Annotated in this window: 32 protein-coding genes; 26 read left to right on the top strand and 6 right to left on the bottom strand. The window is 39.1% G+C overall.

Annotation, left to right across the window (positions count from 1 at the left end; genetic code table 11):
* Positions 1-316: 316 nt before the first annotated feature.
* The 6 genes from P767_RS0111020 (at position 317) to P767_RS0110995 (ending at position 11,076) form a co-directional block, all read left to right on the top strand.
* On the top strand, positions 317-889 hold the full coding sequence (locus tag P767_RS0111020; RefSeq protein ID WP_026764541.1) for a hypothetical protein: 573 nt from the start codon (positions 317-319) through the stop codon (positions 887-889).
* Positions 890-915: 26 nt separating this feature from the next.
* Positions 916-2,784: a tRNA uridine-5-carboxymethylaminomethyl(34) synthesis enzyme MnmG gene (gene mnmG / locus P767_RS0111015; protein ID WP_026764540.1), complete on the top strand. Its 1,869-nt coding sequence runs from the start codon at positions 916-918 to the stop codon at positions 2,782-2,784.
* Between the two features lie 95 nt (positions 2,785-2,879).
* A complete protein-coding gene (locus P767_RS0111010) occupies positions 2,880-6,020 on the top strand; it encodes an amidohydrolase family protein (protein ID WP_026764539.1) in 3,141 nt (1,046 codons plus the stop codon).
* 11 nt (positions 6,021-6,031) lie between these two features.
* Positions 6,032-7,348: an amidohydrolase family protein gene (locus tag P767_RS0111005; protein ID WP_026764538.1), complete on the top strand. Its 1,317-nt coding sequence runs from the start codon at positions 6,032-6,034 to the stop codon at positions 7,346-7,348.
* Between the two features lie 134 nt (positions 7,349-7,482).
* Complete coding sequence (gene polA / locus P767_RS0111000) at positions 7,483-10,302, top strand: DNA polymerase I (protein ID WP_026764537.1); 2,820 nt, start codon at positions 7,483-7,485, stop codon at positions 10,300-10,302.
* A 3-nt stretch (positions 10,303-10,305) separates the two neighbouring features.
* Complete coding sequence (locus P767_RS0110995) at positions 10,306-11,076, top strand: sterol desaturase family protein (protein ID WP_026764536.1); 771 nt, start codon at positions 10,306-10,308, stop codon at positions 11,074-11,076.
* Here the strand turns inward: P767_RS0110995 and P767_RS0110990 are convergent, their stop codons facing one another.
* Together P767_RS0110990 and P767_RS0110985 are read right to left on the bottom strand one after the other, a co-directional pair.
* On the bottom strand, positions 11,077-11,580 hold the full coding sequence (locus P767_RS0110990) for a DUF2480 family protein (RefSeq protein ID WP_026764535.1): 504 nt from the start codon (positions 11,578-11,580) through the stop codon (positions 11,077-11,079).
* A 97-nt stretch (positions 11,581-11,677) separates the two neighbouring features.
* A complete protein-coding gene (locus P767_RS0110985; RefSeq protein WP_026764534.1) occupies positions 11,678-13,768 on the bottom strand; it encodes a peptidylprolyl isomerase in 2,091 nt (696 codons plus the stop codon).
* Positions 13,769-14,314: 546 nt separating this feature from the next.
* Between P767_RS0110985 and nadA the strand changes: the two genes are divergently transcribed.
* The 17 genes from nadA (at position 14,315) to P767_RS0110900 (ending at position 34,022) form a co-directional block, all read left to right on the top strand.
* Complete coding sequence (nadA, locus tag P767_RS16835; RefSeq protein ID WP_316929615.1) at positions 14,315-15,256, top strand: quinolinate synthase NadA; 942 nt, start codon at positions 14,315-14,317, stop codon at positions 15,254-15,256.
* Between the two features lie 76 nt (positions 15,257-15,332).
* Positions 15,333-16,508 carry a cytochrome-c peroxidase gene (locus P767_RS16830; RefSeq protein WP_037352692.1) on the top strand — a complete coding sequence of 392 codons (1,176 nt, stop codon included), beginning with the start codon at positions 15,333-15,335 and terminating at the stop codon, positions 16,506-16,508.
* A gap of 90 nt (positions 16,509-16,598) precedes the next feature.
* Positions 16,599-17,813: a dipeptidase gene (locus P767_RS0110970; RefSeq protein WP_026764533.1), complete on the top strand. Its 1,215-nt coding sequence runs from the start codon at positions 16,599-16,601 to the stop codon at positions 17,811-17,813.
* A gap of 22 nt (positions 17,814-17,835) precedes the next feature.
* On the top strand, positions 17,836-19,728 hold the full coding sequence (locus P767_RS0110965; RefSeq protein WP_026764532.1) for a gamma-glutamyltransferase family protein: 1,893 nt from the start codon (positions 17,836-17,838) through the stop codon (positions 19,726-19,728).
* Between the two features lie 185 nt (positions 19,729-19,913).
* The gene (gene recA, locus P767_RS0110960) at positions 19,914-20,936 is read left to right on the top strand and encodes a recombinase RecA (protein WP_026764531.1); all 1,023 of its coding nucleotides are present in this window, start codon (positions 19,914-19,916) and stop codon (positions 20,934-20,936) included.
* Positions 20,937-21,088: 152 nt separating this feature from the next.
* Positions 21,089-21,295: a hypothetical protein gene (locus P767_RS0110955; protein ID WP_026764530.1), complete on the top strand. Its 207-nt coding sequence runs from the start codon at positions 21,089-21,091 to the stop codon at positions 21,293-21,295.
* A gap of 23 nt (positions 21,296-21,318) precedes the next feature.
* Positions 21,319-22,419, top strand: coding sequence for an acetylxylan esterase (locus P767_RS0110950; protein ID WP_026764529.1), 1,101 nt, complete (start codon positions 21,319-21,321; stop codon positions 22,417-22,419).
* A gap of 17 nt (positions 22,420-22,436) precedes the next feature.
* Positions 22,437-23,261 (top strand): hypothetical protein, encoded by an 825-nt coding sequence (locus tag P767_RS0110945; RefSeq protein WP_026764528.1) that lies wholly within the window; start codon positions 22,437-22,439, stop codon positions 23,259-23,261.
* A 15-nt stretch (positions 23,262-23,276) separates the two neighbouring features.
* Positions 23,277-24,467, top strand: coding sequence for an acyltransferase family protein (locus tag P767_RS0110940; protein ID WP_026764527.1), 1,191 nt, complete (start codon positions 23,277-23,279; stop codon positions 24,465-24,467).
* The gene (locus P767_RS0110935) at positions 24,464-26,314 is read left to right on the top strand and encodes an acetylxylan esterase (protein ID WP_026764526.1); all 1,851 of its coding nucleotides are present in this window, start codon (positions 24,464-24,466) and stop codon (positions 26,312-26,314) included. Before P767_RS0110940 ends, P767_RS0110935 begins: the two co-directional genes overlap by 4 nt.
* A 10-nt stretch (positions 26,315-26,324) precedes the next feature.
* Positions 26,325-27,146 (top strand): hypothetical protein, encoded by an 822-nt coding sequence (locus tag P767_RS0110930; protein WP_157611493.1) that lies wholly within the window; start codon positions 26,325-26,327, stop codon positions 27,144-27,146.
* A 13-nt stretch (positions 27,147-27,159) separates the two neighbouring features.
* The gene (locus tag P767_RS17710) at positions 27,160-28,077 is read left to right on the top strand and encodes a 1-acyl-sn-glycerol-3-phosphate acyltransferase (RefSeq protein WP_051417308.1); all 918 of its coding nucleotides are present in this window, start codon (positions 27,160-27,162) and stop codon (positions 28,075-28,077) included.
* A 37-nt stretch (positions 28,078-28,114) separates the two neighbouring features.
* A complete protein-coding gene (locus P767_RS0110920) occupies positions 28,115-29,770 on the top strand; it encodes an amidase (RefSeq protein ID WP_026764524.1) in 1,656 nt (551 codons plus the stop codon).
* Between the two features lie 6 nt (positions 29,771-29,776).
* The gene (locus tag P767_RS0110915) at positions 29,777-31,633 is read left to right on the top strand and encodes a sensor histidine kinase (protein WP_026764523.1); all 1,857 of its coding nucleotides are present in this window, start codon (positions 29,777-29,779) and stop codon (positions 31,631-31,633) included.
* A complete protein-coding gene (locus P767_RS0110910; RefSeq protein WP_026764522.1) occupies positions 31,623-32,237 on the top strand; it encodes a response regulator transcription factor in 615 nt (204 codons plus the stop codon). The genes P767_RS0110915 and P767_RS0110910 overlap by 11 nt, the downstream gene beginning before the upstream one ends.
* A 10-nt stretch (positions 32,238-32,247) precedes the next feature.
* Complete coding sequence (locus tag P767_RS16820) at positions 32,248-33,408, top strand: esterase-like activity of phytase family protein (protein WP_037352687.1); 1,161 nt, start codon at positions 32,248-32,250, stop codon at positions 33,406-33,408.
* A gap of 62 nt (positions 33,409-33,470) precedes the next feature.
* Positions 33,471-34,022, top strand: coding sequence for a peptidylprolyl isomerase (locus P767_RS0110900; RefSeq protein ID WP_245586877.1), 552 nt, complete (start codon positions 33,471-33,473; stop codon positions 34,020-34,022).
* A 35-nt stretch (positions 34,023-34,057) separates the two neighbouring features.
* Here the strand turns inward: P767_RS0110900 and P767_RS0110895 are convergent, their stop codons facing one another.
* Complete coding sequence (locus P767_RS0110895) at positions 34,058-35,278, bottom strand: hypothetical protein (protein ID WP_026764520.1); 1,221 nt, start codon at positions 35,276-35,278, stop codon at positions 34,058-34,060.
* A gap of 132 nt (positions 35,279-35,410) precedes the next feature.
* Here P767_RS0110895 and uvrB point away from each other — a divergent pair, with 132 nt between their 5' ends.
* The 3 genes from uvrB to P767_RS0110880 are packed head-to-tail and all read left to right on the top strand — an operon-like array spanning position 35,411 to position 40,087.
* A complete protein-coding gene (uvrB, locus tag P767_RS0110890; protein ID WP_026764519.1) occupies positions 35,411-37,447 on the top strand; it encodes an excinuclease ABC subunit UvrB in 2,037 nt (678 codons plus the stop codon).
* Positions 37,448-37,496: 49 nt separating this feature from the next.
* Complete coding sequence (locus tag P767_RS16815; RefSeq protein WP_084799924.1) at positions 37,497-38,984, top strand: glycoside hydrolase family 32 protein; 1,488 nt, start codon at positions 37,497-37,499, stop codon at positions 38,982-38,984.
* A 29-nt stretch (positions 38,985-39,013) separates the two neighbouring features.
* The gene (locus P767_RS0110880) at positions 39,014-40,087 is read left to right on the top strand and encodes an iron-containing alcohol dehydrogenase family protein (RefSeq protein ID WP_026764518.1); all 1,074 of its coding nucleotides are present in this window, start codon (positions 39,014-39,016) and stop codon (positions 40,085-40,087) included.
* Between the two features lie 6 nt (positions 40,088-40,093).
* Here the strand turns inward: P767_RS0110880 and kdsB are convergent, their stop codons facing one another.
* The 3 genes from kdsB to P767_RS19170 form a co-directional block, all read right to left on the bottom strand.
* Positions 40,094-40,810 carry a 3-deoxy-manno-octulosonate cytidylyltransferase gene (gene kdsB / locus P767_RS0110875; RefSeq protein WP_026764517.1) on the bottom strand — a complete coding sequence of 239 codons (717 nt, stop codon included), beginning with the start codon at positions 40,808-40,810 and terminating at the stop codon, positions 40,094-40,096.
* Between the two features lie 63 nt (positions 40,811-40,873).
* Entirely contained in the window at positions 40,874-41,695 is an 822-nt protein-coding gene (locus P767_RS0110870; protein ID WP_026764516.1) for a sterol desaturase family protein, read from the bottom strand.
* A gap of 70 nt (positions 41,696-41,765) precedes the next feature.
* Complete coding sequence (locus P767_RS19170; protein ID WP_407636328.1) at positions 41,766-41,894, bottom strand: helix-turn-helix transcriptional regulator; 129 nt, start codon at positions 41,892-41,894, stop codon at positions 41,766-41,768.
* Between the last annotated feature and the right edge of the window lie 29 nt (positions 41,895-41,923).

Below are 41,923 nucleotides of genomic sequence, written 5' to 3'. Positions count from 1 at the left end.
CATACATTATACGAAGTTATACGAGACCTGGGGCACCGCAAGAATCTATTGAATCCCAATTATAGCAAAATGGGGATTAGTTCCCTCCAACTAGACGGAGATCAAACACTTATCGTGCAAGAACTGGGCTGTGAGGAGACAATTAAATAAGAGGCAGGCACTCCAGAAGGTTCCACGAATCACCGTTCCGATCCGGAACATTTTTTAAATATTCCACTAATCCCGTTTCACAGTAGAACGCACCTGTTCCACGGGCAACCGTTTCACCATGAAACATTTTAGTGTGTGTTCCACGAATCACATTTACCTTTGGGGAATGAAAGGAACGGACAACAAGAATGAAAAAAGAAAATGGCAGGTTGCATTCAGGCGGTTCGTACTGGAAGGAAGCCCCAGTGAACAATATGCACCTTACTTTGGACTACATAGAAAAGCATTGAGAGAATGGTTTGAGTCGCAGTTTGTAAACAACCAAAGCTGGGAGAACTTTGGATCTGCCTGGCAATTTGAACACGTGATTCCTGTTTCCTTTTTTGATACCTCCTTAGAGGATGAGCTGAAACTATGCTGGAACTATTTGAACATTAGGGTAGCTTCATTGGAGGGAAATGGAAGTTTTACAGACTTGTCTTTTGCTAAAGCCTATTTTAAAAAGCTCTATGCAGATACGGGATTTTCGGGGGCCGCCAAGTTTATTGCAAAAATTGAATCCATCACAAATAATAATCGGGTGGGGCTAACCGAAAAACAATTGGCGTTTATTCAAACCAACAAGAAAGACCTGGAATCAATTCCTGGTTTTACTATAGAGGAATATGCGCAATACCTGGAAACAGAATCCGCCCAGGCAATTCTTACAGAAAGAGAAATCCTAAAAAAATTCGGTTAGGGGGAATCCTATAATATCTTTGCACTATGTTTTCAAAATACGATGTTATTGTAGTAGGCGCAGGTCATGCCGGTTGTGAAGCTGCAGCGGCCGCTGCCAATCTGGGTAGTTCTGTTTTATTGGTTACTATGAATATGCAAACCATTGCACAAATGAGTTGCAACCCCGCAATGGGTGGAATTGCCAAAGGTCAGATTGTTCGCGAGATTGATGCATTGGGTGGTTACAGTGGAATCATTACCGACCTAAGCACCATTCAATTCAGGATGCTAAACATGAGTAAGGGGCCGGCAATGTGGAGTCCGAGAGCACAAAACGATCGTATGTTATTTGCTGCAAAGTGGAGAGAGTGGTTAGAGAAAACACCTAATGTAGATTTTTACCAGGATATGGTAAAAGAGATCATCATCAAAAACAATAAAGCCTGCGGAGTCGTAACCGGACTGGGTCATGAGATTATGGCTGAATCGGTTGTGGTTACCAGCGGTACATTTTTAAATGGTGTGATCCATATTGGAGAAAAACAATTTGGGGGAGGAAGAGTGGCAGAAAAAGCAGCAACCGGAATTACGGAGCAGCTGGTTTCTTTGGGGTTTGAAAGCGACAGATTGAAAACAGGAACACCTCCCAGAGTAGACGGGAGAAGCCTCCATTATTCCAAAATGGAAGAACAGAAAGGAGACGAACATATTGTTGGTTTTTCTTATATGAATATTCCCAGAGTAAAGGCTGAACAACAAAGAAGCTGTTTCATAACTTATACCAACAGTACGGTTCACGATTTATTGAAAACAGGTTTTGACAGATCTCCCATGTACCAGGGAAGAATTGAAGGAGTTGGTCCAAGATACTGTCCCAGCATTGAAGATAAAATCAGCAGATTCGCAGACAGAGATCGTCACCAGTTATTTGTGGAACCCGAAGGTTGGGATACGGTAGAAATTTACGTCAATGGATTTTCGACCTCTCTGCCTGAAGAAGTACAAATGGCCGCCTTACGTCAGGTACCGGGATTTGAAAATTGTAAAATATTCAGACCGGGTTACGCTATTGAGTATGACTATTTTATGCCAACACAGTTAACACACGCACTGGAAACAAAAAAAATTAGCAACTTATTTTTCGCGGGACAAATCAATGGTACAACAGGTTATGAAGAAGCGGCCTGCCAGGGATTAATAGCTGGTATTAATGCTCATCAAAAAGCAAAAAATAAAGAACCCTTTATTCTGCAAAGATCAGAAGCATATATAGGTGTATTAGTAGATGACCTTATTAATAAAGGAACTGATGAACCTTACAGAATGTTTACCAGCAGGGCCGAGTTCAGAACCTTACTTAGACAAGACAATGCTGATTTAAGATTAACTGAAAAAAGTTTCAGGATTGGTCTGGCTTCAGAAGAAAGAATGCGTTCGGTCTCTGATAAAAAAGCTCATGTTGAAGAAATTAAAAAAACAATGAGCAACTATGCTGTTGAGCCAGACTTAATCAACCCCTATTTCTCTGCCATACAATCAGCAGCCTTAACAGAAAAACAAAAAGCTGCTAAAATAATATTACGACCAAACGTAACATTGGAAGACATGACTTCCCATTTGCCTGAATTGGCGGATAGTTTAAAAACTTATACAGAAGATGAACTATTACAGGCAGAAATACAAATTAAATATGAGCGCTATATTGAAAAAGAGCAACAGCTGGTAGATAAAATGAGTGATTTGGAAAATATGAAGATTCCAGCGGAGTTTGATTTCACGAAACTTTCAGCTCTATCCAATGAAGCCATGCAAAAATTAAAAAAGATTCAACCGGCAACACTAGGACAAGCTAGCAGAATAAGTGGTGTTAATCCAAGTGATATTCAAATTCTGATGGTATATATGGGAAGATAAAACCCTTTCATCCACTCATCATATTAACAAAAACCAAGATTCCATAAGAAGGACAATTTTAGTAGCTTTAGAATCCTACTAAATCGACCTTACTTATGAGAAAAATCAAGATGTTGTTTTCTTGTTTGGTACTCACAACTATGTTGCGGGCCCAAGAAACATTCCCGGTAAATGGTGTAGCAGATAAAAGAGATGGCTGCTATGCATTTACAAATGCCACAATTGTAAAAGATGCTCAAAACACGATTACCAATGGTAGTCTTGTTATTAGAGATGGTAAAATTATTGCAGTTGGTACAAATGTGTCTATACCCAAGGATGCAGTAGTAATTGACTGTAAAGATAAATTCATCTATCCTTCTTTTATTGATATCTATTCCGACTACGGAATGCCTCAGGTTCAACGTCCAACAGGTGGTGGCTTTGGTGGACCCGCTCAATTAACCAGCAACCAAAAAGGAGCATATGGCTGGAACCAGGCAATTAAAACAGAGGTAAATGCTTATAAATTATTCAGTGTTGATGATGCAAAAGCAAAAACATTAAGAGAAGCTGGTTTCGGAACAGTACTTACACACCAGAGAGATGGTATTGCCCGTGGAACCGGAAGCGTTGTTACTTTATCCAATGAAAAGGAAAACTTTGTAATAGTTAAAGACAAAGCAAGTGCACATTACTCATTTAGCAAAGGAAGCTCTACTCAAACCTATCCTTCTTCTTTAATGGGGTCTATTGCATTACTTCGCCAAACCTACAATGATGCTGCCTGGTATAAAAACAATCCGGAAGCTGCAAACAAAGAAGGATATAATATCAGTTTAAAATATTTTAACGATCAGCAAACCCTCCCTCAGATTTTTGAAGCACAAGACAGAGGCGTTGATCTGTGGAATTTAATGAGAGCCGACAGAATTGGTGACGAATTCGGTGTTCAGTATATTCTTAAAGCTACCGGTAAAGAATATCAGCGAATTAAAGAAGTAGCTGCTACCAAAGCACCGTTAATTGTAAACCTGAATTTCCCTCAGGCGCAGGACGTTGAAGACCCCAATGATGCAAGATTGGTTTCATTAGCCGATATGAAAAACTGGGAATTAGGACCAAGCAACCCTGCGGCCATTGAAAAAGCGGGTATTCCCTTCTGTTTAACATCCGCTGATTTAAGAGACCCTAAAACATTTTTAGCCAATCTTAGAAAAGCAATGGAATATGGATTGAGTGAGAAAGCCGCTATGGAAGCCCTTACTAAAAATCCGGCTACCTGGTTAGGTGTGTATGATAAAGTAGGTAGTATTGACGAAGGTAAGATTGCCAATTTCATGATTACCAGTGCCCCCGTATTTTCTGAAAAAGCTGTGATATTACACAACTGGGTAAATGGAAATAAATATGCTATTAAGGAAGACGCCTGGTATTCTATTAATGGTAACTACAAATTATCGGTTCAAAATGCAGAAGGAATACAGGATTACAATTTAGAAGTTAAATCTAACAGTTCTGCAACACTGGTTGGAAAAGATACTTTGGCTGTTCGATTTACTTATGATGGTAAAAATGTAAAAATCAATTTTGCTCCACAACAAAGAAGAGCTGCTGGAACGGGCAGACCTGGAATGGGCGGTGCAGCTAATGCATCAGCAACACTCCCTCCAAATGCAAATAAATTGAGTGGCTATTCAAATGGCAAAACCTGGAATGGTACCGGAGTAGATTCTCTGGGTAATGCGGTTACATGGATTGCTGAACTAATTAGCCTGACTACTGCAAAAGCTGAAGAAGCTAAACCAAAGACTGCACCAAAAACGGGTAAATCTTTTTATCCTTTTACCGCATTTGGTAATGACGAGGAAAATATACCAAAACCAGAAACCATCTTATTTAAAAATGCAACCGTATGGACCAGTGAAAAACAAGGAAAACTGGAAGGAACCGATGTTTTGGTTAAGAACGGAAAAATTGCAAAAATTGGTAAGAACCTAAGCGAAGCGGGAGCAAAACAAATTGATGCAACCGGTAAACATTTGACTGCTGGTATTATTGACGAACACTCTCATATTGCATCTGCCTCAACCAATGAAGGCGGTCAATCTGTAACATCAGAAGTTAGAATGCAGGACAACCTGGATCCTGATGATATTAATATTTACAGACAGTTGAGTGGTGGTGTAACCAGCTCTCATATTTTACATGGATCTGCTAATACCATCGGTGGTCAGACCCAATTAATTAAACTTCGCTGGGGTACAGATGATAAAGGATTAATATTTGAAGGATCTGATCCTTTCATCAAATTTGCTTTAGGTGAAAACGTAAAACGTTCTTCTTCTACTCAGGGAAATGTTAGATTTCCTGATACTCGTATGGGAGTAGAACAAGTATTGAACGATGCATTTAACCGAGCTAAAATATACGAAGCTGCTAAAAAGGAACACGAGGCAAATGCTAAGAAAAAGGGAGCCGCTACAAGTACATTCAGAAAAGATCTTGAATTAGAGGCCTTGGTTGAAATTATGAACAGCAAACGTTTCATTACCTGTCATAGCTATGTAGCAAGCGAAATTGTTGTGGCATTGAGGGTGGCTGAAAAATATGGATTTAAAGTAAATACATTCACCCATATACTGGAAGGATATAAGGTTGCTGACAAAATGAAAGCACATGGTGCCAATGTATCTACCTTCTCAGACTGGTGGGCATACAAGAATGAAGTACAGGATGCAATTCCTTACAATGCAGCAATTATGCAAAAGGTAGGTTTAAATGTTGCTATTAATTCAGATGATGCTGAAATGGCCAGAAGATTAAATCAGGAAGCAGCTAAAACCGTTAAGTATGGTGGAGTTAGCGAAATTGATGCCTTAAATATGGTTACCATTAACCCTGCGAAAATGTTGCATGTAGACAACAAAGTAGGAAGTATTAAAGAAGGTAAGGACGCTGATTTGGTTCTATGGTCTGATCATCCTTTAAGCATTTATGCCAAGTCGTTGTATACTGTTGTAGATGGAACTATCTATTTTGACAGAGCCAAAGACGAAGCAATGCGTAAAGAAGTAAAAGCAGAGCGTACCCGTTTAATTAATAAAATGGTAGGTGAAAAAAGAGGCGGGGCAGCTGTTGCTCCTTTTACACCCAGTTACAAATACATTCATACCTGTTTAGACCATGGTCATAAACTGGGTTTACTGGAAATTGAAGCTGGTGAAGAAGAAATGGAACACAATAGCAACCACTAAAAAAATTAAACATGAAAAAAATTGTATTAACACTAAATATGTTCTTACTCCTAGCCGGAGTAAGCAATGCGCAGGAAACCATCTATCCTGCAAAATCACAAAAAGGAACAGTATATATTAAAAATGGTACCGTTCACGTTGGTAATGGTACCGTTATTGAAAATGCTACCGTTAAAATTACGAATGGTAAAATTGAAGAAGTAGGAACCAATATTTCAGTGCCTGCATCCGGTGCTGAAGTAATAGACGCCACAGGTAAAAAAGTGTACCCTGGATTAATTTTGCCAGCCTCCAATCTGGGTCTAACTGAAATTACAGGAGTGCGTGCTACCAACGATTTCAATGAAATTGGTGAAATGAATCCAAGCATTCGTTCCATTGCAGCATACAATGCAGATTCTAAAATAACCAATACCTTAAGATCGAATGGTATACTATTGGCGCATACAGCACCAGTAGGCGCATTACTTGCCGGACAATCTTCCGTGGTTCAACTAGACGCCTGGCATTGGGAAGATGCAGCGTACAAAATGGACAATGGCATGCATTTATATATGCCGAGTTTAATGGGCAGACCTGGTGGACGTTTGGGTGCTTTATTTGCACAGTTTATGCCACAGGCACCAACAGATCCAACCAAAATGGCTTTGGAAAGACTTGAAATTGTAAAAAAATATTTCAGAGAAGCCAAAGTGTATTTAGCCGGATCTCCTAAAGAAGTAAATCTGAAACTTGAAGCAGCAAGAGGATTGTTCGAGAAGAAACAAAAATTATTTGTTCATGCTTCTCAGGTTAAACAAATGTTGCTGGCCATTGATTTTGCCAAAGAATTTGACTTTAATGTGGTAATCGTTGGTGGTTCAGAAAGCTGGCAAATTGCTCCATTATTGAAACAACATAATATTGGTGTTATCATTTCTCAAATGCATGATTTACCAACATTAGACGATGATGATATTGATATGCCATTTAAAGCACCTGCCGTTTTACAGAAGGCCGGCGTATTATTCTGTATTAATGATGATGATCCTCAAAACAGAGGCAGAAACCTTCCATTTAATGCCGGCACTGCAGCAACTTACGGTTTAACAAAAGAAGAAGCTTTAAGTGCAATTACATTGAATGCAGCAAAAATTCTGGGTACAGATGCTACCACTGGATCTATTGAAAAAGGAAAGGATGCAAATATTGTAATAAGCGCAGGAGATATTCTTGATATGCACACGAGTGTAGTTGAACATGCTTTTATTCAGGGGAGAAAAATAGTACTGGATAACAAACACAAACAACTATATGAGAGATATAAATACAAATATGGTATTAAATAAATTGGTTAAACCCATGTAATGGGGAAAATCTCATAACTACCTATACAATAAAAAGAGCCCGGTTGCCATTGGTATCCGGGCTTTTTATATATTATAATATCCTAGGGCAATTACGTATTTACTACCTTAGCTAAATGGAAAAGAAATTATTTCTGCTGGATGCGCTGGCTTTAATTTACAGGGCTTATTATGCACTAATCCGAAACCCAAGAATAACATCAAAAGGAATTAACACAAATGCCCAATTTGGTTTTACTTCAACTTTATACGACTTAATCAATAAAGAAAAACCTACGCATCTGGCTGTATGTTTTGATACACATGCACCCACAGAAAGACATACTGATTTTACAGATTATAAGGCCAACAGGCAGGAAGCGCCGGAAGATCTTTTGGCGTCGCTTCCCGATATTCAAAGAATTATCCGGGGATTTAATATTCCTGTAATTGAAATTGATGGATATGAAGCGGATGATATTATAGGAACACTTGCCTGGCAAGCTGCTGATAAGGGTTACAGTGTATACATGGTTACACCGGATAAGGACTATGGTCAATTATTAATTCACCCACATGTCTATATCTATAAACCACCGGCTTACGGAAATGCGGAAGAAATTTTGGATGCTGCAAAAATTTGTACCAAGTGGGATATAGCCAGAGTTGAACAGGTGGTTGATATGTTGGGACTAATGGGAGATGCGGTTGATAATATACCGGGTATTCCAGGCGTCGGAGAAAAAACGGCGGCTAAACTCTTGAAAGAATACGATACCCTCGAGAATATTCTGGATAATGCGGACAAAATAAAAGGAGCTTTAGGGGAAAAAGTTCGCGCCGGTAAAGAATCAGCCATCATCAGTAAAAAACTCGCTACTATCATTACCAATGTACCCGTTGAATTTCATGAGGAAGATTACAAACTAAAAGATTGGAACAGGGAAGAGCTGAATTCAGTTTTTACTGAATTGGAATTTAAAACATTGGGTAAAAGAATATTAGGAGAAACTTTTAATGCTTTTCAGGCGGCACCTCTTGCTGTGCAAACTGACTTATTTGGAAATGCCGTTGAGGAAAAGAAATCAACAGAAAAGTTGGTTGTGGAAGAAGATAATAGCTATGGACTGGTTGCAGAGAAAAATATTGAAAACACTACTCATGAATATGTTTTAATTGAAACAGAGGAAGAGCTGAATGAATTAGTGTCTTTATTAAATAAACAAAAGGAAATCTGTTTTGATACAGAAACTACCGGTACTGATGCCAATAATGTTGAACTGGTGGGTATGAGTTTTTCCTTTGAGAAAAATAAAGGTTATTATATTCCATTTTCCAGTGATCAAAAAGCAGTAAAGGAAAAACTTGGTTTATTGGAAAACCTTTTTAATAATGAAAACATTTGCTGGATTGGACAAAATATAAAATACGATTTACTGATTTTGAAATGGTATGGTATAGAACCCAAGGGTAGTTTGTTCGATACCATGCTTGCCCATTATGTAATTGAGCCAGAAGGCAGACGCAGTATGGATTTGCTAAGTGCACAATACCTCGGATATGAACCGGTTTCAATTGAAACCTTAATAGGAAAAAAAGGAAAAAACCAGGGTAATATGCGGGACGTAGCAATAGAAAAAATAAAAGAATATGCAACCGAAGACGCGGATATAACCTTTCAGTTAAAACATTGCTTTATACCCTTACTAAAAGATAAAGAAGTAGAAAAGGTTTTTTATGAAGTGGAGAATCCATTGGTAAGAGTATTAACCGACATGGAATATGAGGGTGTTAAAATAGATGAAACATTTCTAAATGACTATAGCAAAGAGTTAGACAAAGAAGCTAAAAAATGTGAGGAGAGTGTTTACGAACAGGCTGGTGTTAAATTTAACCTGGCTTCTCCAAAACAATTAGGGGAAGTTTTATTTGACAAATTACAATTAGACCCTAAAGCCAAAAAAACCAAAACCGGACAATATGCAACGGGTGAAGATGTATTGCTGAAGCTGGCAGGGAATCATAAAATTGTAGATGATATTTTAAGTTTCAGAGAATTAACAAAATTAAAATCTACTTATGTTGACGCATTGCCCGAAATGATTAATCCCAGAACAGGAAGAGTACATACATCTTATGCACAGGCAGTTGCTGTAACCGGAAGATTAAGCAGTAATAATCCAAATTTGCAAAATATTCCAATTAGAACAGCAAGAGGCAGAGAAATCAGAAAGGCATTTATACCAAGAGAGGATGGTAGAGTATTATTAAGCGCGGATTATTCACAAATTGAATTAAGAATTGTAGCTGCCATAAGTGGAGATCCCAATATGTGTGAGGCTTTTAAACAAAGAAAAGACATACATACAGCTACCGCAGCAAAAGTTTATGGAGTACCAGAAACAGAAGTAACAAAAGAAATGAGGTATAAAGCCAAAAGTGTAAACTTTGGTATTATCTATGGGCAGGGTGCATTCGGACTGGCAGAAAATTTAGGAGTAAGCAGAAAAGAAGCTCAGGAAATTATAAATAACTACAAAAAAGAGTTTCCGTTTATTCAAAAATACATGGACGATCAAATTAATTTTGCCAAAGAAAACGACTATGTTCAAACCTTAATGGGAAGAAAGCGCTGGTTAAGGGATATCCATAGCGCAAACTTTACTGTAAGGGGTTTTGCTGAAAGAAATGCCATTAATTCACCTATACAAGGTACAGCAGCAGACATGATTAAAATGGCAATGATAAAAATTCATCGGGAAATGAAAAAAGGAAACTGGAAATCTAAAATGATTTTACAGGTACACGATGAATTGGTTTTTGATGCTGTAAAGGAAGAAGCAGATGAACTTCAGCAATTAATTATTGATTGTATGGTATCCGCTTTACCCTTACCCAATGATGTTCCGGTTGAAGCAGAAGTTGGAAGAGGAAACAACTGGTTAGAAGCACATTAATATATGTTGAACTGGGAACTATTTTTAACAGCATTTCAAAAAATCAGCAGCCGGTATTTTATCGTTGCTCTGATTGGTTTTTTATTGTTCTATGTAATATTCAGAAGAAAATATTTCTATCTGAAAATTCAGCAAAAATTCCCAAAGAATGCCGACTATCTCAGGGAACTATTCTATTCAGTAGTAACAATGTTGATATTCAGTTTAATCATAGTCATATTGAATAGTCCACCTATTGCAGAATATACCACCAGATATCAATTAATAGAAACATACGGTTGGGCATACTATTTTGGTGTGTTTCCGATACTGTTCATAATGCATGATTTATACTTCTATATTATGCATCGGATTATGCATCATCCATACATGTTTAAATACATACATCTTGTACACCATAAATCTACCAATCCATCCCCTTGGGCTGCATACGCATTTCATCCGCTGGAAGCCATACTTGAACAAGGAATTGTAATCATTTTCTATTTTACACTGCCCATACATATAACCCACCTGGCTATATTCTTTCTTTTCTCAATTATATACAATGTGTATGGTCATCTGGGCTATGAATTGTATCCAAAAGGATTCAATAAATCAACTATTGGAAAATGGATTAATACCTCAATAAACCACAATCAACATCACCAATATTTCAAAGGCAATTATGGTTTGTATACTTTAATTTGGGATAGATTATTTAATACAATCAGAAAAGATTACGATAATCAATTTGAAAATATATCAAACAGAAAACCAGGTCCGGTAGGTTAATTATTTCTTCTTATATAATGGAACCGTACTGCATGGTTCCCCATACATGATACTCTTTGCATAAGGTCTTAACAAAGAAGTAATCTTGACATATGCGGAAGCGGGTACCGGGTCTTCACCACAACCTTTTACTACAACACGTTGATCAGTATAATCAGATGGATTAATGGTGTTCAAGGCATCTAATAATAAATGCTCTCTCAAAGAAGCTTCATTACCAAAATGTACAGATTTTGCTACTGGTGTTAAGTAAACAGCAACCAACATATTGGCCCACATAGGAATGATTGCATCAGCGCTGCAGGTAATAGCAACCTGTGCATTTTTGTATTGGTCCCAGTCTGTACTCAATAAAGCAGACCTGAAATCTTTCTCTTTTAAAATTAATCCCATGAAAAGATAGTCTTTCAAATCAAAAACCATAATCGGGTCCTTTGAAAAATAAGACTCCAGATCAAGGCTGATAATACCGCTCTGTTCAACTTTATTAACAATTGGTTCCATAACAGTATAAAATTAGAAAGATTCCCAGAAAAAGATTTACGAGAGGCGCAAAAAAAACCCACTCATATGAGTGGGTTTCTAACTAAGTCCTTACCGATTAATAAAAATCAAAACGGTTATCTTTTACAGTAGCTGCCTTTCTAAGTGCTTCCACACTTCTGTATGCTGCCATTTTTCTGTTTTGTATTAAGGTTTGTTTTACTGATTCAGGTAAAGCATCCGCTGCTTTAGCACCTATGGTTTCAACTTTAACTGCATACACACCGGCATTACCGGCAATTAAAGAAGAGGCTTTACCAACATTTGCTTTGTTAAAAGCAGCACCTACCATTTTTGGTTCATTACCCACACCATTTACAAACCCAGCATTAAAGGCAATGCTGTCTGCTCTGAGTATAGAAGCTCCTGAAGATTTTGCCAATTCTTCAAGGGTATTACCTTTTAACTTGGTATCAATGATAATTTTGGCTTTCTTTTCATTTCTGATAATGCCTTCCACTAATGGTCTGGCTTCGGTTGCACTCATTAAACCAGCTTTATTAATTCCGCTAATCATTGCTACTAAAATCTGATCACCTACTTCAGTAGGATCAGAAACAGCTCCTTCTTTATTTTCATAAATCCATCTTACCAATGAACGGGTATTTGCCATTGTGCCTACAGAGAAATCATTTTTCTTAATATCACTTGCAGGCAAAATTGGTTTGGCCAGTTTAGCAGCATTTTCATTAAAAGCTTTTGCAGATTTAGCAGAGGCTGCAAATGTTGCAGCTTCTGTATTAGCTTCATTTACAGTTTCATTACTGCTGATAATTGGTTTAGCCAGATATGCAATTTTATAGGCGGCACCACGATTCTTTTGACCCAGAACTTCAATATAGTGGTAACCAAAATCGGTTTTTACAACAGCTTTTGTTCCAACTGGATTATCAAATGAAAAATCATTGAATGGAATTACCATTTTTCCCTGTGGAAAATAATCATAAACACCACCCTTGTCTTTGCTACCACCATCATCAGAATACTTAGCAACAAGACTATTAAAATCAGCACCTGCTTTTATAGCAGTTTGAATACTATCTGCTAATTTCTTAGCAGTAGAATCATCGCGAAGCATCTGACCAGACTGAGGATCATTGGTACCTATTAAGATATGTCTAACAGAAGCACTATCGGGCCATTGCTTTATTCCCACCATTTTAGCAATAACATAGTTGCTGCCATCTATATACGGACCAAATACTCCACCTACAGGCAAACGGGTAATGGAATCTTTGTTAGCAACCATAATTCTGCTTCCGCCGAAATAGCTATTATAATAAGGTAATTCTGTTCCTACTTTACCTAAAAAAGCAGCAGCATCAGAAGTAGATGCAAACTCTTCTTTCAATGCAGAAATTTGAGATAAGGTTGCAGCTGAATCAGCTGAAGTTGGTGCAGCACTAAAGTTAACGTAAACAATAGATCTGGTTTCTTCTTCCTTTTTAAATTCACTACTGTGTTTCTTTACATAGTTGTTGATATCTGCATCAGAAACCTTCACGGTTGAATCAGGAATAGCAACATAAGGATATAACACATAAGAAGCATTCGCTACTGCATTATTATCAGCCTGTTGCTTTTCTACCAACCATTTTGGTACATATACAGATTGTAATAATAAATTTTGGTATTTATTTCTTAGGCTATTTTGAATGGTTGGTTCAATATATCCTGTAGTTATCATTTTAACCTGCTCTGCATTCTTACTCTTTTTAATTTGTGCAAATGCTTTTTTTGCATCGTCAACTTTAAACTCTCCTGTATTAGGATCAGTAAATTCCTGACGCAATGGAGAATTTTCTCCAAAAAGAATATCGTTCAATTCTTTGGCAGATACTGATAAACCTAATTTTTCAAACTCCTGGTTTAATACAATATTATCTACCTCCATGTTAAACACGTTTCCAATTAGTTGCTCACGGGTAGCTCCCTGACCGGCATACATGGCTTCCTGATTTTTCAGGCGCTCTTCGAATGTACCTCTATCAATAGTGGTACCATTAACTTTTGCAATAACTGAACTGTTTGAAAAGGCAGATCCACCACGGCCTGCTCCATCCTGAAGAATAAAAGCAATTAAAGCAACAGCAATAATTACAAAAATGATCCAAGTGCCTCGATCACGAATTGTTTGAATTACAGACATAATAAATAATTAATATATAATTTATCCCGATTGTACACGGGGAGGCAAAAATAAGGGAAAATCAAGTAGAATAAGATGTGGAAAAATATGCACATCATTCTGTTAGTAACCCTGAAAACACGTGGAAAAATTGGTTTTCTGATAAAAAAACTGTGAAAAGAAATAGAATAAATAGGTAAAAATCGGAAGGCTCTTAGGTTATTTGAACAAAACCGTAGGTATTTATACCTGTTAATTAACAGTGAACCAAAAGTGAATAACCAAAAATCAAAGTTGTGAATTGAGTTATACCATACTGTTAATAAACAAGGAAAATTAAATATAGCTAAGAATAAACAAGCTGAATTAAAATGTGAATTGTTGTGTATAAACGAACTAAGCTTAGCTTTGCACAATGTGTGTAACTAAGTTTTCCCGATATACACATGCCTAATAATAGTAGTTGATTTTATATAAATAATTATTAAATATTATTACTTTGAATATTCACATTGCAAAAGAGAAATTAGCAGAGAACGGATTTTTAGATTTGGAAATTGATCCTGAATTGGATCTCTTTGCAGAGATAGAAAAATTAAAAAAGAAAAAAATGCCGTTTTACTCGCCCACTATTACCAGGATACCGATATACAGGATGTGGCAGATTATATTGGGGATAGTCTTGGATTGGCCCAGCAGGCAAAACAGACCACTGCGGATGTGATTGTTTTTGCCGGGGTTCATTTTATGGCAGAAACGGCAAAGATTTTAAATCCTACCAAAAAAGTACTCTTACCCGATTTAAAAGCGGGTTGCTCTTTGGCAGATAGCGCTCCTGCCTCCCTTTTCAGGGCTTTCAAAGAAAAACATCCCGATCACCTGGTAGTTTCCTATATCAATTGCACGGCAGAAATTAAAGCCTTAAGCGATATTATCTGTACAAGCGGAAATGCAGAGAAAATTATTGAAAGTATACCTGTTGACCAACCAATCATTTTTGCTCCGGATAAAAATTTAGGATCATACCTGAACAAGAAAACTGGTAGGAATATGCTACTTTGGAATGGTGCCTGTGTGGTGCATGAAATTTTTAGTCTGGAGAAAATTGTAAAATTAAAAATCAGACATCCCGAAGCCAAACTAATTGCTCATCCTGAATGTGAAGAAGCTATTTTGAATATTGCAGACTATATAGGCAGTACCACTCAGTTATTGAAATACACAAAAACAGATTCCAATAATTCTTATATAGTAGCCACAGAAACAGGTATTCTGCATCAGATGCAAATAAATAATCCAACTAAAACTTTTATTCCTGCCCCACCCAATAATAATTGTGCATGTAATGATTGTCCGTACATGAAATTAAATACCCTGGAAAAAATATATCTCTGCATGAAATATGAACTTCCTGAAATTCACATGGATGAATCATTAAGGCTACAGGCACTAAAACCAATGGAACGCATGATGGATATTAGCAGAGCTGCCGGCCTGATTGGTGGTTAATGACTATTTAACATATTATTTTATTTTAGATTTAAACGAATAGAAAGATTTCATATCAAAGCAGCAAATGCCAGATATGAAAACAGCCCCCTTATGGCTACTGACCCTTTTTATTGGTTCAGTAGCTTGTAATAAGTCAGAAGAAACAATAGTTACACCGGTTGCAACAGCGTCAGGAACCAATCCTTTAATTTCTGCTGCTCTCAATTTACCTGCCACACCTTTTGATTATGTGAATGCAGGATTACCAGCCTATTTTTTTCAAAATGCAGGTGGTGGTGCTCCTACATCTGTAAATGGTATTGATAATACCCCTGCTGCCAACCCAATTACCAATCATGGCGCCACTTTGGGCAGGGTTTTATTTTATGACAAGAATTTAAGTGTTAATAAAACAATATCCTGTGCAAGTTGCCACAATCCGGCATTTGGATTTAGTGATTCGGCTGTATTAAGTAATGGTTTTGCCGGAGGAAAAACCGGTAGGCATTCAATGAGTTTAATTAATGCCAAATTTTATCAACGTGGTCGATTTTTCTGGGATGAAAGAGCCGCTACTTTGGAAGATCAGGTATTAATGCCTTTTCAGGATCCTGTAGAAATGGGAATGACTTTGGCACTTATTACACAAAGGGTAAGAGAACAATCTTATTATGCCCCTTTAATTAGTAATGCATTTGGTGACACAGCTGTAAACACCAATAAAATTGCCCTGGCTCTGGCACAATTTGTAAGAAGTATTGTTAGCAGTAATAGTAAATACGATATTGGAAGGGCACAGGTAAACAATCCGGTTGCTGATTTTCCAAATTTTTCTGCAGAGGAAAATCAGGGAAAAAGAATATTTATTACTCCCGTGCAGAATGGGGGTGCCGGCTGTTTTGGTTGTCATACCACTGAAGCTTTTGTGGCTGCGGTACCCGGCCCAAGAAATAACGGGCTTGATATCAATACCAATGTGGATAATGGAGCGGGATTGGGTGCATTTAAAACACATACGCTAAGAAATATTGCTTTAACTGCTCCCTATATGCACGATGGCAGATTTAAAACCTTGAATGAAGTAGTGGAACATTACAATAGTGGCGTAAAGGCACACCCTAACCTTGATAATGCATTGAAACAACCGAATGGCCAACCTATCCGCCTGAATTTAAACGCAGCTGAAAAAAATGCATTAGTAGCTTTTATGAGAACCCTAACCGATGCCACCATTGCCACAAATACAAAATGGTCCAATCCATTTAAGTAAAATCTTTAATATCAATTGGCTGTTTACCCAATCAAAGAAATATTCTATTGATTGCAGTACAAATTTTTTAGCTTTAGCCAAAGCCATCAAATGAAGTACCTGATTTTAGCTCTCTGCTTTTTTGTTTCCGTTGCAAACGCACAAAATAAAAACGAAAATAAAAAGTATAAAAAAGTACACCAGCGTGCAATAATGGCCGATTCACACAATGATTTATTAACTGCCTCAATTGAAAAAAATTTACTGATTGATCGGGACCTGACCGGTAAAACACATTCCGACTTACAGCGATTTAAAGAAGCGGGTGTGGACGTTCAGATTTTTAGTGTATGGTGCGATGGGAATAAAAAAGAGCCCTATGCCTGGGCCAATAGAGAAATAGATACTTTATATGCTGTAGCTGCCCGAAATCCGGATAAAATTCAAATTATTCAACATTTCTCTGAGATTAATAAAGCAATCAAAAAGAAAAAACTCGCTGCTTTATTTGGTGTGGAAGGGGGTCATATGATAGAGGGAGATTTAAATAAACTGGAAGCGCTGTATAAGAGGGGTGTTCGTTACATGACCTTAACCTGGAACAATTCTACAGAATGGGCCAGTTCTGCAATGGATGAATCTTCATTGGCAAATCTGAATAAAGACAACAATAATTCTTTAACCCAATCCAGAGCAACAGGACTTAACGATTTTGGCAAACAGGTAATTAAAAAAATGAACGAGCTGGGTATGATGGTTGACCTGAGTCATGTTGGAGAAAAAACGTTCTGGGATGCTATACAAACAACCACCAAACCCGTACTGGTTTCGCATAGCAATGCTTACACTCTGTGTCCGGTCTTCAGAAATTTGAAAGACGACCAGATAGATGCAGTGGGTAAAAACGGAGGTGTTATTCAATTGAATTTTTATTCGGCCTTTATAGATAGCTCTTTCAAAAAAAGAGAGAAAGCATTTCTTCAGAATAAACAAGCCAAGATTGATTCATTGATAGCTACCGGCATGCAGAAAGAATATGCCCAATCGATGATTGTGGATATGCATAAAGAAGAATCCATTGCCATTCAACCCCCGATGGAAATGTTATTAAAGCATCTGGATTATATTGTGAATAGAATTGGCGTGGACCATGTAGGAATGGGTTCTGATTTTGACGGCATCAGCGCCAGCCCGAGAGAACTAACAGATGTAACCAGTTATCCATTAATTACAAAGGCCTTACTGGAAAGAGGCTATTCCAAAAAAGACGTTTACAAAATAATGGGCGGAAACCTGATGAGAGTAATGAAAGCCCAGCTTAATTAATAATTATCCAAACAACTGTTTTATGAGGAAAATTTTTCTGAGTGTCAGTATGCTTTTTGCGGGAACAATGTTGATGGCACAGGCAACACAAAAACCTCCGCTTCACGGAAAAAACTGGATGGCGATTACCGGTAAACCACTGGCCGCAACAGCGGGTTCTATTGTTTTTCAACAGGGAGGAAATGCGGTAGACGCAGCCTGTGCTATGCTGGCAGCTACTTGTACCATGTGGGATGTATTGAGCTGGGGCGGTGAAACGCAGGCCATTATCTACAATCCAAAAACAGGAAAAGTAATTGGCATCAATGCATTGGGTGTGGCGCCTACCGGAGCAACTCCGGAATTTTTTAAGTCGAAGGGATATCAGTTTCCTCCGGAATATGGTCCCCTGGCCGCGGTTACACCCGGAACTGTAGGAGGACTGATTCATATGCTTTCTGAATATGGCACTATGAGTTTGAAACAGGTATTGGCCCCTGCCATGCAACTGGCTGCAGGATATCCAATTGATGCCCAGACCGCCAATAGCATAGAAAGAGGTAAAGACAGAATTAAACAATGGCCTTACAGTAAAAAAGTATTGTTGCCACACCTGGGTGAAAAAAGAGAAGCCCCCGAAGCTGGTGAAATCTTTGTGCAACAGGATTTGTTGAATACCCTCACTAAGCTGGTGGAAGCAGAGCAAACCGCATTGAAAAACAAAAAGACAAGAAAGCAGGCATTACAAGCCTCCTACGATCGTTTTTATAAAGGAGATATTGCGGATGAGTTTGTAAGAGGTGCTCAGGAACAAGGCGGATTAATTACCAAACAGGATTTGGCGAATTGGAAAGTGAAAGAAGAAACACCGGCAATGGTTACTTATAAAGGCATTGATGTGTACAAGTTAACCCAGTGGACACAGGGACCGTCTATGCTACAGGCATTGAATATCCTGGAAAATTTCGACCTGAAGAAAATGGGTTACAATTCTCCTCAATACATAAACACCGTTTATCAGTCGATGAGTCTGGCATTTGCTGACCGTGATTTTTATTATGGTGATCCGGCCTTTGCTCCTACCCCTCAGCCGATGAGCGGCTTACTAAGCAAAGACTATGCAAAACAAAGGGCTGCTTTAATTAACCCATTAAAAAATAATGCCCTCGTTGCTCCCGGAGACCCCTATCCTTTTGAAGGAAGAACCAATCCGTATAAGGATCAATTAAAACAATGGAATTTTACCATTGACAGTACGGGTAAAAGAAATTTTGTACCTGCACACGACAGTTCTGTTACAGCTAAGGCAGAACTGGATGAATATATGGACCGCTTGTGGAGAGGTACTACTTCGGTGGAAGCAGCAGATAAAGAGGGTTGGGTGGTTTCTATTACCCCTAGTGGGGGATGGTTACCGGCTACCATTGCGGGAAATACCGGTATTGGAATGAGCCAGCGCATGCAGAGTTTTGTACTCGACGAAACCATTAATCCATTTAATGTGGTTGCTCCGGGAAAAAGACCCCGTGTTACATTAACTCCTTCCATGGCATTAAAGGACGGCAAACCCTATTTGTCTTTCGCAGTTCAGGGAGGTGATACCCAGGATCAGAATCTTCTACAGTTTTTCCTGAACATGGTTGAATTCAATATGACAGTACAACAGGCATCTGAAGCGGAAAATATCAATAGCAATCAACTGTGGTTATCATTGGGTGGAACTAAAATAAAAGACCGTATGCCCAGAGCGGGAGACTTGCTGCTATCGGCCAGAACTCCAGAACCAACCAGAGAAGCATTGAAAAAAATGGGTTACAAGCTAAGTTTTGGCCAAAGAACCAGTGGGCCCATCAATGCAATTTTCCTGGACCGTAAGCACAAAAGTTTATGGGGAGGATCTTCCAATAACGGGGAAGATTATGGAATTGGCTGGTAATGGGTTAAAAAGTATAAAAGACCTGAATAAATACGCTGCCCTCTTATCGGGCGGCGTATTATATTTGGTACCTGAACGGGAAAACTAAACGGATTAGTAAAAAAATACTAAAAATATTAGTTTAATTAAATTGTATTGATTAGTTTTACTTTCTCATCCATTAAAGACACGCTAAAACATATAATATGAGCAATGCAGAAAAACTAAAGGCCCTCAAGCTAACCATCGACAAAATTGATAAAGATTTTGGAAAAGGTAGCGTAATGATGATGAATGAAAAAAGTTCCGCTCCCATGGAAGTGGTTTCAACCGGATCACTGGGATTGGATGCTGCATTGGGTGTGGGCGGCTTACCAAAAGGTAGAATTGTAGAAATATACGGACCGGAATCTTCTGGTAAAACCACGGTTGCGATTCATGTAATTGCGGAAGCACAAAAGAAAGGCGGCATGTGTGCCATCATTGATGCGGAACACGCTTTTGATAGTGCTTATGCACAAAAATTAGGGGTGGATGTAGACAATCTCTTGATATCACAACCTGATTATGGCGAACAGGCCCTTGAAATTGCAGACCGTTTGATTCTTTCCGGCGCCTTGGATGTAGTGGTGATTGACTCTGTTGCGGCATTGGTTCCTAAAGGAGAATTGGAAGGGGAAATGGGAGATAGTAAAATGGGATTGCAGGCCAGATTAATGAGCCAGGCGTTGAGAAAATTAACCGCCACTATTAATAAGACCAATACCATTTGTATTTTCATCAACCAGCTTCGTGAAAAAATCGGTGTCATGTTTGGTAATCCGGAAACGACCACTGGTGGTAATGCCTTGAAGTTCTATGCTTCTGTTCGTCTAGATATCAGAAGAATGACTCAGATTAAAGATGGCGATGCGGCTGTTGGAAATCGTGTAAAAGTAAAAGTGGTAAAGAATAAAGTTGCTCCTCCATTCCGTGCTGCTGAGTTTGATCTGGTATTCGGCGAAGGAATCAGCAAAGTGGGTGAAATTATTGATATGGGTGTTGAAATGGGCATTGTACAGAAGAGTGGTTCCTGGTTTAGTTATGAAAGCAATAAACTGGGTCAGGGAAGAGAAGCGGTTAAGTCTTTATTATTGGATAATCCTGATTTATCCAATGAAATTGAAGCCAAAATAAGAGCCAAATTAATTACAGTTACAGAAGCACCTGCACAGGCTGCTGAAGAATAAAGATGTTTTTTGATGGGTTAGTAAACGGCCCTGGCTAGCAATAGCCGGGGCTTTTGTATTAAATAATGATTTAGTGAATAATAATTCACCCTATTTGGTCGTTTATCAGACACTTAGTGGCCATTTTTGGCCCTGCTTAATTATTCGTGCATATGAACGCAAAGGTACCCAAACAATTGATCCTTGGCGGCCGCATCCTGCAATCCTTACTTATACTGGGTTTGCTGTTCGGCGGGGTAACTTATGCACAGAAAGGAATCGGGTATGATATTCGCCCATTTAAAAAAGAAGCCATTTTCAGGGATGATGATAAAATTGGCTACAATCTCCGATTCAGAAACAATACCAAAGAAAAATAAGGGGTACTATTAAAGCCAAAGTAATGAATTACAAAGGCGAAGAAGTGTACAACCAGGAAATGGGCTTTACCATGGATGCCCGTAAGGGATACATGAAAGACCTTTATCTTGAAAACGATCGCACCAAGCCTGGTTTCTATCAGCTCCAGTTAATGGTTTCTGCCAACAATTATGTTGATACCTTGCTTTATGGATATGGAGTTGATCCGGAAAAAGTATATGCCAATGTAAACCGTCCTGCAGATTTTGATCAGTTCTGGGACGATGCCAGAAGAGAACTGGTGAATATTGATCCTAAGTTCAGGGTTACCCGAAGAGGCGATCAAAGTACCCGTGATGTAGACGTGTTTCTGGTTGAATTTCAATCATTGGAGTACCAAACCATTCGGGGTTGGTTATCTGTTCCTAAGCGAAAGGGAAAATTCTCTGTGATATATGAGTTACCCGGATATCTTCAGGACCTGCGCCCCGATTCACTAAGAACGGATATGGCTGTATTCAGATTAAATGTCCGGGGTCATGGAAACAGCAAGGATAATACGAATGCTGATTACAATACGTTTAATATCATAAATCTTAACGACCGCAATAAATATATCTATCGCGCAGTTTATATGGATGCACTACGCGGTCTTGATTTTATATACCGTCACGAGTACTTAAAATTCGACCTGAGAAAAGTGATAGTTAAAGGAGAAGGACAGGGCGCAGTGCTGGCAACGGTTGTGGCATCTTTAGACAACCGCCCTCAGGGATGTATCATTGAAAGACCCGTGTACACAGATATGAGAACCCTGTTCTTTATGGCCGGTTCTCAAAAAGTGACCCCCTGGCCTGTAGGCAATTTTCAGACCTACTTAAAAAATCCAAGAAACCGGTTAAACCAGGAAGGACTATTCAGAATATGGGACTTTTTTGATCCGGTCAATTTTGCTCCCAATATCAGATGCAGGGTCCTCTTTGGTCACAATCAAAAGAATACCTTTTGTCCGCCACAGGCGGCCATTGCCTTATATAACCAGATTCGGATTGATAACAGAAATATATACATGAGTTTAGAAGAAAACGGAATGGATGATGTGTATTATCGTTATGAAAGTTTCTGGATGAAGAAAATTCTCTGAGTTTCAAAAATGTAATGATGAAAAAACTTGTAGCACTTATTCTGGTTGTTTTATTGGTTAATGTGGCAAAAGCGGGCTTCCCGATTGGAAGGGGTAAATACCTGATTGTTCCCTCCTACAACTTATATATGGCAAAGGGTTACTGGGATGCCAACGGAAATTATTTTGCTTACTCCAATAACGGCAGATTTGCCTCGCATTATTTTGGATTATACGGGGGTATTGGAATTGGTGAAAAACTCGATTTTGTTGGGAATATCTCTTATGTAATGCAGAGAAAACTAGAAACGGGCTCTACCCAGACCAATTCCAGCCTGGGTGATGCCAGTTTTGGTCTTTCTTACTTGCTGAATACTTTTGATTACTCTAAGTTTTTAACCGTTACAGGATCGCTGATTGTGCCTTTATACTCCAATGATGTTAATAAAACCCCTTATACAGGGTTTCAGCAGGTGGGTGGTGAAGTTAAGTTTACCTATTCCGGATCTAACGGTGAGCGCTATTCCAACACCTATTTCGACATCAATTTGGGCGTAAGACAATATTTTAGTCCGGAGGGTCCTACCCAGGTATTCGGAGATGCTTTACTGGGTATTCCGCTGGATGAAGACAATAAGCTGACCTTCCAGCTGGCTGGGACAAAGTCTACCAGTACCCAAACCCTCTTCAATCCGAACAATTTGTTCTTAAACAGACAGTTTAATTATTTTAGATTAACAGCAGGATATGGTAGAAGAATCAGCCAAAACCATCAAATTTTCTTCACGTTGTTTACAGATGTAAGCGGAAGGAATACGGGTAAGGGTGGCGGAGGAGCCATTTCTCTGGTGGCAGAACTCTAACTAAACAAATAATTAATGACGGCAAAAACCTACATCCCATCTTTAACAGGAGTCAGAGGCCTTGCTTCTATTTTGATATTTTTTCATCATTTTAATCAGCAGGATTTTCCGCCGTTACTATTTCGCGTATTAAATGAGTTCCATTTTCCCCTCTCCATGTTCTTTGTTTTGAGTGGATTTTTAATTTGTTTGCGCTATTACGATACTGTAGAATTGTCCGGAACCTGGATGCGTAAATATTTAAAAAACAGAATTGCGCGTGTCTATCCTATCTATTTAATTTTAACGATTGCTGTATTTCTATATGCCTGGATAGCCAATGATAACAGTATTTACAACGGAAAGAACAGTCCGGCTACTTTGTTCATCATGAACATAACCTTCCTGCGTGGATTTTTTGATGATATGAAATTTACGGGGATTGCACAAGGCTGGTCATTAACCGTAGAAGAGTGCTTTTATTTTTCTGCTCCCATTTTCTTTTTACTGATTAAGAGAAGTAAAATTTATTTTTTGGTTGCCCCGTTAGTGGTAACAGGAATGGGTGTTTTGTTGGTGTTGATTTTTAGAAATGTTGATTTCTACGGATTTTTCGGATCATTTAAGTTTTTATTCATCTCTACTTTTTTAGGAAGAACAGTGGAGTTCTTTTCGGGTATGGTACTTGCCATGATTATTAGAAAAGCCGACGACACGGTAAGTAATTTTTCCTTGTTTACCTGGCTGGGAATCATCGGAATTGGTTGCACCAATCTTATTATGATTAATCAGCCAATCACCAAAGAAGTGCCGTTTGCACTATACCAACCAATTGGTATTTTTACCAATAATGTAATACTCCCTGTTTTCATTTGCATGTTCTTTTATGGATTAATTAAAGAGAATTCTATTCCGAAAAAAATATTGGGAAGCAAAATCGGCGAACTGGTAGGCAAAAGCTCTTACATTCTTTATTTAATCCATCTGGGCTTTATCTCGAATCTTACATCTAACTGGTTGCACAATTCGGCCGATTCGTTTTATGCCTGGTTAGATAAAAATGAATACTGGTGGCTGTCTGAACACCTGAATTATACTGCGTTGGTTTTGTTTTCACACCTCTTTATACTCACGATCATATCGATTATTTTATATAAGTTTATAGAAGAGCCTATTAATTTATACATCAGAAAGTCGAATTTCTTAGAAAAGAAAACTGCAAGATGATATTTAAGTTCCAATACCGATTCCCGGCACTACCATTGATTATCCTTTTAGCGGGAATCATTTGTTTTGCAGATAATGGCTTTGCCCAGAAAAGCAAAATCAAAGACCCGGTTATTGTAAATATTTTACCCTACAATAAAAAAGCAAGGTTCAACCGTAAGTTTCCGGTTAAGTATAAAATTCAATTCATTAACAATCTCAAAGATGCACAGGAAGGAACTTTGATTTATACGGTTTATGATAATGCCAATCAGGAAATATTGCAAAACAGTCTGGATGTAAAAGTCAATGCTAAAAAAACGCTTACAGCCAATTTTGATGTACCCATTGAAAAAGAAGGAAACTATACCATTAAAATGGCCATTGAACTAACCAATTTCAATAGCAATTACGATGGCAGCTTTGCCTATATAGGCCCTCCACGGAAATCTAAAGACCGAAAACCATCAACCCAGCAGGAGCCAATTGTAAATACGCCACCTGTTAACTGGTCGGCTGATAATTTATCCGGCGATCCAGGTAGACAAAGTTTGGGGGCAGATCAGGTTGGAGAAGCACCACCGCCCGAAGAGGAAGCCTACGAAGAAGGGGAAATGATTATTAAACTCAAGCCCTACAAGAAAGACGGTGTTTTCTATTCCGGAGAAAAAATTAAATATTCTGTTTCTATTGCCAACAAATATAAAGTTAAGCAGGAAGGTACATTCACTGCCATCGTTGAAACGGAAATGGGTCAGGTGGTTAGTAAAACGCAGGTGAAACTAAAAATTGCACCCAAGGGGCAGCGAAGTTTTCAGATTGAAATACCCAAACCTGAAAAAGAGGGCATCTACAATTTAAGAGCGGCAACCAACACCTCTACTTATGATGATACAGCTCAGTATGCTTTTGGATATGAAATAGGAAGAATCAACACACCGTATTATTTGCCACCCGATTTTGATGAGTTCTGGCAAACAGCCATGAGCGATCTGGCAAAAGTAGATCCTCAATATAAAATAACCCGTAGTGAAGAGCATAGCACCAAATACCACGATGTATATCGTGTAGATATGGTAGGCCTGGATGAGTTTCCATTTTATGGATTCTTATCTATTCCTAAATTAAAGGGAAAATATCCTGTAATTATTGGATACGGAGGATACAAAAAAGAAGTATTTCCATTGCTGTTTGATGAGTTTATTTCATTTGCTGTTAATGTAAGAGGGATTGATAAAAAATACCAGAAAGAATTTAACCCCGATGACAAAGAGCAAATAATGATTAATGCAGAAGATAAAAATGCATATGTTTATAAAGGCATATACATGGATTGTATCCGCGCAGTTGATTTTGTGTATTCCCACGAACATATGGGAATGGATTTAACCCGGGTTTTGGCATTTGGGGGTAGTCAGGGTGCAACCATGGGTCTGGTAACTGCTGCATTATTACCCAATAAGATTAATGCGGTTATTGCCAGTAATCCGGTTTTTGCCGATTGGAAAAACAGTTTTGCGGTTGGAAAAAGTAAACGTGTATTAACATTCCCATCTGATGCTATCGTAAGATACCTGAAAGACAATCCGGATTTTACCGAAGAACAAATGCTCGAGACCTTTAATTATTTCGACCTGCAGAATTTTATGCCCAAAGTGCAATGTCCTGTTTTGTATGCTGTTGGTTTGCAGGATGATTTTATTTCTCCAAGCAGTGCCATTGCGGCGTATAATAAATTAAGAATGGATGCAAGAGCCGCCAGTGAATTATACATATTCCCGGATCTGGGTCACGAAATTCCGGTGTATCATAACTCATTTATCGGAATCTGGTTTGCCGAACAAGCAGTAAAAAGACGGAAAAGATAAATACATGCAATTGTCTAAATCATATATCATTTTTCTTTTTACGGTAATGGCGCTTTCCGTTGGTGAGGCCAGGGCCGACTATCCTATAGGTAAGCGTAGAACAGCCATCACTGGTACCTTTAATTATTTTTATTCAGACAAGTTTTTTGATGCAAACGGAAAGTTGACGAACAATTTTCCCGGAGATTATTTTCAGTCTACTTTTTATAGTTTAAATGTAATGCATGGCCTTGGCAGAAGAATTGATTTAACGGCTACTTTACCTTTTGCAAAACAAACCCTTGTAAATGGTAATAATTCTGAAACCAGATCTGGTATAACAGATATTAATGTTGGCTTGTCTTTTCATTTTCCATCTGTGGATTATAAACGCTATTTCACTTTAAAAGCGGCAGTGGGTGTACCCGCGTATCAGAATAACCAAACCCCCTATCTGGGATTTGCCTCTAAAGCAGTGATGATGGGTGCTAACTACTCTTTTACACCCTATAAAAACGGATATGCCATTCTTGAATTTATGTATACCCGCTTTTTAGATTCACAGGACGGCCCCAATCAGTACCGGGGATCCTTAACAATCGGGAAAATGTACAATAAACACACATCGGTAACTGCATCCATTGCGCATCTGGTTTCTCAAAGTGTGAATACTGCATTTAACCCCAATCTGCAATTAAATAAAAACTTCAACGCTGCCACTATGAATGTTAGTGTTGGAAGAAAAATAAACCGATCTATTACACCAACCATTCAGGCATATTATACTTTGCTGGGCCGGAACGCTGGATTGGGTATGGGTGTTAATTTCTTTGTAACAGTAAGATTGCCATAGAAAATAGTTTTCCTTGTTATACCGGATTATCAAGCCATTTATACGTGTTGCACTTTATTTTTTCTTTAGAAAAATTCATGTCAGCTATTCGAATGTTTATGCTATAAAAGGTCCGGTATTAATCACCGCCAATCATCCTAATTCTTTTTTAGATGCCATTTTAATTGGGGCATATTTTAAAAAGCCCATCCATTTTCTGGCAAGGGGAGATGCTTTTAAAAAACCATTTCACCGGTTTTTATTAAGCCTGCTCAATATGATACCCATTTACAGATTAAGCGAGGGAAAGGAAAACCTATACCTGAATGAATACGCGTTTAAAGCTTCTCAGAAAGTGTTAGAAAATAATGGCATCGTGCTAATTTTTATAGAAGGAATCTGTTTGTTAACCAATCAACTGCAGCCATTTAAAAAAGGGGCAGCCAGAATTGCCCTGGATTATAAAGGAAAACAACCATTGCAGATTCTGCCACTAGGCATTGCCTATAATCGCTTTAATACCTGGGGTTCAACTGTACAAATTATTCCGGGCAATCCCTTAACGGCAGAACAGTTATTCCCGTTTAATGACCGGGCCAGAAATATGCGCCATTTTAATGATTGTATTCATCAGGGTTTGAATCGGTTAATTCAAGTGCCCGAAAACAAAAAACCAGCACAGGGCAAGCTGGTAAAACTCCTTGGACAAATTGGTTATTTAACACATCGCTGGTTTTTCCATTGGCTGGATACCCTTATTGAAAGGAAAACCCGCAACACAGTTTTTCATGACTCCGTTTTATTTGCTGCTTTATTCTTGTTTTATCCTATACTCATTCTCATAATTGCTTTGTGGGCTGTTTCCCTTTTAGGCTGGCTGAGTTTGCTGCCTTTATTGATATTCCTGATGATGGCCCGGTGCATTGTTTTGGTGAAAAATCCAAACGAATAATGGTATAGCCCAATAATATTGGTAATTTGTAGGAACCATGAGAAACATATTGCTTCTACTAAGTATGATCTTCTGTGCTGAAATAAGCGCACAGGATACCATTTCAAAAAAAGACCTTCTATCGGCATCTAAGCTTTTTCATTTACAATTCACAGAAAAAGAAATTGATACCATGTTTGAGGGTGTAAAAGACAACTTAAGGGTTTATACCAGTATGCATAAAAAAAGCATACCCAATAGTATTCCCATGAGTCTTTGGCAAAATCCGGTTGTGCCGGGTCTGGAACTTCCCACCAAACAGAAACCCATTAAATGGAAATTGAATAAACAGGTGCAGCTTCCAAAACAGTTGTCAGAACTGGCTTTTTATAGTGTATCCGATTTAGCAGCACTTCTTAAATCCAAAAAAATAAGCTCGGTAGAACTTACCCGATTTTTTATCAATCGTATTCGCCAATACGGAGATAGTTTACAATGTGTTATCTCTATTACCGAAGACCTTGCCTTGGATCAGGCCCAAAAAGCAGATGAAGAAATAGCTGCCGGAAAATATAAGGGCTTATTACATGGTATACCCTATGGTTTAAAAGATTTGTTTTCAGTTAAGGGAACCAGAACTACCTGGGGCGCAGCGCCGTACAAAGATCAGGTAATAGAAGAAGATGCCTATGTATACAATCGTCTTTCAGAGGCGGGGGCAGTATTGGTTGCTAAGTTTACACTGGGTTCATTGGCCATGGGTGACTATTGGTTTGGCGGCAGAACAAAAAATCCCTGGAATCTAAAAACAGGATCTTCAGGATCTTCTGCAGGTTCGGCATCAGCAACCGTTGCCGGACTGGTTCCCTTTGCCATTGGAACAGAAACCTGGGGTTCTATTATCTCCCCTTCTTCAACCTGTGGTGCCACGGGTTTAAGACCCACTTTTGGACGGATTAGCAGAACCGGTGCAATGGCATTAAGCTGGAGCTTAGATAAAATTGGTCCCATTTGCAGATCTGCAGAAGACGCTGCAATTGTATTTAGTTATATACATGGAACGGATGGATTAGACAGATCAGCCTTGAATGTTCCTTTCAATTATCAGCCAGATGCAGAAGTGAAAAAACTTCGCATTGGATATGCTAAAAACTATTTTGATTTAATCAGTGATACATCCAGAAATGAATGGAAGGTGCTAAATATGTTTAAAGAACAGGGCATTGAATTGATACCGGTTGAGTTTCCCGACACGGCAGTATATAAAGCAAATATCATGGATGTAATTATTAGTGCCGAATCTGCCGCAGCTTTTGATGATTTAACTCGTTATAATATTGATGATGAATTAACCAGACAGGGACCATTTGACTGGCCGAACAGTTTCAGGGTTTCCCGACTTGTTCCTGCTGTTGAATACGTAAACGCCAACAGAATGCGTTACGAACTGCAGCAAAAAATACATGCGGCATTGAAGGATATCGATGTATTGATATGCCCAACCAGAGGAAGCGGAAATCAATCGGCTATTACCAATTTAACCGGTCAGCCGGTAGTATGCACTCCTACAGGATTCGATAAAAGAACAGGGCTTCCTACCAGTATCAGTTTTATTGGAAATTTATTTGACGAGGCATCCATTTTGTTGGCAGCTAAATATTATCAATCCCTGACAGATTGGGAAACCATATTCCCTCCTTCTTTCATTAAATAGCAGTTAATGTTTAAGTTCAACAACAAGCCACTTGCTATCAGTGTAAGTATATTGCTATTTACGGGATTCATCCTTTTACTTTACACGTTAACCCAATCGGGGAAAAATATTGAGACTGCCAGGATGAAAGTGCTGGAGGATAAAAATAAACTAACACCCCATCAGGCAACCATTCAATTACAAAACAGTAAAAGAGCCATCATCAATGGATTTTTTAATCCCGGCTTTTCAGCTAACAAGTGGTGGATTTTTACAGAAACTCCGGCTGAAGCAGGCTATTTTCTCCAGGTGGCTAATCCCCATATCAATGAAATCAGAATCTATACAATAAAAAACAATCAACCGGAGCTTGCTTATGAATCGGGCGATTATTTTCCTTTTGAAAAAAGAGTACTCGACGATCCTGATTATTGGTTTGCTATTCCTGATAATACGGAAGGGCTGTTGATTGAGGTTGATAAAAGAGGGGAGTCTTTAGAGGTACCCATCAGGGTGATTACTCAAAAAGAAACAATTAATTATCTCTCCAATCAAAAAATGGTATACGGTGTTTTTTTAGGTTGGATGATTTTTCTGGGCTTGCTGAATATTTTTTTATGGTCTTCATTAAAAGACAATATCCATGTTTTTTATATTTTATTCATTGGGTCGTCAGCATTATGGGTGATAGCAAACTGGGGATTAGGCTTTCAATATTTTTGGCCCAACACCCCCGATTGGGCCAGTAAGGCAAGACCTGTTTTTAGCACAACCTCCTTTTTATTAATATTGGAACTGGCCAGCCGTTATTTTACACCCGATGAAAGAAAACCTCTTTACATAGGGTTCACCAGAATTTTACAATCACTGTTAATCCTTCTATTGGTTGTATTTGTATTTGGCAATATAGTTATGGCCAATCAGCTGATTCGACTATTGACTTTGAGTATTGCCAATATACTCTGGTTTATTTCTATGCTGACCGTAATATTTTTTATTGCGAAGAGCTATAAAAAGATGAAAACAATTGCATTGTTTTTTCTCATTGCTTTTCTTGCACAATCCGTTTTTGGAATTTTGATCATTTTGTCTCAATACAATTTAGAGGCAGATTGGGTATTCTTTATTAATCGATATGGTTCAGCAATTGGTATTCTTGCCAACAGCACTATTCTTTCCTTTGGTTTAAGCCAGCGGTATAATTATTATAAACAGGAAAGAGAGCTTGCAGAGCAGGAGCTGGTTAATGAGAGAAACCAACAAGCGGATAGAATGATTCAGGCCCAGGAAGAAGAACGATCAAGATTGGCCAGAGAGCTGCATGATGGATTGGGTGGACTGTTGGGAAGTATACGAATAGGCGCTTTCAACAAATTGAAAACGGATGTCGCTAATCAGGAATGGTTAGACACTCAATTATCGGAAGCCATTGAGGATTTAAGAAATATAGCACATGATCTAATGCCGGTTAGCTTGCCCGAAAAGGGTTTGGTATATATTTTAGAAAAAACAGTTTCCCGTTGGAATGCAGCTAATCAGTTTGTAACGCATCTGGATTCCAGTATCAGTAAGCGATATCCATTGCCTGTTGAAGCCGGCTTATATAGAATTGTTTCTGAATTAATTTACAATGTAAAGAAACATGCACAGGCAACAGAAGTTTTTATTTCCATATGGGAAGAAAAAAACAATGAAACCATTACCCTGCTGGTAGAAGACAATGGCATCGGTTTTTCATCTAATAAAAATGCCGGAATTGGATTAAAGAATATCCAATACAGGGTGGCGTATTTAGGTGGAAAAATTTCTATTGATTCCAACACAAATGGTACTAGTATTGTAATTGAAATATCCGGACTGAAAACCCCCTCTCATGCCCAATAGAACCAAAATTGCCATTGCAGATGATCATAAAATTTTTGCTGAGGGAATCCGAAGCGTTTTAAAAGAACAGGATTGGATAAACTGGGTTGGGGAAGCATTCAATACCAGGGATGCTGTTCAATTGTATATTGACAGAAGGCCAGATATTTATTTATTGGACTACCATTTTCCGGATGGAACGGGTTATCAGGTTGCCGAGAAGATTTTGTTTCAGTTTCCGGAAGCCAAAATCATCATTCTCAGCATGGAGAACGATCAGGATATTATGCTGGAATGCAAAGCCCTGGGTATAAAGGGATATATCATTAAAAATCTTTCATCCGACGAATTGATTGAAGCAATAGAAACGGTTTTGCACAATCAATCCTGTTTTATGTGGGGTAACGATGCTCCAGCTTTGATGAATGAAACCGAAGGGGGACTAAGCAAAAGAGAAAAGGAAATTGTATCACTCATCAGCAAGGGCTTGACCAGCCAGGAAATTGCAGATGCTATTAATTTGAGTGTTTTGACCATAAATACGCATAGAAGAAATATCTTGCGCAAATTAAATCTGAAAAATACGGCCATGATGGTTCAATATGCCCGTATTAACAAATGGTAAAATACCCTTAATGAGAAAGTCCTTATTGTTTACAGCACTGGCTGCCCTAACTTCCTGTACAACGTATAAACAAATAGCCGTTCAGCCCGCTGAATCTATAAAGGAACTGAAGTATTTACATACTTATACTGTCCCCTTTAATCTGCAATACAAAGAAACCACAGTTGGGGGTTTGTCTTCTATTGACTACGATGAAAAGTCAGATTCTTATTTTCTGGTTTGCGATGATCGGTCCTCTATAAACCCGGCAAGGTATTATACAGCAAAAATCAATATTGGAGAGAAAAAAATTGATTCTGTATTTTTCACCAACAGGTATTTCTTACTAGATCAGAATGGTAAGACTTACCCCGGAAACAAGGAAAATCCTTTCAGGGTTCCTGATCCTGAGGGTATGCGTTATATTCCATCTGGTCGTAACCTGGTTTGGTCAAGTGAAGGGGAAAGACTATTCAGAGCAAAAGATACCATATTGAATAATCCGGCCATTCACCTGATTAATAAGGCAGGTATGTGGAAGGATAGTTTCAGGATGCCAGAAAATTTAATGATGTCTGCATTGGAAAAAGGACCCAGACAAAATGGAGTGCTGGAAGGAATGAGTTTTACCCATGATTTTCGTTATCTCATGACCAGTGTGGAAGAACCACTTTATGAAGATGGACCAAGGGCGGCACTAGAGAAAAATCAGGCAATGATTCGTTTTTTTGAATTTGATACAAAAAAGAAAAAGTCAACCAGACAGTTTGCTTACCAGCTTGAATCTGTTGCTCATTTGCCCAATCCCGCAAATGCTTATTATATAAATGGGGTACCAGAGTTTTTATACATAGGAAACAATCAACTACTGGTGTTGGAAAGATCTTATTCAACCGGAAGAGTTCCCTGTACCATCAGGATATTTTTAGCAGATTATAATAATGCAACAGATGTATCCTCGCTGGGATCTTTAATAAACAGAGAAGCATACCAGCCCATGAAGAAAACATTATTGGTGAATATGGACCAGTTGGGAATTTATACAGACAATATTGAAGGAATTACCCTGGGACCACTGCTTCCTAACGGCAACAGGTCTGTGATTCTGGTTTCCGATAATAATTTCAGCCCTTTGCAACAAACACAGTTTATGTTACTTGAACTAATCACAGATAAAAAGTCCGATAAATAATGAGTATACGCTCATGTATATTAAAGGTAAATCTATTCGTAACTCTTTGGATGTTTGTTTGTATGACATCCTGCAAATCCCCGGAAAAGACGGGTCTTCCCCATATTATTATTGAAACAGGCTATGGTGAAATTGAAATTGAATTGTACACGGATAAAGCACCTTTAACCGCTAATGCATTTTTGCGTTATATTGATTCAGGTTACTACGATCAGTCCAATTTTTATCGGGTATTGAATATGTACAATCAACCCTCCAATGCCCCCAAGGCTTTTTTAGTACAGGGGGGAATCTGGAAATCGAACAATGAATTGGCGCAAAGTCTTCCGGGTATTCCACACGAAAGCACCAAACAAACAGGCATATTACACAAAGAAGGTACCATCTCTATGGCCAGAAACGAACCGGGATCAGCCGGCCCTGAATTTTTTATTATGGTGGAAGATGAAACGGGCTTTGACTTTGGCGGAGAGAATATGGAAGACGGACTGGGTTTTGCGGCTTTTGGTTCAGTAGTTAAAGGAATGCCGATTGTAAGGAAAATACATAATCTGAAAGAAGCCAATCAATACCTGCAACCACCGGTTTATATACACACAATCAGAAGAAAGTAACCTCCTTCTGAATCAAGAATGAAATAAAACAAAACTTATCGTTGTGCAGGCAGGTATTCATATACCACTTCAAATGCCTGTTTTTTCAAAGAAGGAATTCCCTGACCAATTTTTAAATCCTTCCATTGCGGCGTGGGTTCGCATACCCAGTAGGGGTTTCCCTTGTACATGATAGGATTGCTCTGTGGCGCATCAAACTGAACAGCAACGGTTACGTGTTGCGGATAGGATAAAACGATCATTGGAAGGTTGTAAATTTCTTTTACCAGATAAAAGAAAAAGGCAGCCCTGTCTTCGCAATCGCTGTAAGCTGAATACAAAGTTTGTTCTGGTGAGAAGCGCATGTCTTTTCCGTAAATGGCCGCATCGTTTTCAAATGCGAAAGATGATCTTGTTAGGTGCATCAGGTAATCCACTCCTTTTTTCTGATCCATTTTTGCCACCACATCCTTTAATGCAGGAATCAATGACTGATAAGTCGTATTACTTAAAGGTGCCGTAAACTGCATGGCATATTCAACGGAAGGATAGTTGTTGAATAGTTTGTTAATAGACTTGTTCACTTTTACCTTAAACTCATAATTCCTTTGTCCATAAGCAAACTGAAGCGGCTTAATTTCATACAGTGCCGGATTAAAATCGGGCATCCGGTTTATTTTGTAAGAGAAGGCTTTTGCTAAATTATTTCTCTTAACCAATTCTATATTTTTAAAAGCACCGGCATTAAAATCAATATTGCTACCATAATCGTGATAGTTCAGGCAAATGTATTGTGTGCCATTCAACACCATCGAAGGTATATCATACACACTTTCACCAGACTGAATATACATGAGCAATGTATCGTTTCTCAATCGGGTAATGGCATCGTAACCCGTCTGATTGAGTAAAAACCATTTGTATAAAGTGTAGCGATGATAATTGTCTTTTTTAGGACTGATGGCCTCAGCGGTGGTTCTGATTAACTGATAATACAACCAGTCGTCCAGTTGCTTTTCGTTTTTATAAGCTAGCAGATTATTAACCAGTTCCTGAAAAGGCAGTTGATTCAGGGCAACATAAAAACCTTCAATCACCGAATGGGTCAGCGGGGTGGTTAATGAAACCTTTAATTGATGAATAGCAGGGGTATGTACTGTATCCCCATAGAAATCTACGTAAGATGTTTCTGCAGTTATTTTGTTCTGCTGAGCCAGTGCGGGCTTCCCAAGTATACAGCCCCAAAGAATTAATATGGTCCAGACACTCTTTTTCAACGATAGAGGATTCAACTGAAGTTACAAAAAGGTAACAATTAATTAATATTAAGTTTTTTCAAAGCCTTGTTAAAAACCAGTATTCTCCCCTTTTTGCCCTATTTACGGTTAAATTTGCTCCATAATTAAGCCATGCCTTTTCAATTACACACGAATTATCAACCTGCAGGAGATCAGCCCAAAGCCATTGAAGCCCTGGTGCGTGGCGTAAACGAAGGCGAGCAATACCAAACTTTGCTGGGCGTTACCGGAAGTGGTAAAACCTTTACCATTGCCAATCTGATTCAACAGGTACAGCGCCCCACCCTGGTTTTAACGCATAACAAGACCCTGGTGGCCCAGTTATATGGGGAATTCAAACAGTTTTTTCCTGAGAACGCCGTTGGGTATTTTGTTAGTTACTACGACTATTATCAGCCGGAAGCCTATATGCCTGTTACCGGAACCTATATTGAAAAGGACCTCAGCATTAATGAGGAACTAGATAAATTAAGATTACAGGCCACTACCCAACTCCTGAGCGGCAGAAGAGATATTATTGTAGTAGCCAGCGTTAGCTGTATTTATGGTATGGGTAATCCTACCGAATATGAAAACGGAATTATCCGGATTCAAAAAGGACAGGTATTGTCGAGACAGGGATTTTTACATTCATTGGTTAACTCTTTGTACAATCGTTCACAGGGCGATTTTACCCGCGGAACCTTCAGGGTAAAAGGTGATACGGTCGACATTAATCTGCCCTATGTGGATTTTGGTTACCGCATTACTTTTTTCGGAGACGAAATTGAAGAAATAGAAAGCATTGATACGGCTACGAATAAGCGCATTGGCCTCATGGATGCAGCGGCCATATTCCCCGCAAACCTTTACCTGGCGCCCAAAGACATGATTACGCAAGTGATGCATGAGATTCAGGATGAAATGATGCTGCAGGTTGAATATTTTAAATCGGTGGGCAAGTTTATTGAAGCATCCCGGTTAAAAGAAAGAGTGGAATACGATCTGGAAATGATCAGAGAGCTGGGCTATTGTAACGGTATTGAAAACTACTCAAGGTTTTTTGACAGAAGAAAGCCAGGCACCCGCCCCTTCTGTTTACTCGATTATTTCCCAAAGGATTTTTTATGTGTGATTGATGAAAGCCATCAGACCATTCCGCAAGTGGCGGGTATGTATGGAGGTGACAGAAGCCGTAAACTGGTATTGGTTGATTATGGTTTCCGATTACCCAGTGCTATGGACAACCGACCGCTTAATTTTCATGAATTTGAAAGCCTGACAGGTCAGACCATTTTTGTAAGCGCCACTCCCGGTGAATACGAGCTGGAAAAAACGGGGGGCGTTGTGGTAGAGCAGGTAGTACGTCCTACCGGCTTATTGGATCCCCCTATTGAAATAAGACCCAGCACCAACCAGATTGATGATTTACTCGATGCCATAGATGATCGGGTTAAAAAAGGTGACCGTGTGTTGGTAACCACCCTTACCAAAAGAATGGCGGAGGAAATGGATAAATACCTTGGAAGAATCAATATCAAATCCAAATACATTCACTCCGATGTAGACACTTTGGAACGCGTAGAAATTCTACGGGACCTGCGTTTGGGCGTAATTGATGTATTGGTGGGTGTGAATTTATTGAGGGAGGGATTGGACCTGCCGGAAGTTTCGCTGGTGGCTATTTTGGACGCAGACAAAGAAGGGTTTTTGCGCAACGAACGTTCCTTAACGCAAACGGCGGGTCGTGCTGCAAGAAATGTAAACGGCCTGGTTATTTTCTATGCGGATAAGATGACAGAAAGTATGCAGCGGACCATTGACGAAACCAACAGAAGAAGAGCAAAGCAGATTGCGTATAACCAGGAGCACAATATCATTCCCACAACGGTAACCAAAAGCAAGGAGCAGGTATTTGCTCAGACTTCTGTGCTGGATATCAAGGGCTATGATCCATCCAATCCTTATGCCGTGCAGGCCGATGCGCCACTGGTGGTACATGCTGCTGAAGAGCAGGAAACTTTTAGTACTATTCCGCAGGTGGAGAATGCGATTAAGAAAGTGAAGAAGGAAATGGAAAAAGCAGCCCGTGATTTAGATTTTATTGAGGCGGCAAGATTAAGAGATGAAATGTTCAACCTGCAAAAAAAGCTGGAAGGCATGAAATAATTCTTCCTGCACAGAATTCATTAAATTTAAGCAAGCATATTTTTGATTCATGAAAAAAACGGTACTCTTTCTCCTCACGATGATACCCTTTGTAATGCAGGCTCAAACGCCCTACTATGCGGAGCGCTTCCGACCTCAGTACCATTTTTCTTCACAGAAAAACTGGATTAATGACCCGAATGGCCTGATTTATCACAATGGAGAATACCATTTGTTTTATCAACACAATCCCTTCGGAAACAATTGGGGTTTTATGAGCTGGGGACATGCAGTGAGTAAAGACATGGTGAAGTGGACGCCACTACCGCTGGCACTAAGAGTAGAGGGAGGTAAAATGGCTTTTTCCGGATCGGTTGTATACGATGCAAAAAACACCAGTGCACTAAGCAATAACAAAGAGAATCCACCGCTGGTGGCTGTGTTTACGGCACACGACAGTCTTAATCAATCCCAGCACCTGGCGTATAGTATAGACAATGGAAGATCCTGGAGCAGGTATTCCGGTAATCCTGTTCTTGATTTAAACATGACTGATTTCCGAGATCCCAATGTATTCTGGCACGACAGGTCAAAGCAGTGGGTGATGGTAGTGGCCATGCCCAATGAAAAAATGATTTCTTTTTACACTTCTTTTAGTTTGAAACAGTGGACCTATCAAGGCGACTTTGGTCCCATTGGTGATACTTCTGGTGTATGGGAGTGCCCTGACTTAATTCAGGTTCCGGTGGTTGGAGAACCCGACAAAAAGAAATGGGTGTTGCTGGTTTCACAGAACTCCAGCATGCAATATTTTGTGGGGGAGTTTGATGGATACAAATTCTACAATGAGAATCCTTCCAATAAAATTGTGCGTCCCGATTATGGCAGTGATTATTATGCAGCTATCACCTATAAAAATACACCTGATAAAATTCCGGTTTCTGTAGGATGGGTAAACAACTGGAATTATGCCAATGAAATTCCCACCAATCCCTGGAAAGGGGCCATGTCTATTCCCAGAAAACTGGCGGTGAAAAAAATGGGATCGGAGTGGGTGCTGGTACAGGAACCCATCAAAGCCTTGCGTGCCATGCGTTCTACGGGTCAGGTATTGAATGGACCCATTGCAGTAAAGAATGGTTATACCCTTCCTTTCCGCAGCAATTGTTTTGAAATGGAAGTAGATCTAAAGCCTGCCATTACCAGCATCAGTGGGATTAAAATTGCCGTAGGAGGTAATCGTAGTTTTGTGATCGGATACGACGCCACTTTGGAACAACTCTTTATTGACAGAACCAATACACCTTCCGGGTTCAGCAGACAGTACCCTTATTTTGCTAAGAAGAATGCGTATTTAAAACAGCAAAACGACAAGGTGAAACTGCATATCTTTTTTGATAAGAGCATTATTGAAGTATATGCCAATGATGGCGAATTGGTTTTCACTTCTCAGATATTTCCGGAAGAAAATGATACAGGTATCGAGTTCTTCAGCGACGGAAATGTTTCTGTCTTCGAAAATATCTGGTTCTGGCCCATGAGATCCATCTGGAAATAAACACGATCTTTGCACAGTAAAATAATACTATGAGTTTCAGGAATTTTAAAATGGTCAGTTATGTGGTTTTCGGCCGCGGAAGTTTTAATCAGTTAGATGAAATTTTAACGCCGCACAGAAAGGGAGATGCACCCATGGTGTTTTTGGTAGACCATTATTTTGAAGGCAAGGCTTTACTCAATAGAATTCCTTTAAGAGGAAAAGATAAAATCATATTAGCAGACGTAACCTATGAACCCAAGACCACACAGGTAGATGCATTGGCCCGTTCTTTAAGAGAAGAGTTCGGAACCATCAGCGGAGTAATTGGAATTGGGGGCGGATCTACCATGGATTTGGCCAAAGCGGTTTCTTTAATGATGACCAATCCGGGTTCCTCTGCAGATTATCAGGGCTGGGATCTTGTGCAGGTTCCGGGTGTGTATAAAGTAGGTATTCCAACCTTAAGCGGAACAGGAGCTGAAGTGAGCAGGACTACTGTATTAACAGGACCTACCCGTAAACTCGGAATGAATTCTGATTTTACTCCTTTCGATCAGATTGTGCTGGATCCTGAATTAACCAAGGATGCGCCAGTGAATCAGCGTTTTTATACAGGCATGGATTGTTATATCCATTGCATTGAAAGTTTGGAAGGCACGTACTTAAATGAGTTCAGCAAAAGCTATGGCGAAAAAGCCTTACAGCTTTGTCAGAAAGTATTTGTGGAGAAGAATCATTGGGACGATGAATCGGATGACCAATTGATGATGGCATCTTATGCAGGTGGAATGAGCATTGCTTATTCTCAGGTGGGAGTTGCGCATGCGGTAAGTTATGGTTTAAGCTATTTACTCGGCACCAAACATGGTATCGGCAATTGCATCGTGATGAATCACCTGGAAGAATACTATCCTGCCGGTGTGAAGGAATTCAAATTAATGGTGGAGAAAAACAATATTGAAATTCCACAGGGAATTTGCAAAGGTCTTACCGATGAGCAATTCGAAACCATGATGAATGTATCCCTGGGCATGAAGCCCTTGTGGGAGAATGCTTTGGGCAAGGATTGGGAAAAAATCATGACCCGCGAAAAACTCAGGGCCCTATACGAGAGATTGTAATTAACTTTATAAAAGCTTAGCCGCTTTAATTAAATCTTCGGGCGTGTCTATTTCTACTCCCATGTATTGGGTCAATACCATTTTTAACGGAACCCCGTATTCCAGGTAACGAAGACATTCAATTTTTTCAGCGGCTTCCAGTGGGGTCATGGGCCAGTTGGTAAAATGAATCAGTGCCTGTTTTCTGAAAGCGTATACACCAATATGTTCGTAGTAAGCGATGGTAATGCTTTTGTCTCTGGCATAAGGAATAACACTTCGTGAAAAGAACAGCGAATTCATATTTCTATCTACAGCCACTTTTACATAGTTAGGGTCTTCAATTGATGCGGCATCTTTTAGTTCCTGCATCAAAGAAGCTACCTTTACTTTTTCATCGGCAAAAACCGCCAGTAATTTTTCCAACGGATCTTTTTGTACAAAGGGCTCGTCTCCCTGTACATTTACAATAATGTCTACGTCCATGTCCGCTGCCGCTTCTGCAATCCGGTCGCTCCCACTCTCGTGATTTTTTTGGCTCATCACCGCCTTACCGCCGTGGCTGGTTATTTCTTTGAAAATAATATCGCTGTCGGTTACCACTACCACATCGTTGAACAATCCCGTTGCCATTGTATTGTCATAGGTATGACGAATCACGGATTTGTTTCCCAGTTGCTGCATCAGCTTGGCAGGAAAACGGGTAGCTGCGTAACGTGCAGGAATCATCGCAACAATCTTCATATAGAAACTTTGTACAAAGATGCACTACCTCGGGCTGAAGTAGAAAAAAATGATTCGGAAATATTAATACTGGGTTTTTATTGAGTTGTCGAAAGGAATTTTTAGCTGATAGTTGAGTTGTTCATCTGTACTGTCATCTAATACATCCAATCCGTAACGTAAAGAATCTACGGGGGTGTAATTATAAGTTCCGAATAAACGGTCCCAGATAGAAAAGATATTGCCGTAGTTGCTGTCTGTCTGTGGTTGTTTATAGTGATGGTGCACTTTGTGCATATTCGGAGAAATAATGATCCAGCTAATGGCATTGTCTAACCAAAGTGGCAGGCGCATATTCGCATGATTGAACTGAGACAAAACCGCACTTAAACTCTGGTACAACATTACCAGCCACATGGGCGCTCCGCAGATAATTACACCAATGGTTGTGAACACCGCTCTGAAAACACTTTCACCCGGATGGTGTCTGTTGGCAGTGGTGGTATCTACATGGGTGTCTGCATGATGCACCATATGAAACTTCCACATCCACTTTATTTTGTGTTCAATGAAATGAATAAAATAAGCGCCAACCAAATCAAGTAATAATAATCCACCAATCAGCATTACCCAGGCTGGCAGGGTGGTCAATTGCAATAAACCAAATTGGTTTGCAATGGCCCATTCGCTGGCTTTTACAATTACCAATGCAAAAGCAAAGTTGATGATAATGGTAGTGGCTGTGAAAAACAGGTTAATGCCTGCGTGACGGTATTTATTGTATTTGAACCTGGCCAATGGTACAATCCCCTCAACAATCCAGAAAAACAATATACCCCCAGCCAATATCAGCGCTCTGTGTAAGCTAGGAATAGTATTGAAGTAGTCAATAATGGCATCAATCATCTGACGTTAATTTAAACACAAATTACATTAAAAGATTTTTGTGTAGGTGGTATAAATATTCTATCAATAATTAAAACTCGTACCCAATTTTCTTAGCATATGCAATTAATTCGTGGCGAGTATTAATGCCTAGTTTCATGTAAATCCGATTCCTGTAATATTCAACATTTTTATCACTGCAAAACCAATTATTGGCTATCTGAGTAATAGAATAATTTAGTATATTAA

It is taken from the genome of Sediminibacterium salmoneum NBRC 103935, from assembly GCF_000511175.1.
In the GTDB taxonomy this organism is placed as follows: Bacteria; Bacteroidota; Bacteroidia; order Chitinophagales; family Chitinophagaceae; genus Sediminibacterium; species Sediminibacterium salmoneum.
This window is presented reverse-complemented; position numbering and strand designations above follow the sequence as displayed.

Bases quoted from the DNA above. Each gene is read 5' to 3' on its own strand.
- P767_RS0111020 (WP_026764541.1), top strand. From the start codon at position 317: ATGAAAGGAACGGACAACAAGAATGAAAAAAGAAAATGGCAGGTTGCA.
- mnmG (WP_026764540.1), top strand. From the start codon at position 916: ATGTTTTCAAAATACGATGTTATTGTAGTAGGCGCAGGTCATGCCGGT.
- P767_RS0111010 (WP_026764539.1), top strand. From the start codon at position 2,880: ATGAGAAAAATCAAGATGTTGTTTTCTTGTTTGGTACTCACAACTATG.
- P767_RS0111005 (WP_026764538.1), top strand. From the start codon at position 6,032: ATGAAAAAAATTGTATTAACACTAAATATGTTCTTACTCCTAGCCGGA.
- polA (WP_026764537.1), top strand. From the start codon at position 7,483: ATGGAAAAGAAATTATTTCTGCTGGATGCGCTGGCTTTAATTTACAGG.
- P767_RS0110995 (WP_026764536.1), top strand. From the start codon at position 10,306: ATGTTGAACTGGGAACTATTTTTAACAGCATTTCAAAAAATCAGCAGC.
- P767_RS0110990 (WP_026764535.1), bottom strand. From the start codon at position 11,580: ATGGAACCAATTGTTAATAAAGTTGAACAGAGCGGTATTATCAGCCTT.
- P767_RS0110985 (WP_026764534.1), bottom strand. From the start codon at position 13,768: ATGTCTGTAATTCAAACAATTCGTGATCGAGGCACTTGGATCATTTTT.
- P767_RS16830 (WP_037352692.1), top strand. From the start codon at position 15,333: ATGAAAACAGCCCCCTTATGGCTACTGACCCTTTTTATTGGTTCAGTA.
- P767_RS0110970 (WP_026764533.1), top strand. From the start codon at position 16,599: ATGAAGTACCTGATTTTAGCTCTCTGCTTTTTTGTTTCCGTTGCAAAC.
- P767_RS0110965 (WP_026764532.1), top strand. From the start codon at position 17,836: ATGAGGAAAATTTTTCTGAGTGTCAGTATGCTTTTTGCGGGAACAATG.
- recA (WP_026764531.1), top strand. From the start codon at position 19,914: ATGAGCAATGCAGAAAAACTAAAGGCCCTCAAGCTAACCATCGACAAA.
- P767_RS0110955 (WP_026764530.1), top strand. From the start codon at position 21,089: ATGAACGCAAAGGTACCCAAACAATTGATCCTTGGCGGCCGCATCCTG.
- P767_RS0110950 (WP_026764529.1), top strand. From the start codon at position 21,319: ATGAATTACAAAGGCGAAGAAGTGTACAACCAGGAAATGGGCTTTACC.
- P767_RS0110945 (WP_026764528.1), top strand. From the start codon at position 22,437: ATGAAAAAACTTGTAGCACTTATTCTGGTTGTTTTATTGGTTAATGTG.
- P767_RS0110940 (WP_026764527.1), top strand. From the start codon at position 23,277: ATGACGGCAAAAACCTACATCCCATCTTTAACAGGAGTCAGAGGCCTT.
- P767_RS0110935 (WP_026764526.1), top strand. From the start codon at position 24,464: ATGATATTTAAGTTCCAATACCGATTCCCGGCACTACCATTGATTATC.
- P767_RS0110920 (WP_026764524.1), top strand. From the start codon at position 28,115: ATGAGAAACATATTGCTTCTACTAAGTATGATCTTCTGTGCTGAAATA.
- P767_RS0110915 (WP_026764523.1), top strand. From the start codon at position 29,777: ATGTTTAAGTTCAACAACAAGCCACTTGCTATCAGTGTAAGTATATTG.
- P767_RS0110910 (WP_026764522.1), top strand. From the start codon at position 31,623: ATGCCCAATAGAACCAAAATTGCCATTGCAGATGATCATAAAATTTTT.
- P767_RS16820 (WP_037352687.1), top strand. From the start codon at position 32,248: ATGAGAAAGTCCTTATTGTTTACAGCACTGGCTGCCCTAACTTCCTGT.
- P767_RS0110900 (WP_245586877.1), top strand. From the start codon at position 33,471: ATGACATCCTGCAAATCCCCGGAAAAGACGGGTCTTCCCCATATTATT.
- uvrB (WP_026764519.1), top strand. From the start codon at position 35,411: ATGCCTTTTCAATTACACACGAATTATCAACCTGCAGGAGATCAGCCC.
- P767_RS16815 (WP_084799924.1), top strand. From the start codon at position 37,497: ATGAAAAAAACGGTACTCTTTCTCCTCACGATGATACCCTTTGTAATG.
- P767_RS0110880 (WP_026764518.1), top strand. From the start codon at position 39,014: ATGAGTTTCAGGAATTTTAAAATGGTCAGTTATGTGGTTTTCGGCCGC.
- kdsB (WP_026764517.1), bottom strand. From the start codon at position 40,810: ATGAAGATTGTTGCGATGATTCCTGCACGTTACGCAGCTACCCGTTTT.
- P767_RS0110870 (WP_026764516.1), bottom strand. From the start codon at position 41,695: ATGATTGATGCCATTATTGACTACTTCAATACTATTCCTAGCTTACAC.